At 42.5% G+C, this 57,671-nt stretch carries 38 protein-coding genes, 6 tRNA genes, 8 rRNA genes and 1 riboswitch (2 of these 53 cut by a window edge); of the genes, 40 read left to right on the top strand and 12 right to left on the bottom strand.

Translation table 11 applies throughout. From position 1 onward, the window contains the following. The 5 genes from VCASEI_RS12650 to VCASEI_RS12630 all read left to right on the top strand — a co-directional run. Positions 1-1,394 (top strand): 16S ribosomal RNA (locus VCASEI_RS12650); it begins 163 nt to the left of the window's first position. Positions 1,395-1,485: 91 nt separating this feature from the next. Next, positions 1,486-1,561, top strand: a tRNA-Glu gene (locus VCASEI_RS12645). Between the two features lie 308 nt (positions 1,562-1,869). Continuing rightward, a 23S ribosomal RNA gene (locus VCASEI_RS12640) occupies positions 1,870-4,757 on the top strand. 119 nt (positions 4,758-4,876) lie between these two features. After that, positions 4,877-4,992: ribosomal RNA gene (gene rrf / locus VCASEI_RS12635) — 5S ribosomal RNA — on the top strand. Together the 16S, 23S and 5S rRNA genes with 2 tRNA genes alongside form the textbook arrangement of a ribosomal RNA operon. A 63-nt stretch (positions 4,993-5,055) precedes the next feature. Then, positions 5,056-5,146 (top strand) — tRNA-Ser (locus VCASEI_RS12630). 552 nt (positions 5,147-5,698) lie between these two features. Here VCASEI_RS12630 and VCASEI_RS12625 read toward each other — a convergent pair. From VCASEI_RS12625 to hemC, 4 genes are read right to left on the bottom strand one after another with little or no spacing between them, the layout of a single operon-like run. Next, entirely contained in the window at positions 5,699-6,877 is a 1,179-nt protein-coding gene (locus VCASEI_RS12625; protein WP_086962875.1) for a heme biosynthesis HemY N-terminal domain-containing protein, read from the bottom strand. Further along, complete coding sequence (locus tag VCASEI_RS12620; RefSeq protein WP_089111012.1) at positions 6,877-7,992, bottom strand: uroporphyrinogen-III C-methyltransferase; 1,116 nt, start codon at positions 7,990-7,992, stop codon at positions 6,877-6,879. The genes VCASEI_RS12625 and VCASEI_RS12620 overlap by 1 nt, the downstream gene beginning before the upstream one ends. After that, positions 7,982-8,740, bottom strand: coding sequence for a uroporphyrinogen-III synthase (locus tag VCASEI_RS12615; RefSeq protein WP_089111013.1), 759 nt, complete (start codon positions 8,738-8,740; stop codon positions 7,982-7,984). Before VCASEI_RS12615 ends, VCASEI_RS12620 begins: the two co-directional genes overlap by 11 nt. A gap of 2 nt (positions 8,741-8,742) precedes the next feature. Further along, positions 8,743-9,678 carry a hydroxymethylbilane synthase gene (gene hemC / locus VCASEI_RS12610; RefSeq protein WP_374701010.1) on the bottom strand — a complete coding sequence of 312 codons (936 nt, stop codon included), beginning with the start codon at positions 9,676-9,678 and terminating at the stop codon, positions 8,743-8,745. Positions 9,679-9,948: 270 nt separating this feature from the next. Between hemC and VCASEI_RS12605 the strand changes: the two genes are divergently transcribed. After that, entirely contained in the window at positions 9,949-12,489 is a 2,541-nt protein-coding gene (locus VCASEI_RS12605) for a class I adenylate cyclase (protein WP_394347159.1), read from the top strand. Between the two features lie 94 nt (positions 12,490-12,583). On the opposite strand, the gene fadA is transcribed toward VCASEI_RS12605, so the two are convergent. Together fadA and fadB are read right to left on the bottom strand one after the other, a co-directional pair. Continuing rightward, positions 12,584-13,753, bottom strand: a complete 1,170-nt coding sequence (fadA, locus tag VCASEI_RS12600; RefSeq protein ID WP_089111015.1) for an acetyl-CoA C-acyltransferase FadA — start codon at positions 13,751-13,753, stop codon at positions 12,584-12,586. 24 nt (positions 13,754-13,777) lie between these two features. Beyond that, complete coding sequence (gene fadB / locus VCASEI_RS12595) at positions 13,778-15,943, bottom strand: fatty acid oxidation complex subunit alpha FadB (RefSeq protein ID WP_089111016.1); 2,166 nt, start codon at positions 15,941-15,943, stop codon at positions 13,778-13,780. Between the two features lie 221 nt (positions 15,944-16,164). Between fadB and VCASEI_RS12590 the strand changes: the two genes are divergently transcribed. The 15 genes from VCASEI_RS12590 to thiH all read left to right on the top strand — a co-directional run bounded on the left by VCASEI_RS12590 (position 16,165) and on the right by thiH (position 32,146). Next, positions 16,165-16,785 (top strand): YigZ family protein, encoded by a 621-nt coding sequence (locus tag VCASEI_RS12590; protein WP_089111017.1) that lies wholly within the window; start codon positions 16,165-16,167, stop codon positions 16,783-16,785. Between the two features lie 45 nt (positions 16,786-16,830). Next, a complete protein-coding gene (locus VCASEI_RS12585) occupies positions 16,831-18,288 on the top strand; it encodes a TrkH family potassium uptake protein (RefSeq protein WP_086962890.1) in 1,458 nt (485 codons plus the stop codon). Between the two features lie 6 nt (positions 18,289-18,294). After that, positions 18,295-18,825 carry a menaquinone-dependent protoporphyrinogen IX dehydrogenase gene (gene hemG, locus VCASEI_RS12580; protein ID WP_086962892.1) on the top strand — a complete coding sequence of 177 codons (531 nt, stop codon included), beginning with the start codon at positions 18,295-18,297 and terminating at the stop codon, positions 18,823-18,825. A gap of 514 nt (positions 18,826-19,339) precedes the next feature. Next, positions 19,340-20,896 (top strand): 16S ribosomal RNA (locus tag VCASEI_RS12575). 57 nt (positions 20,897-20,953) lie between these two features. Continuing rightward, positions 20,954-21,029: transfer RNA gene (locus tag VCASEI_RS12570), tRNA-Ala, on the top strand. A 307-nt stretch (positions 21,030-21,336) separates the two neighbouring features. After that, positions 21,337-24,224: ribosomal RNA gene (locus tag VCASEI_RS12565) — 23S ribosomal RNA — on the top strand. A 119-nt stretch (positions 24,225-24,343) separates the two neighbouring features. Continuing rightward, positions 24,344-24,459, top strand: a 5S ribosomal RNA gene (gene rrf / locus VCASEI_RS12560). Between the two features lie 30 nt (positions 24,460-24,489). Beyond that, positions 24,490-24,566, top strand: a tRNA-Asp gene (locus tag VCASEI_RS12555). Positions 24,567-25,162: 596 nt separating this feature from the next. After that, a complete protein-coding gene (crcB, locus tag VCASEI_RS12550) occupies positions 25,163-25,546 on the top strand; it encodes a fluoride efflux transporter CrcB (RefSeq protein ID WP_086957793.1) in 384 nt (127 codons plus the stop codon). Between the two features lie 39 nt (positions 25,547-25,585). Next, positions 25,586-25,685: riboswitch (TPP riboswitch) on the top strand. Positions 25,686-25,808: 123 nt separating this feature from the next. After that, positions 25,809-27,767: a phosphomethylpyrimidine synthase ThiC gene (gene thiC, locus VCASEI_RS12545; RefSeq protein WP_086957791.1), complete on the top strand. Its 1,959-nt coding sequence runs from the start codon at positions 25,809-25,811 to the stop codon at positions 27,765-27,767. After that, entirely contained in the window at positions 27,767-29,107 is a 1,341-nt protein-coding gene (gene thiE / locus VCASEI_RS12540) for a thiamine phosphate synthase (RefSeq protein ID WP_086957789.1), read from the top strand. Before thiC ends, thiE begins: the two co-directional genes overlap by 1 nt. 34 nt (positions 29,108-29,141) lie before the next feature. After that, a complete protein-coding gene (locus tag VCASEI_RS12535) occupies positions 29,142-29,891 on the top strand; it encodes a HesA/MoeB/ThiF family protein (RefSeq protein ID WP_086957787.1) in 750 nt (249 codons plus the stop codon). Between the two features lie 99 nt (positions 29,892-29,990). Next, complete coding sequence (gene thiS, locus VCASEI_RS12530; RefSeq protein ID WP_086957785.1) at positions 29,991-30,191, top strand: sulfur carrier protein ThiS; 201 nt, start codon at positions 29,991-29,993, stop codon at positions 30,189-30,191. Between the two features lie 4 nt (positions 30,192-30,195). Next, positions 30,196-31,023 (top strand): thiazole synthase, encoded by an 828-nt coding sequence (locus VCASEI_RS12525; protein ID WP_086957783.1) that lies wholly within the window; start codon positions 30,196-30,198, stop codon positions 31,021-31,023. Positions 31,024-31,033: 10 nt separating this feature from the next. Next, positions 31,034-32,146, top strand: a complete 1,113-nt coding sequence (gene thiH / locus VCASEI_RS12520) for a 2-iminoacetate synthase ThiH (RefSeq protein WP_089110836.1) — start codon at positions 31,034-31,036, stop codon at positions 32,144-32,146. A 148-nt stretch (positions 32,147-32,294) separates the two neighbouring features. On the opposite strand, the gene VCASEI_RS12515 is transcribed toward thiH, so the two are convergent. Continuing rightward, positions 32,295-34,091 carry an aminopeptidase P family protein gene (locus VCASEI_RS12515; protein WP_086957778.1) on the bottom strand — a complete coding sequence of 599 codons (1,797 nt, stop codon included), beginning with the start codon at positions 34,089-34,091 and terminating at the stop codon, positions 32,295-32,297. Positions 34,092-34,424: 333 nt separating this feature from the next. Between VCASEI_RS12515 and tsrA the strand changes: the two genes are divergently transcribed. After that, positions 34,425-34,712: an H-NS-like global regulator TsrA gene (gene tsrA / locus VCASEI_RS12510; RefSeq protein WP_086957776.1), complete on the top strand. Its 288-nt coding sequence runs from the start codon at positions 34,425-34,427 to the stop codon at positions 34,710-34,712. Between the two features lie 56 nt (positions 34,713-34,768). On the opposite strand, the gene VCASEI_RS12505 is transcribed toward tsrA, so the two are convergent. Continuing rightward, entirely contained in the window at positions 34,769-35,668 is a 900-nt protein-coding gene (locus tag VCASEI_RS12505; RefSeq protein ID WP_086957774.1) for a DMT family transporter, read from the bottom strand. Positions 35,669-35,772: 104 nt separating this feature from the next. On the opposite strand from VCASEI_RS12505, the gene rmuC reads away from it, so the two are divergent. The 7 genes from rmuC to tatC all read left to right on the top strand — a co-directional run bounded on the left by rmuC (position 35,773) and on the right by tatC (position 41,962). Next, positions 35,773-37,290, top strand: a complete 1,518-nt coding sequence (gene rmuC / locus VCASEI_RS12500) for a DNA recombination protein RmuC (protein WP_089110837.1) — start codon at positions 35,773-35,775, stop codon at positions 37,288-37,290. Between the two features lie 51 nt (positions 37,291-37,341). Beyond that, a complete protein-coding gene (gene ubiE / locus VCASEI_RS12495; RefSeq protein WP_086957770.1) occupies positions 37,342-38,127 on the top strand; it encodes a bifunctional demethylmenaquinone methyltransferase/2-methoxy-6-polyprenyl-1,4-benzoquinol methylase UbiE in 786 nt (261 codons plus the stop codon). 25 nt (positions 38,128-38,152) lie between these two features. Beyond that, positions 38,153-38,758: a ubiquinone biosynthesis accessory factor UbiJ gene (locus VCASEI_RS12490; RefSeq protein ID WP_086957768.1), complete on the top strand. Its 606-nt coding sequence runs from the start codon at positions 38,153-38,155 to the stop codon at positions 38,756-38,758. Beyond that, a complete protein-coding gene (gene ubiB, locus VCASEI_RS12485) occupies positions 38,755-40,398 on the top strand; it encodes a ubiquinone biosynthesis regulatory protein kinase UbiB (protein ID WP_086957766.1) in 1,644 nt (547 codons plus the stop codon). The genes VCASEI_RS12490 and ubiB overlap by 4 nt, the downstream gene beginning before the upstream one ends. A gap of 57 nt (positions 40,399-40,455) precedes the next feature. Beyond that, the gene (gene tatA / locus VCASEI_RS12480) at positions 40,456-40,710 is read left to right on the top strand and encodes a Sec-independent protein translocase subunit TatA (RefSeq protein ID WP_086957764.1); all 255 of its coding nucleotides are present in this window, start codon (positions 40,456-40,458) and stop codon (positions 40,708-40,710) included. 3 nt (positions 40,711-40,713) lie between these two features. Next, on the top strand, positions 40,714-41,136 hold the full coding sequence (tatB, locus tag VCASEI_RS12475; protein WP_086957762.1) for a Sec-independent protein translocase protein TatB: 423 nt from the start codon (positions 40,714-40,716) through the stop codon (positions 41,134-41,136). Positions 41,137-41,209: 73 nt separating this feature from the next. Then, positions 41,210-41,962: a twin-arginine translocase subunit TatC gene (tatC, locus tag VCASEI_RS12470; protein ID WP_086957760.1), complete on the top strand. Its 753-nt coding sequence runs from the start codon at positions 41,210-41,212 to the stop codon at positions 41,960-41,962. A gap of 100 nt (positions 41,963-42,062) precedes the next feature. Here the strand turns inward: tatC and VCASEI_RS12465 are convergent, their stop codons facing one another. Together VCASEI_RS12465 and VCASEI_RS12460 are read right to left on the bottom strand one after the other, a co-directional pair. Beyond that, a complete protein-coding gene (locus VCASEI_RS12465; protein ID WP_086957758.1) occupies positions 42,063-42,830 on the bottom strand; it encodes a TatD family hydrolase in 768 nt (255 codons plus the stop codon). Positions 42,831-42,877: 47 nt separating this feature from the next. Then, positions 42,878-43,072 (bottom strand): hypothetical protein, encoded by a 195-nt coding sequence (locus tag VCASEI_RS12460; protein WP_086957756.1) that lies wholly within the window; start codon positions 43,070-43,072, stop codon positions 42,878-42,880. On the opposite strand from VCASEI_RS12460, the gene hemB reads away from it, so the two are divergent. Beyond that, positions 43,059-44,096, top strand: coding sequence for a porphobilinogen synthase (gene hemB, locus VCASEI_RS12455; RefSeq protein WP_086957754.1), 1,038 nt, complete (start codon positions 43,059-43,061; stop codon positions 44,094-44,096). The genes VCASEI_RS12460 and hemB overlap by 14 nt on opposite strands. A 63-nt stretch (positions 44,097-44,159) precedes the next feature. Here hemB and gppA read toward each other — a convergent pair whose 3' ends face one another. Then, positions 44,160-45,650, bottom strand: a complete 1,491-nt coding sequence (gppA, locus tag VCASEI_RS12450) for a guanosine-5'-triphosphate,3'-diphosphate diphosphatase (protein WP_086957752.1) — start codon at positions 45,648-45,650, stop codon at positions 44,160-44,162. A 22-nt stretch (positions 45,651-45,672) separates the two neighbouring features. Beyond that, positions 45,673-46,986 carry an ATP-dependent RNA helicase RhlB gene (gene rhlB, locus VCASEI_RS12445; RefSeq protein WP_086957751.1) on the bottom strand — a complete coding sequence of 438 codons (1,314 nt, stop codon included), beginning with the start codon at positions 46,984-46,986 and terminating at the stop codon, positions 45,673-45,675. Between the two features lie 114 nt (positions 46,987-47,100). Between rhlB and trxA the strand changes: the two genes are divergently transcribed. The 10 genes from trxA to VCASEI_RS12395 all read left to right on the top strand — a co-directional run. Continuing rightward, positions 47,101-47,427, top strand: a complete 327-nt coding sequence (gene trxA / locus VCASEI_RS12440) for a thioredoxin TrxA (RefSeq protein ID WP_086957749.1) — start codon at positions 47,101-47,103, stop codon at positions 47,425-47,427. 207 nt (positions 47,428-47,634) lie between these two features. Then, the gene (rho, locus tag VCASEI_RS12435) at positions 47,635-48,894 is read left to right on the top strand and encodes a transcription termination factor Rho (protein ID WP_086957747.1); all 1,260 of its coding nucleotides are present in this window, start codon (positions 47,635-47,637) and stop codon (positions 48,892-48,894) included. Between the two features lie 120 nt (positions 48,895-49,014). Further along, on the top strand, positions 49,015-50,013 hold the full coding sequence (locus VCASEI_RS12430) for a hypothetical protein (protein ID WP_089110838.1): 999 nt from the start codon (positions 49,015-49,017) through the stop codon (positions 50,011-50,013). Positions 50,014-50,175: 162 nt separating this feature from the next. After that, positions 50,176-52,047, top strand: coding sequence for a 4-hydroxy-3-polyprenylbenzoate decarboxylase (ubiD, locus tag VCASEI_RS12425; protein ID WP_086957743.1), 1,872 nt, complete (start codon positions 50,176-50,178; stop codon positions 52,045-52,047). Between the two features lies 1 nt (position 52,048). Continuing rightward, complete coding sequence (locus tag VCASEI_RS12420) at positions 52,049-52,318, top strand: 2Fe-2S iron-sulfur cluster-binding protein (protein ID WP_086957741.1); 270 nt, start codon at positions 52,049-52,051, stop codon at positions 52,316-52,318. Between the two features lie 12 nt (positions 52,319-52,330). Then, entirely contained in the window at positions 52,331-53,044 is a 714-nt protein-coding gene (fre, locus tag VCASEI_RS12415; RefSeq protein WP_086957739.1) for an NAD(P)H-flavin reductase, read from the top strand. A gap of 540 nt (positions 53,045-53,584) precedes the next feature. Next, a 16S ribosomal RNA gene (locus VCASEI_RS12410) occupies positions 53,585-55,141 on the top strand. Between the two features lie 84 nt (positions 55,142-55,225). Beyond that, positions 55,226-55,302: transfer RNA gene (locus tag VCASEI_RS12405), tRNA-Ile, on the top strand. A gap of 40 nt (positions 55,303-55,342) precedes the next feature. Then, positions 55,343-55,418, top strand: a tRNA-Ala gene (locus VCASEI_RS12400). A gap of 307 nt (positions 55,419-55,725) precedes the next feature. Next, positions 55,726-57,671: ribosomal RNA gene (locus tag VCASEI_RS12395) — 23S ribosomal RNA — on the top strand; it runs 942 nt beyond the window's last position.

Below are 57,671 nucleotides of genomic sequence, written 5' to 3'. Positions count from 1 at the left end.
GACTGTTAATACCGCATAATCTCCTTTCTGTTAAAGGAAAGAAGCAAAGCGGGGGACCTTCGGGCCTCGCGCGTTAGGATACGCCTATGTGGGATTAGCTAGTTGGTGAGGTAATGGCTCACCAAGGCGACGATCCCTAGCTGGTCTGAGAGGATGATCAGCCACACTGGGACTGAGACACGGCCCAGACTCCTACGGGAGGCAGCAGTGGGGAATATTGCACAATGGGCGAAAGCCTGATGCAGCCATGCCGCGTGTATGAAGAAGGCCTTCGGGTTGTAAAGTACTTTCAGTTGTGAGGAAGGTTTCGTCGTTAATAGCGGCGTTGCTTGACGTTAGCAACAGAAGAAGCACCGGCTAACTCCGTGCCAGCAGCCGCGGTAATACGGAGGGTGCGAGCGTTAATCGGAATTACTGGGCGTAAAGCGCATGCAGGTGGTTTGTTAAGTCAGATGTGAAAGCCCGGGGCTCAACCTCGGAAGGTCATTTGAAACTGGCAAACTAGAGTACTGTAGAGGGGGGTAGAATTTCAGGTGTAGCGGTGAAATGCGTAGAGATCTGAAGGAATACCAGTGGCGAAGGCGGCCCCCTGGACAGATACTGACACTCAGATGCGAAAGCGTGGGGAGCAAACAGGATTAGATACCCTGGTAGTCCACGCCGTAAACGATGTCTACTTGGAGGTTGTGGCCTTGAGCCGTGGCTTTCGGAGCTAACGCGTTAAGTAGACCGCCTGGGGAGTACGGTCGCAAGATTAAAACTCAAATGAATTGACGGGGGCCCGCACAAGCGGTGGAGCATGTGGTTTAATTCGATGCAACGCGAAGAACCTTACCTACTCTTGACATCCAGAGAAACCAGTAGAGATACAGGTGTGCCTTCGGGAACTCTGAGACAGGTGCTGCATGGCTGTCGTCAGCTCGTGTTGTGAAATGTTGGGTTAAGTCCCGCAACGAGCGCAACCCTTATCCTTGTTTGCCAGCGAGTAATGTCGGGAACTCCAGGGAGACTGCCGGTGATAAACCGGAGGAAGGTGGGGACGACGTCAAGTCATCATGGCCCTTACGAGTAGGGCTACACACGTGCTACAATGGCGCATACAGAGGGCAGCGAACTTGCGAAAGTAAGCGAATCCCAAAAAGTGCGTCGTAGTCCGGATTGGAGTCTGCAACTCGACTCCATGAAGTCGGAATCGCTAGTAATCGTGGATCAGAATGCCACGGTGAATACGTTCCCGGGCCTTGTACACACCGCCCGTCACACCATGGGAGTGGGCTGCAAAAGAAGTAGGTAGTTTAACCTTCGGGAGGACGCTTACCACTTTGTGGTTCATGACTGGGGTGAAGTCGTAACAAGGTAGCCCTAGGGGAACCTGGGGCTGGATCACCTCCTTACGAAAGATTTATTATTGATGAGTACCCACACAGATTGATTAGGTTTATATAGAAAAGAGTTTGAAAGCATCCCAATGCTTTCACCGTCCGTGTCCCGTTCGTCTAGAGGCCTAGGACACCGCCCTTTCACGGCGGTAACAGGGGTTCGACTCCCCTACGGGATACCATTTCTAAAAGCATTTACTAAGTGTTTTTAAAAATGAATTATCTTTAATTAGGTAACTCTTGCTCTTTAACAATTTGGAAAGCTGACTAGATAAACATTTATTGTTTATCTTAATAAAAGTTCTCAAATCTCATTACTTGCTTGCAAGTGATGAGTAACAACACACATTCAAGTGTCTTGTATTCTACAAACCATTTATGGTTTGTTCTATTGAGTCCGGCAAATCGTTTATTTTGGATTACCCTCCAAAATAAACAAAAACTAAACCTTATTTAGTTGAACATACATAAAGACCCTTTTGGGTTGTATGGTTAAGTGAATAAGCGTACACGGTGGATGCCTAGGCAGTCAGAGGCGATGAAGGACGTATTAACTTGCGATAAGCGTAGATTAGGCAGTAAAAGCCACTTGAGTCTACGATTTCCGAATGGGGAAACCCACGTGCATAAGCACGTATTATTAACTGAATACATAGGTTAATAAGGCGAACCGGGGGAACTGAAACATCTAAGTACCCCGAGGAAGAGAAATCAACCGAGATTCCGAAAGTAGCGGCGAGCGAAATTGGATTAGCCCTTAAGCTTTATATGCGTCAGGTGAAGGCTCTGGAAAGTGCCGCGATACAGGGTGATAGCCCCGTAACCGACAACGCATACTAAGTGAAAACGAGTAAGGCGGGACACGTGATATCCTGTCTGAACATGGGGGGACCATCCTCCAAGGCTAAATACTCCTGACTGACCGATAGTGAACCAGTACCGTGAGGGAAAGGCGAAAAGAACCCCTGTGAGGGGAGTGAAATAGAACCTGAAACCGTGTACGTACAAGCAGTAGGAGCACCTTCGTGGTGTGACTGCGTACCTTTTGTATAATGGGTCAGCGACTTATATTTAGTAGCAAGGTTAACCGTATAGGGGAGCCGTAGGGAAACCGAGTCTTAACTGGGCGTCGAGTTGCTAGGTATAGACCCGAAACCAGGTGATCTAGCCATGGGCAGGTTGAAGATTGAGTAACATCAATTGGAGGACCGAACCGACTAATGTTGAAAAATTAGCGGATGACTTGTGGCTAGGGGTGAAAGGCCAATCAAACCTGGAGATAGCTGGTTCTCCCCGAAAGCTATTTAGGTAGCGCCTCGGACGAATACTACTGGGGGTAGAGCACTGTTAAGGCTAGGGGGTCATCCCGACTTACCAACCCTTTGCAAACTCCGAATACCAGTAAGTACTATCCGGGAGACACACGGCGGGTGCTAACGTCCGTCGTGGAGAGGGAAACAACCCAGACCGCCAGCTAAGGTCCCAAAGTATAGCTAAGTGGGAAACGATGTGGGAAGGCTCAGACAGCCAGGATGTTGGCTTAGAAGCAGCCATCATTTAAAGAAAGCGTAATAGCTCACTGGTCGAGTCGGCCTGCGCGGAAGATGTAACGGGGCTAAGCTATACACCGAAGCTGCGGCATCCTAGTTTACTAGGATGGGTAGGGGAGCGTTCTGTAAGCCGTTGAAGGTGAACTGAGAAGTTTGCTGGAGGTATCAGAAGTGCGAATGCTGACATGAGTAACGATAAAGGGAGTGAAAAACTCCCTCGCCGGAAGACCAAGGGTTCCTGTCCAACGTTAATCGGGGCAGGGTAAGTCGACCCCTAAGGCGAGGCTGAAAAGCGTAGTCGATGGGAAACGGGTTAATATTCCCGTACTTCTTATAAATGCGATGGGGGGACGGAGAAGGCTAGGTGGGCCTGGCGATGGTTGTCCAGGTTCAAGTGCGTAGGCTAATTTCTTAGGTAAATCCGGGAAATTGTTAGGCTGAGACACGATGTCGAGCTACTACGGTAGTGAAGTCATTGATGCCATGCTTCCAGGAAAAGCCTCTAAGCTTCAGTTTGTAAGAAATCGTACCCCAAACCGACACAGGTGGTCGGGTAGAGAATACCAAGGCGCTTGAGAGAACTCGGGTGAAGGAACTAGGCAAAATGGTACCGTAACTTCGGGAGAAGGTACGCTCTTGTTGGTGATGAGACTTGCTCTCTAAGCTGACGGGAGTCGCAGATACCAGGTGGCTGCAACTGTTTATTAAAAACACAGCACTGTGCAAAATCGTAAGATGACGTATACGGTGTGACGCCTGCCCGGTGCCGGAAGGTTAATTGATGGGGTTATCTTCGGAGAAGCTCTTGATCGAAGCCCCGGTAAACGGCGGCCGTAACTATAACGGTCCTAAGGTAGCGAAATTCCTTGTCGGGTAAGTTCCGACCTGCACGAATGGCGTAATGATGGCCACGCTGTCTCCACCCGAGACTCAGTGAAATTGAAATCGCTGTGAAGATGCAGTGTACCCGCGGCTAGACGGAAAGACCCCGTGAACCTTTACTACAGCTTGGCACTGAACATTGACCCTACATGTGTAGGATAGGTGGGAGACTTTGAAGCATTCACGCCAGTGGATGTGGAGTCAACCTTGAAATACCACCCTTGTAGTGTTGATGTTCTAACTTAGCCCCATTATCTGGGGTGAGGACAGTGCCTGGTGGGTAGTTTGACTGGGGCGGTCTCCTCCCAAAGAGTAACGGAGGAGCACGAAGGTGGGCTAAACACGGTTGGACATCGTGTGGTTAGTGCAATGGCATAAGCCCGCTTGACTGCGAGAATGACAATTCGAGCAGGTGCGAAAGCAGGTCATAGTGATCCGGTGGTTCTGAATGGAAGGGCCATCGCTCAACGGATAAAAGGTACTCCGGGGATAACAGGCTGATACCGCCCAAGAGTTCATATCGACGGCGGTGTTTGGCACCTCGATGTCGGCTCATCACATCCTGGGGCTGAAGTCGGTCCCAAGGGTATGGCTGTTCGCCATTTAAAGTGGTACGCGAGCTGGGTTTAGAACGTCGTGAGACAGTTCGGTCCCTATCTGCCGTGGGCGTTGGAAGATTGAAGGGGGCTGCTCCTAGTACGAGAGGACCGGAGTGGACGAACCTCTGGTGTTCGGGTTGTCATGCCAATGGCATTGCCCGGTAGCTAAGTTCGGAATCGATAAGTGCTGAAAGCATCTAAGCACGAAGCGAGCCCTGAGATGAGTCTTCCCTGGCGCTTTAAGCGTCCTAAAGGGTTGTCGGAGACTACGACGTTGATAGGTTGGGTGTGTAAGCGCTGCGAGGCGTTGAGCTAACCAATACTAATTGCCCGTGAGGCTTAACCATACAACACCTAAAGGGTTTTGGTTGGACTTAATAGATATATAAGACATGCTTGAATGAGTGTGAGAACGAACAGCTTTCCGAATTAAGTTAAACGCTTTTGCGTTTAACCAAAGAATTTGCTTGGCGACCATAGCGCTTTGGACCCACCTGATTCCATGCCGAACTCAGAAGTGAAACGAAGTAGCGCCGATGGTAGTGTGGGGTTTCCCCATGTGAGAGTAGGACATCGCCAGGCTTTGAATATAACTACTAATAAATAGTAGTAACATTATAGATAAATACTGTAATGACAATTTGTGGAGGGATGGCTGAGTGGTCGAAAGCACCGGTCTTGAAAACCGGCAATCGTTAATAGCGGTTCTAGGGTTCAAATCCCTATCCCTCCACCACTATTAAAAAAACCCGTAGATTAATCTACGGGTTTTTTGCTATTTGTATTTATAAATAAAGAAAATTAATGGCTTAGCTTTACTTCTTCCTTTATGTCTATTTGATTAACTCGCTGTATATATTTGAGAAGTGGTGATATAGCATGAAATCTTAGACACATGATCATCATAATCAGTAAGACTTAAGTACTCAATAAAGTGTTGTCATAACCAACTTTGAGCCTATTCAATATACTCGGTCAAATGACTTTTTCTAAATATATATAATTTCAAAATAAGAGTATTCGAATTACTGCTATTTTAGGAATTAGGTTTATTTTTGGTTTTTTAGCAACTGCCTAATCACTCATGAGAGCTGTATTATCAGTTTTTGTAGCGATAAATACTTACCAAATACTTTGATGTTACCCCTGATATGATTAAGTATAATCATCATGGATGGCTACTGATTTACTTACCTAAAGATGGGATATTGTTGCGCTGTTGGCTTTGGGTATAAAAATACCCCCAATTTTGTTGTTGGAGGTATAATACTTTTGTCTTAGGATAACTTTATTTTTCTAATAAAGTTAATGCTTTACGTGACACTTCACCTGCAGCTTGTTTCATACCTTGTTGCTCTAGAGCGTCAGCAAGGCGAGAGTAATCAGAGATATTAATACGTTGTTGTAATGCAACTTCGAATGATTGCTGGGCATCTTTCCATCTTAATTTTCGTGAATATAATTCTCCAAGTACACTGTGAGCTTCAGCATTTTCTTTATGTTTCTTCACTATCTCTTCTAATAATAATGTTGCAGGGTGAATATCTGGTAATTGAATCTGTGTGATTAACGGCAGTAAGCGTTCTGATGGGGATTGTTTTAGAATATCACGTAAGATTACATATGCTTCCGAATCACCATTTTGAACTAGCAATTGTTTGATGAGGAATTCAACAATGTTTTCATCCTGCTTGAGTTTTTTGGGTAAATGGCTCCAATAAGAAAGAAGGCCATTAACGCCTTTTTGCTCCCCAACTTCTTCTATTTTGCCTAATTGGGCTTGGTAAAATAATTGATCGAATTCTATATCTGAAATGACATTGGCTCTTTTTAATTTAGGTAAAAGTTCATCTAATAAGCTCCAAAGTTTTAGATTGAGATACGTTTTTTTCAATAAATTCATGACGATGGTGTTATTTGGATAACGGCCTTTTAGCTTCTCTAGGCTACTGTGAGCCTCGGAAAATTGCTTGTTACGTACCATTTGTCTAATTTGAGTCATTTCAATAGCAAGTGAATTCTTGTCATGCTCTAAAGCTAGATTGATATATTTTTCGCGTTTCTTGTCATCACCCATACCTTGAGCGGCTTCTGATGCAATTAAATAACAGAGTAGTGGCATATCATGGTGGTTGGCCCAGCGTGTGACCTTTTTCTCTGCTGCATTCCAATCTCCTTCTAGCAATTTGATGATGCCTTCATTGGTATAGCGTCGAGCTCGTTTAAGTTTACGAACACTAAACCAGTTCCATGTTGCATTCGTCGCTTTAAAGCCCCGTTTTATAATATTTTCGAGTAGGAATAAGGCGGCCAAGGCAGCCACAATAAAAATGACTAGGGTTGTTACACTCATTTCTGTTGTGCTATCTGCCACCGATATTAAGACGTAACCTTGTTGATCGGAAAATTGGGTGCCAACAAAAAGCCCCAAGCCTAGAGTAATAAAGATAAACATTAATCGAAACATTATTTATCCCCCTGACCAATAGCGGAGATCGAACGACGGAGACGGTCAGATATAATATCGGTAAGCTGTTGTTGAGTTTTAAGCTTATTTGGATATTCAACGGTAATATTTTTAGCTTTTAACTGCTCGAGTTGCTGTTCAAAATGTTTCACTTTAATGGAGTTTTGATTAAAGAATTCTTTTGACCAATTACTCGCTACGGTAAGTGATATTTGATAAATATCATTATTTTCAGCGTATACACCTTTAATTGTCGTTTCTAATTTTGCTTTAATATTTTCTCTTAGATAGAAGTGTTGCTCAGGTGAAAGTAACGGTGTGGTATTGCCTTTGCGTGTTCTGAAAGTGATAAAATGCCCTGTGAAATCTTTAAGGGATGTTGTGAGATTGGTTTGCCAATCATTAATATCTTCAGAAACGACAGTAACTTCCTCTTTTTCTTCTTTAGGAAGTAAGGCATTAGCTAGAGGGAGTTGGTCGACTTCCTTTTGTAAGCTAATTATTTTTAAGATTAAACCTTCACGATCAATGAGTGGAAGTGATTTTAATTGAGTAATATCTTCAGCCATAGCTTTTCGTAGTGTTACAAGGCTTGGATCATTTAATGCTGCTATTCGTTGATCTGCTGATGTCATGAGCTGAGTTGCTGATTCGATATCATGTTCTAAGAAAAGTTTTCTTCCCGCCATTTTTACTAAATAATCTGCTTCTGCTAATAGCCAGTCATTAGGGCGCCTACCTTTTATATCCGTGATAGCAAGCTGTAAGCTTTTGATGCTTTTTTCTTGTTGTTCGCTTTGAGTTCCTAACTTATGAGTCAGAGTTTGAATGTCTTTTTTTTGCTCAGATTGATTCGCTTCAAATTGGCTAGCAAGATCGGCATTTAAACGATTTATTTGTAACTTTAACTGAGTAATGGTGTGTTGATTTCTTGTGTATTGGTAGATTTCAAAAGTTACCACTGAACCCGCTAATAATATCGCGATAATAATGGCTACGGTTGCTCGTTTTTGCCCTTTATTTTTTGTTGGCTGAGCGGTTGTCGCTTTTGTTATTTTTTGCGTTGAAGTGTTCTTATCGGTAGAGACTATTTCATTTTGGTTATTATTGGTCATGTTGTTGTCCTGTGATCAATTTCCCACGGAGGTAATCCAGTAAAATGGGATTAGCAGCACTTCTTGTATTGATTATATGTGAAAAACCAAATTTTTCTGCTTGTTGTCCAATGCGTTGGCTTGGAATATAAAGGGTGAGCTGTTTGAGCCAATGTAAATATTGCTTAGGAATTTGTTGAATTAAATATTGCAACTGATCACCACTGGTGATTACGAGTTGAGTTACTTTAGAATCTTGCCAGTGGGTACATAACGTTGGATCAATGATTGGAATAGGGTTACGTCGATAAATTTCATTATAGCGAACCCGTCCACCACGCTGGCTTAATGTTTGGTAGATGAGTTCTCGTCCACCATTTCCTCTAAGTATTAAAATACGCTTATTTTTTATCGACTTCAAAGCTGGTAAGTCCAGTAAGTGTTCGCTGTCACTTATTAAAGGAAAAATGACTTCTTTTTGAGTGTATTTTTTTAAAAGATGGGCTGTTTTTTCCCCAATAGCAAAATAGATAGCTTTTTGAGGGAAGTCGAAATGATAATATTGTAAAGCATGATGAGCCCAATGAACGGCGTGTTGGCTAACTGCTATGATGATATCGCTTGTTTTCACATCTTGAGTCAGCTCTGTATAACCAGAACCTTGTTCTAATTGAATCAAAGGATGATGAAGGCTAGCGATATTATGTTTTTGAAGCATTTTGCATAATGCTTCACCATCCTTTCCTGGGCGAGTGACCAGAACGCTCATAATTATTCGTGTTCAGAATACAGTTTTTCGAGGATGCTTTTAGCGCCATCATTTAGCAATTGTTTCGCTAAATTGATGCCCAATTCTTCCGCATCCTTACGGTGACCTTTTATTTCACCACGGATAATAGTGCTGCCATCTGGCTCACCCACTAAACCTCGCAACCAAATTTGATCGCCATCTAGCAACGAATAACTTCCAATTGGTACTTGGCATCCACCTTCTAGTGTTAGGTTCATTGCGCGTTCACACATGACTCGATCTGCGGTATCGAGATCATTGAGTGGTTCAAGAAGCTTTCGTAAGTGAGTGTCACTTAATCGACATTCTATTCCAACCGCACCTTGACCGACGGCTGGGAGGGACTCTTCTGCTTCCATGAAACTGCGAATACGTGATTCTAATTTTAGGCGTTTTAAGCCAGCGGAAGCTAAGACAATGGCGTCATATTCACCCGCATCCAGTTTTCCTAGTCGGGTTCCGACATTACCACGTAAATCTTTAATGATGAGATCAGGGCGGCGCTCTTTTAATTGGCATTGGCGTCGCAAGCTACAAGTTCCGACGATTGAACCTTGTGGAAGGGAATCAACGTTATCGTAGGTATTTGATACAAAAGCATCTCGGGGGTCTTCTCTTTCACAAATGGTGACTAAACCTAAACCTTCAGGGAAATCAACGGGTACATCTTTCATCGAATGGACGGCAAGGTCAGCTCGGCCTTCTAACATCGCTGTTTCAAGCTCTTTTACGAATAAACCCTTACCGCCTACTTTTGCAAGAGGGGTATCAAGAATAACATCGCCTTTCGTCACCATGGTAACTAATTCAACGTTTAAGCCGGGATGTGCATTTTGTAGTGCATCTTTAACAAAGTAAGCTTGCCATAAAGCTAGAGGGCTTTTGCGAGTCGCAATGCGAATTGGAGTTGACGACATAACATAACCTTTCATTTATCAAAATCTAATCGTTATCCTAACACCCCTTACTCGAAATTCTTACCACCAGAATTGTTATTTTTGATAAAGAGCGAGATTATTATTGGTTTAGGTATACTGGGCTAAAGTTGTAGATGTCAGCTATTTGTATAATGTTTACCCGACCTTAAAAAAATGTTAGATTGATCACGTTTTTTGTTGTTCGAAAAACCCTCAGAAATAATCATTTTATCAACATCATTGTTTCATTCATGGCGTGGCTAGGAAGTTATCTTGCAGGTATATACACTTACATTAATTGAAAGACTTGATGCACTTAATCAGCAAAGGGTTGAGCGAGCGTTATCTATTATGGATAAACACAGCCAACAAGTATTTCATTTATTGCCAGTCTTACTTCACTTTAACCATCCTTTGTTGCCTGGCTTTTCTGAAAAAGGTGTACCTCATGGCATCTTTGGTTTTGATATTAGTGATATCCAGCATCAAGCCCTTTCTATTTTAGCCGAGACGGATAGTTTTGATTATTCCTCTTTCCCTGTTGGCCATGAAAAAAATGCTACTCCGGATATACTCGCGTTATATACGATGGGGAGTACATCTTCAGTAGGGCAAAGTTCATCCAGTGATTTAGACATTTGGGTATGCATTTCGCCTAATATGTCGGTTGAAGAGCGAGAACCTCTCAGTAATAAGTGTTTATTAATTACTGAATGGGCAAAAAGCTTTGGAGTAGAAGCAAATTTCTTTTTGATGGATGAAAGTCGATTTAGAAGCAATTTGTCAGAAGAGATGACGGGTGATAACTGTGGTTCATCGCAGCATTTGTTGTTGTTAGATGAATTTTATCGTTCAGCTGTCCGTATTGCTGGGCAGCGATTACTGTGGCAGATCGTGCCTCCTGAAATGGAAGAGTGCTATGACGAATATGTCGCTCAATTATGCAGTAGTGGGCATATTGATTGCTCTGAGTGGATTGATTTTGGTCAACTGCACCATATCCCAGCAGAAGAATATTTTGGTTCAAATCTCTGGCAGCTCTATAAAAGCATAGACTCCCCTTATAAATCAGTACTAAAAGCAATTTTGTTAGAATCGTATTCGTGGGAATACCCATGTCCTCAGTTATTGAGTGTGGATACTAAGCGTCGTTTCTTTGCATGTGAGCAAAAAGAATATGGCATGGATAGTTATTATCTTATGCTGGAAAAGGTAACCCGTTACCTAAAAAGAATCGGTGATTTCCGTCGTTTGGAGTTAGTCCGTCGCTGTTTTTATTTAAAAACACATGAAAAGCTTTCTCGTGAACCTGGTGCAAATTTTGTTGCTTGGCGTCATTCTGTATTACGTGATTTGGTTTCAGAGTGGGGGTGGAGTGAGGGCCTGATTGAAGAGCTGGACAATCGCCGTCACTGGAAAGTGGAACAAGTTAAAAAAGTGCATCATGAATTACTGGATGCATTAATGCTGAGTTACCGAAATTTAATCCAGTTTGCGCGACGTCATGACATTACATCCGCTATCAGCCCTCAAGATATCAGCATCTTAGCGCGTAAACTGTATGCCGCCTTTGAAACCCTGCCGGGGAAGGTCACCCTGTTAAACACGCAAATTTCTCCTGATTTGCATGAGCCTAATTTAACGTTTATTCAAGTGCCTGAAGGGAGGGTGAACAGTGCTGGGTGGTATCTTTACAAACAGTCACTCGATCCCTATGACATTATTGGACGAGCGCCATTGGAGCATAATCAGTATTTGAGCAAATTGGTGGCTTGGTCATTTTTTAATGGTTTGATTACGGAGGCCACGCATCTGGAGGCTGTCGTTCGTAGTGCTGATTTGGATATGGACAAGCTTTACCAAATGGTGAGTGACTTACGTAATACCTTTTCTTTACGTAAGCGCCGTCCGACCATGCAGGCATTGGCAAGCCCATGTGAAGTTAACCAGCTTTCTATTTTTATTAATTTAGAAAATGACCCGACGGTTATGTTGAGGCCACATCAGTTAAAAGCGGACTTAAAGAATAACGTTGATATTTTCAGTTATTCGGACAAACAAACATGCCTTGTGAGTAGTGTTGATTTGGTCTACCGAAATTCTTGGCATGAAGTAAGGACACTCCATTTTTCTGGTGAAACGGCGATTATTGATGCTTTGAAAACCATCTTAGGAAAAATGCATCAAGATGCGTTGCCTCCCGAATCGATTGATGTGTTTTGTTACAGCAAAAACTTGCGCGGTATGATGCGTAATATGGTGTATCAATTGTTGGCTGAATGCATAGAATTACGTTTGAAACCGGTGGAAAACGAAAAACGCCGTCGCTTTAAAGTTATAAAAGTGGCTGATCAGATGTACGGTCTGTTTTTTGAGCGCCGTGGTGTATCGGTGATGAAATTAGAAAACTCGATCGATTTTTATAGCAGCATTTCAACGAACAAGCTCCAAGGTGCACCATTATTGATGGTGGGTAAAAATCAAGAACTCCCGCCACCTGATGTTGTGGATGCCTTTGCCAGTGAAGGTTTAATCCAGTTTTTCTTTGAAGATGACGATGAAGGCTTCAATATTTATGTTTTAGATGAAGCTAATCGTGTTGAGGTGTATCGTCAGTTTGATGGTAATAAGGATGACATGATTCGTACCGTGAATCGTTTCTATACGAATAACTTTCATGATGTAGAGTCTGAATCTCAGTGTAATTTTAATTTACCGCAATACTATCAAGTGATTCATCCTGATCAGGGCGAAAGCTATGTAGTTCCTTATCGTAGTGGTAGTGTGCAACTAAATGAAGTGGCAAATTAGTCATTGCATCCATAATGAAGAAAGGCTTCTCAAGTGAGAAGCCTTTTTTATTAGAATATGACTCATATCAGGGTCATGGAAAGGGTTGTCGTTTTTATTTGTCTACGCGTTCGAATACCGTGGCAATACCTTGACCGAGCCCGATACACATAGTTGCAAGACCAAACTGAACGTCGTTTGCTTCCATCAGGTTAATCAATGTGGTTGAAATTCGAGAGCCCGAGCAACCTAGTGGGTGGCCAAGCGCAATGGCGCCACCATTTAAGTTAACCTTGTCTTCCATTACATCCAGTAAACCAAGGTCTTTAGCGCATGGTAGAGCCTGTGCGGCAAAGGCTTCATTTAGCTCGATCATGCCCATATCTTCAATGGATAAACCCGCTCGTTTTAATGCTTTTTGCGTGGCAGGAACCGGGCCATAACCCATGGTTGATGGATCGCAACCCGCTACCGCCATTGAGCGAATGCGTGCGCGGATCGGTAAACCTAACTCTTTCGCTTTGCTTTCGCTCATCACTAGCATGGCAGACGCACCATCGGATAGAGCGGAAGACGTGCCCGCGGTGACTGTTCCATTGGCAGGATCAAACACAGGGCGCAGTTGAGATAGTGTTTCGACGGTAGTTTCTGGACGAATCACTTCATCATAGTCGTATAACTTTAACGTCCCATCTTCCGTATGACCTTCAGTTGGCAGGATTTCATTTTTAAAACGACCCTCTAACGTTGCAGCATGTGCACGACGGTGAGAGCGAGCGCCAAATTCATCTTGCGCTTCACGGCTGATGCCATGAACTTTACCTAGCATTTCAGCGGTTAAGCCCATCATACCGGCCGCTTTTGCGACGTTTTTTGCCAAGCCTGGGTGGAAATCCACGCCATGGTTCATTGGTACGTGGCCCATGTGTTCAACACCACCAATTAAGCAAATCTCGGCATCACCGACCATAATAGCGCGTGAAGCATCGTGTAGTGCTTGCATCGACGAGCCACATAGGCGGTTGATCGTTACTGCGCCGACATTTTTAGGTACGCCAGCAAGTAACGCTGCATTGCGTGCAATGTTAAAGCCTTGCTCTAGTGTTTGTTGCACACAGCCCCAATAAACATCTTCAATTTGAGTCGGGTCTACCTGAGGGTTACGTTTTAAGATCCCTTTCATTAGGTGAGCCGATAGATCTTCAGCACGTACATGACGGAATGCACCGGCTTTTGAACGCCCCATAGGAGTACGAATACAATCGACAATAACTACATTATTCATTTTGATTTTCCTTATCCAGAGTCGTTAAACAGCAGCCGTTTGACTAGCGTAAAAAGTATCGCCTTTTTCTGCCATATCCAATAGTAGTTGCGGTACGCGATACATTGGGCTTAAGTCAGAATATTGAGACGCTGCTTGGATATAATTTTGTAGTCCAACACTATCTAGGTAGCGGAATACCCCACCACGGAATGGAGGGAAGCCTAAACCATAGATCAGTGCCATATCCGCTTCTTGTGGTGAGGCGATAATGCCTTCTTCAAGACAGAGTACGACTTCATTGATCATTGGAATCATAGTGCGGTTGATGATTTCTTCATCTGAAAAATCTTGCTTAGTGGCAGTGATGCCTTCAAATAGCGCTAAGACATCTTTCTCAAAGGTTTTCTTCGGCTTGCCTTTGCGGTCTACGCTGTATTGGTAGAAACCGCTGCCATTTTTCTGACCATATTTATCCGCTTCAAACAGCGCATCAATCGTATCTCGGCCTTCTTTTGCCATGCGTTCAGGGAAACCTTCTGCCATAACGGCTTGTGCATGGTGAGCGGTATCAATCCCCACGACATCGAGCAAATAAGCCGGGCCCATTGGCCAACCGAATTTACGTTCCATCACTTTATCGATTTGTGTGAAGTCTGCACCGTCACGCATTAATAAACTGAAGCCACCAAAGTATGGGAATAGAACGCGATTGACAAAGAATCCAGGGCAGTCATTGACGACAATTGGTGATTTACCCATTTGTGCGGCATAAGCGACGACTTTGTTGATGGTATCTTCAGAGGTATGTTCACCTCGAATAATCTCAACAAGAGGCATACGGTGAACAGGGTTGAAGAAATGCATACCACAGAAGTTTTCTGGGCGTTTTACCGATTTTGCCAATTGGTTAATCGGAATGGTTGAGGTATTGGAAGCCAAGATAGCGTCATCTTTTGCATATTGTTCAACTTCGGCTAATACCGCCGCTTTGACTTTTGGATTTTCAACCACCGCTTCTACTACGATATCGGCTTGTTCAATCCCTGCGTAATGTAGGCTTGGAGTAATGGAAGCCAAAATCTTTGAAAGTTTGAAGCCATCAATTTTTCCGCGTTCCAGTTGTTTGTTGAGTAGTTTGGAAGCTTCGGTCATGCCTAAATCAAGAGAAGCTTGCGCGATATCTTTCATTAATACTGGCACGCCTTTCGATGCGGATTGGTAAGCAATACCGCCACCCATGATGCCTGCACCGAGTACCGCAGCACGTTCCGTCTTTTGTGAGTTTTTGCCCGCTTTTTTGGCGATGGCTTTGATGTATTGGTCGTTAAGGAATAATCCAATCAGGGATTGAGCCACTTTCGTTTTCGCCATTTTGACGAAGTATTTACGTTCAATATCTAAAGCTTCATCACGGCTTGAGGTTGATGCTTCCTCTATCGCTTTGACTGAAGCAATTGGCGCTGGGTAGTGTGGGCCCGCTTTGGCTGAAATCATGCCCTTAGCCATGGTAAAGCTCATCAAAGCTTCTCTTTTACTTAAAGATAGCGCCGAGGTTTTTTGTTGGCGGCGCGCTTGCCAATCAACTTTTCCGTCGATAGCTTGCTTTAATGTTGTGATAGCAGAGGCTTCTAGTTGCTCGCTATCTACGATCGCATCGAGTAGACCAAGTTTGATTGCTTCATTGGCTTTTTGTTGTTTAGCGGTGGCGATCATTTCCATGGCATTATCTGCCCCGATAACGCGAGGTAGACGAACCGTACCGCCGAACCCTGGGATGATGCCAAGTTTGGTTTCTGGTAGACCGATAACAGTAGTGTTATCACCAATGCGTAAGTCAGAAGACAGAATCAGTTCACAACCACCGCCCAGCGCAAAGCCGCGGATAACCGATAGGGTTGGGAAGGGGAGGTCTTCTAGCTTGCAGAAGATATCGTTGGCGTATTTCACCCAGTGATCGAGTTCTTCTGCCGGTTTAGCGAATAGGCCGAGGAATTCTTTTATATCTGCACCTACAATGAAGGCGCTTTTATCTGAGCTCAGAATTAACCCAGTAATGCCCGGTTGCGCTTTAATGGCGTCAATCGCTTCATCTAAGGCGGTGAGTGTTTTTGAATTGAGAGTGTTGACGGACCCTTCAGCACTGAAAGTAAGCTGAGCGATACCATCTTGTAATTCTTTTACGTGTAGGGACGTATGTTGGTAAATCATTGTCTATCTCCATGACGAACAAACGGTATTGTTGTAGAGCAACTTATTATCGTTTTTCTCTGGTTTGACCAGGTTGTTACAGTCTTGATCGTGTACTTGTTAACTTCAATAACAATTCAAACAATTGTTTGAAATTTGTGCGCAAGGTCATTTTGTTCCGTAATAAGTGGTTGATTACGTGCTAGACTCGATTTTAAATATTTCGATTTTTTACTGTTGCTATGAACGATCAGCCTTATTTGATTCCCATTGACGATGTAGTTTTTGAGGAAGAAATAAAAAAAAGTGTCTTTATTACTCATTTAAGTCACACTCCAACTATGGACAGTGCCAAAGCTTTTGTCGAAGAAATAAAGATGCAGCACTCTGCAGCAAGACATAATTGTTGGGCGTTTGTTGCAGGAAGAGCAGAGGACTCTATGCTTTGGGGGTTTAGTGACGATGGAGAGCCCTCTGGGACGGCAGGAAAACCTATTTTGGCACAATTAACGGGCTCTGGTATTGGTGAGATGACTGCTGTTGTTACTCGATATTCTGGTGGGATTAAACTCGGTACCGGTGGATTAGTGAAAGCGTATGGCGGTGGTGTGCAGCAAGCGCTTAAGCAAGTTCAAACTATTGAGAAAAAAATCACCACCCAGTTGCAGCTAAGGTTAGACTATTCGCTAATGCCCTTGGTGCAATCTATCATGGCTCAATATCAAGCTGCTCAACTTGATGGAAAGTTTGGGCAACGCATTGACTTACAGGTTGAGATCGATATAAGAGAGGCGGACGTGTTTACACAGACTCTAGTCAATAAAACTGGCGCTAAGGTTGAGATTAAACCGAAACACATGTGATCCCCATTTTAAAAGGACTTTGGAAGCTTAGCTTCTCTACTTTATATGCAATTTCGTTCAATTATTCGAATCGTCGGTTTACTACTGGCACTATTTAGCCTCACGATGTTGGCACCTGCGCTGGTGGCTTTATTCTATCGCGATGGGGCCGGTGTGCCTTTTGTGACTACCTTTTTTGTGTTGTTCTTCTGTGGTGGCTTATGTTGGTTTCCCAACCGCTATAAAAAATCAGAGTTAAAAGCCCGAGATGGCTTCCTCATTGTGGTCTTATTCTGGGTTGTGATCGGTAGTGCAGGGGCGTTGCCATTTTGGTTGTCTCATGATCCTAATATTTCAGTGACCGATTCTTTTTTTGAGTCTTTTTCTGCATTAACGACCACCGGGGCGACTACGATTGTTGGCCTGGATGCCTTACCTAAAGCGATATTATTCTACCGACAGTTTTTACAGTGGTTTGGTGGCATGGGGATCATTGTTCTTGCTGTGGCCATTTTGCCAATCCTTGGCATTGGTGGCATGCAGTTATATCGAGCAGAAATTCCAGGGCCAGTAAAAGACAATAAAATGACACCACGCATTGCCGAAACGGCGAAAGTGCTTTGGTATATCTATTTAAGCCTTACCATAGCGTGTGCTGGGGCATTTTGGTTAGCTGGCATGAGTTTGTTTGACGCGATTTGTCATAGCTTTTCGACAATTGCCATCGGTGGGTTTTCTACTCATGACGCCAGTATGGGATATTTTAATAGTCCGGTGATTAATATGATCACTGTTGTCTTTCTACTCATCTCAGCGTGTAATTTCTCACTACACTTTGCGGCTTTTGCTTCAGGAGGCGTACACCCTAAATATTACTGGCGAGATCCCGAATTTCGCGCTTTTATCACGATTCAAATTTTGTTGTTTTCACTATGTTTCGTCATTTTGCTCCTACACAGTAATGATTTAACGACATTTGAAACTTTTGATCAGGTGCTATTCCAGACCGTGTCTATTTCTACGACTGCGGGCTTTACTACTACCGGGTTTTCACAATGGCCACTGTTTCTACCTGTGCTATTGTTGTTTTCTTCTTTTATAGGTGGTTGTGCAGGTTCCACTGGCGGCGGCCTAAAAGTCATCCGAGTATTGCTACTAACGTTACAAGGTGGTCGTGAATTAAAACGCCTTGTCCATCCTAAAGCAGTCTTCCCTATTAAAGTAGGCGGTAAAGCACTATCGCAACGGGTGGTTGATGCGGTATGGGGTTTTTTCTCCGCGTATGCATTAGTGTTCGTATTATGTATGTTGGGGCTTATCGCCTCAGGTATGGATGAATTAAGTGCTTTCTCCGCTGTGGCAGCAACGCTTAATAATTTAGGGCCAGGGCTCGGTGAGGTATCTGTACATTTTGCTAATGTTAATGATGCTGCCAAGTGGGTACTTATTGTTTCAATGCTATTTGGTCGACTAGAGGTGTTCACACTTCTTATCTTATTTACACCGACATTTTGGAAAAGTTAGGTTTTCGTGAAAAGTACTATTATTTTGTATTCAACCCGAGAAGGGCAAACCCATAAAATTGCGCAGTTTATGGCAGAACAGATTGGTAACGATAGCTGTGAATTGGTTGATCTGCACCAAGCTGATGATTTAGATCTGAGTTTATATAGCAACATCATTATTGGCGCATCTATTCGTTATGGTCACTTTAATAAGAAGCTGTACCAATTTATCGAGCAGCATAAAGAGCATTTAACCTCAGAGGGTGCGTCTTTCTATAGTGTTAACTTAACCGCTCGCAAACCGGGTAAGGATACGCCAGAGGGGAGTGTCTATATCCAGAAGTTTTTAAAGCGCTCACCTTGGCAACCTAAACATATTGGTGTGTTCGCTGGTGGACTGTATTACCCACGATACTCATGGTTCGATCGAGTGATGATTCGTTTTATTATGTCTATGACTGATGGTGAAACGGATACCAGTAAAGAAGTCGAATATACGGATTGGGGAAAAGTAACTCTATTTACTCAAAGGTTTACTGGTTCGCTGACAAAATAGACAGAAAACATAGTTTCAGATGGTTTTTTAGTCGAACGTTAAATAAAAATAAAAAAAAGTGAAAAAAGCACTTGCCAATGTGATGAGCTTCTCTATAATGCGCCCTCACTGACACGGAGCACACAGCCTAACGGCGCTGCGAGTCAGAGGTCAAAACCTTCTCAAAAAGGGTTAGGAAATAAGTTTCAAAAAGTGTTTGACACTGAAGCTTAAATGACTAAAATGACCGACCTGTTCACTGAGGCGCAAGCCGAAAGAACAACGCTCTTTAACAATTTAAACCTATCAATCTGTGTGGGCACTCGTTGATGATAATCAAAAAGATTTATCAATGAACTGAGTGACCAATCGAGATTACTTCTCTTTTTATAAAGAGCTTAATCTTGGCACAATCAATTCATTATCATTTCCTGCTGGGAAATGATAATAAACTTTAAAGTTACTTCTTCTTTTTAAGAAGAATAAGTTTGAAGTCAGTAATCATTGAGCCGATGCGAAAGCATCAACAAAACTTTAATTGAAGAGTTTGATCATGGCTCAGATTGAACGCTGGCGGCAGGCCTAACACATGCAAGTCGAGCGGAAACGAGAAGGTGCTTGCACCTTCGGCGTCGAGCGGCGGACGGGTGAGTAATGCATAGGAAGTTGCCCTAACGAGGGGGATACCAGTTGGAAACGACTGTTAATACCGCATAATCTCCTTTCTGTTAAAGGAAAGAAGCAAAGCGGGGGACCTTCGGGCCTCGCGCGTTAGGATACGCCTATGTGGGATTAGCTAGTTGGTGAGGTAATGGCTCACCAAGGCGACGATCCCTAGCTGGTCTGAGAGGATGATCAGCCACACTGGGACTGAGACACGGCCCAGACTCCTACGGGAGGCAGCAGTGGGGAATATTGCACAATGGGCGAAAGCCTGATGCAGCCATGCCGCGTGTATGAAGAAGGCCTTCGGGTTGTAAAGTACTTTCAGTTGTGAGGAAGGTTTCGTCGTTAATAGCGGCGTTGCTTGACGTTAGCAACAGAAGAAGCACCGGCTAACTCCGTGCCAGCAGCCGCGGTAATACGGAGGGTGCGAGCGTTAATCGGAATTACTGGGCGTAAAGCGCATGCAGGTGGTTTGTTAAGTCAGATGTGAAAGCCCGGGGCTCAACCTCGGAAGGTCATTTGAAACTGGCAAACTAGAGTACTGTAGAGGGGGGTAGAATTTCAGGTGTAGCGGTGAAATGCGTAGAGATCTGAAGGAATACCAGTGGCGAAGGCGGCCCCCTGGACAGATACTGACACTCAGATGCGAAAGCGTGGGGAGCAAACAGGATTAGATACCCTGGTAGTCCACGCCGTAAACGATGTCTACTTGGAGGTTGTGGCCTTGAGCCGTGGCTTTCGGAGCTAACGCGTTAAGTAGACCGCCTGGGGAGTACGGTCGCAAGATTAAAACTCAAATGAATTGACGGGGGCCCGCACAAGCGGTGGAGCATGTGGTTTAATTCGATGCAACGCGAAGAACCTTACCTACTCTTGACATCCAGAGAAACCAGTAGAGATACAGGTGTGCCTTCGGGAACTCTGAGACAGGTGCTGCATGGCTGTCGTCAGCTCGTGTTGTGAAATGTTGGGTTAAGTCCCGCAACGAGCGCAACCCTTATCCTTGTTTGCCAGCGAGTAATGTCGGGAACTCCAGGGAGACTGCCGGTGATAAACCGGAGGAAGGTGGGGACGACGTCAAGTCATCATGGCCCTTACGAGTAGGGCTACACACGTGCTACAATGGCGCATACAGAGGGCAGCGAACTTGCGAAAGTAAGCGAATCCCAAAAAGTGCGTCGTAGTCCGGATTGGAGTCTGCAACTCGACTCCATGAAGTCGGAATCGCTAGTAATCGTGGATCAGAATGCCACGGTGAATACGTTCCCGGGCCTTGTACACACCGCCCGTCACACCATGGGAGTGGGCTGCAAAAGAAGTAGGTAGTTTAACCTTCGGGAGGACGCTTACCACTTTGTGGTTCATGACTGGGGTGAAGTCGTAACAAGGTAGCCCTAGGGGAACCTGGGGCTGGATCACCTCCTTACGAAAGATTTATTATTGATGAGTACCCACACAGATTGATTAGGTTTATAAAAGTTAAGGGGCTATAGCTCAGCTGGGAGAGCGCTTCGCTGGCAGCGAAGAGGTCTGCGGTTCGATCCCGCATAGCTCCACCATCTTTAAATGTTTTTACTAAGAATGTTTAAACATGGTTACCTCGAAAGAGGCTTAACTTGCTCTTTAACAATTTGGAAAGCTGACTAGATAAACATTTACTGTTTATCTTAATAAAAGTTCTCAAATCTTATTGCTTGCTTGCAAGTAATAAGTAACAACACACATTCAAGTGTCTTGTATTCTACAAACCAGTAATGGTTTGTTCTATTGAGTCCGGCAAATCGTTTATTTTGGATTACCCTCCAAAATAAACAAAAACTAAACCTTATTTAGTTGAACATACATAAAGACCCTTTTGGGTTGTATGGTTAAGTGAATAAGCGTACACGGTGGATGCCTAGGCAGTCAGAGGCGATGAAGGACGTATTAACTTGCGATAAGCGTAGATTAGGCAGTAAAAGCCACTTGAGTCTACGATTTCCGAATGGGGAAACCCACGTGCATAAGCACGTATTATTAACTGAATACATAGGTTAATAAGGCGAACCGGGGGAACTGAAACATCTAAGTACCCCGAGGAAGAGAAATCAACCGAGATTCCGAAAGTAGCGGCGAGCGAAATTGGATTAGCCCTTAAGCTTTATATGCGTCAGGTGAAGGCTCTGGAAAGTGCCGCGATACAGGGTGATAGCCCCGTAACCGACAACGCATACTAAGTGAAAACGAGTAAGGCGGGACACGTGATATCCTGTCTGAACATGGGGGGACCATCCTCCAAGGCTAAATACTCCTGACTGACCGATAGTGAACCAGTACCGTGAGGGAAAGGCGAAAAGAACCCCTGTGAGGGGAGTGAAATAGAACCTGAAACCGTGTACGTACAAGCAGTAGGAGCACCTTCGTGGTGTGACTGCGTACCTTTTGTATAATGGGTCAGCGACTTATATTTAGTAGCAAGGTTAACCGTATAGGGGAGCCGTAGGGAAACCGAGTCTTAACTGGGCGTCGAGTTGCTAGGTATAGACCCGAAACCAGGTGATCTAGCCATGGGCAGGTTGAAGATTGAGTAACATCAATTGGAGGACCGAACCGACTAATGTTGAAAAATTAGCGGATGACTTGTGGCTAGGGGTGAAAGGCCAATCAAACCTGGAGATAGCTGGTTCTCCCCGAAAGCTATTTAGGTAGCGCCTCGGACGAATACTACTGGGGGTAGAGCACTGTTAAGGCTAGGGGGTCATCCCGACTTACCAACCCTTTGCAAACTCCGAATACCAGTAAGTACTATCCGGGAGACACACGGCGGGTGCTAACGTCCGTCGTGGAGAGGGAAACAACCCAGACCGCCAGCTAAGGTCCCAAAGTATAGCTAAGTGGGAAACGATGTGGGAAGGCTCAGACAGCCAGGATGTTGGCTTAGAAGCAGCCATCATTTAAAGAAAGCGTAATAGCTCACTGGTCGAGTCGGCCTGCGCGGAAGATGTAACGGGGCTAAGCTATACACCGAAGCTGCGGCATCCTAGTTTACTAGGATGGGTAGGGGAGCGTTCTGTAAGCCGTTGAAGGTGAACTGAGAAGTTTGCTGGAGGTATCAGAAGTGCGAATGCTGACATGAGTAACGATAAAGGGAGTGAAAAACTCCCTCGCCGGAAGACCAAGGGTTCCTGTCCAACGTTAATCGGGGCAGGGTAAGTCGACCCCTAAGGCGAGGCTGAAAAGCGTAGTCGATGGGAAACGGGTTAATATTCCCGTACTTCTTATAAATGCGATGGGGGGACGGAGAAGGCTAGGTGGGCCTGGCGATGGTTGTCCAGGTTCAAGTGCGTAGGCTAATTTCTTAGGTAAATCCGGGAAATTGTTAGGCTGAGACACGATGTCGAGCTACTACGGTAGTGAAGTCATTGATGCCATGCTTCCAGGAAAAGCCTCTAAGCTTCAGTTTGTAAGAAATCGTACCCCAAACCGACACAGGTGGTCGGGTAGAGAATACCAAGGCGCTTGAGAGAACTCGGGTGAAGGAACTAGGCAAAATGGTACCGTAACTTCGGGAGAAGGTACGCTCTTGTTGGTGATGAGACTTGCTCTCTAAGCTGACGGGAGTCGCAGATACCAGGTGGCTGCAACTGTTTATTAAAAACACAGCACTGTGCAAAATCGTAAGATGACGTATACGGTGTGACGCCTGCCCGGTGCCGGAAGGTTAATTGATGGGGTTATCTTCGGAGAAGCTCTTGATCGAAGCCCCGGTAAACGGCGGCCGTAACTATAACGGTCCTAAGGTAGCGAAATTCCTTGTCGGGTAAGTTCCGACCTGCACGAATGGCGTAATGATGGCCACGCTGTCTCCACCCGAGACTCAGTGAAATTGAAATCGCTGTGAAGATGCAGTGTACCCGCGGCTAGACGGAAAGACCCCGTGAACCTTTACTACAGCTTGGCACTGAACATTGACCCTACATGTGTAGGATAGGTGGGAGACTTTGAAGCATTCACGCCAGTGGATGTGGAGTCAACCTTGAAATACCACCCTTGTAGTGTTGATGTTCTAACTTAGCCCCATTATCTGGGGTGAGGACAGTGCCTGGTGGGTAGTTTGACTGGGGCGGTCTCCTCCCAAAGAGTAACGGAGGAGCACGAAGGTGGGCTAAACACGGTTGGACATCGTGTGGTTAGTGCAATGGCATAAGCCCGCTTGACTGCGAGAATGACAATTCGAGCAGGTGCGAAAGCAGGTCATAGTGATCCGGTGGTTCTGAATGGAAGGGCCATCGCTCAACGGATAAAAGGTACTCCGGGGATAACAGGCTGATACCGCCCAAGAGTTCATATCGACGGCGGTGTTTGGCACCTCGATGTCGGCTCATCACATCCTGGGGCTGAAGTCGGTCCCAAGGGTATGGCTGTTCGCCATTTAAAGTGGTACGCGAGCTGGGTTTAGAACGTCGTGAGACAGTTCGGTCCCTATCTGCCGTGGGCGTTGGAAGATTGAAGGGGGCTGCTCCTAGTACGAGAGGACCGGAGTGGACGAACCTCTGGTGTTCGGGTTGTCATGCCAATGGCATTGCCCGGTAGCTAAGTTCGGAATCGATAAGTGCTGAAAGCATCTAAGCACGAAGCGAGCCCTGAGATGAGTCTTCCCTGGCGCTTTAAGCGTCCTAAAGGGTTGTCGGAGACTACGACGTTGATAGGTTGGGTGTGTAAGCGCTGCGAGGCGTTGAGCTAACCAATACTAATTGCCCGTGAGGCTTAACCATACAACACCTAAAGGGTTTTGGTTGGACTTAATAGATATATAAGACATGCTTGAATGAGTGTGAGAACGAACAGCTTTCCGAATTAAGTTAAACGCTTTTGCGTTTAACCAAAGAATTTGCTTGGCGACCATAGCGCTTTGGACCCACCTGATTCCATGCCGAACTCAGAAGTGAAACGAAGTAGCGCCGATGGTAGTGTGGGGTTTCCCCATGTGAGAGTAGGACATCGCCAGGCTTTAAATTTAGTTTACTGAATAGACACTGCGGAGTGGTAGTTCAGTTGGTTAGAATACCGGCCTGTCACGCCGGGGGTCGCGGGTTCGAGTCCCGTCCACTCCGCCACTTATTTTTAGATGAAAGCCTGATTCGAAAGAGTCGGGCTTTTTTCGTTTTCATTAAATATTAATCTTTAAATATACTTATATTTTTAGGGTTAATTATGGCTACACAAGATAAAAACGGATAATTATATTTATTGTGATTATATCATTGAATATGTGTAATTATTTACAGGCAAGTCTAAACTATCTAATGATACCTGTAATATTTAGTTAGAAAAATTCGGTAAGATGGATTGGGTACAAAGACCAATGATACTTCAAGAAGGAACGAGCTTAGGTGTGATTATTATTTTTTGACTATTTACGTAATGCACTACTCCTCGTTAAGTTAAATAGTAATGATATTAAAACATAGTCAGTAATATTATATAAAGATGGGGGAGGCAGTTATTATCGGAAATGTATTCAAGTGGATTTTAGTTGTCTTCAATACCAATGCTTAAGATATTAAATAGAATACAGTGCAGTAGCTAAGTTTACTAGTAAATAGAATCATCCAATATTGTATACATCGGCGTTATAAAAATAATATATAATCTATGTGTTTAAGGTTTATCAACTTCCTTTTTATGCAATTAGTTAGATAGGAGTCCTGTGTTGGGGCAGCTAGTTATTTTAAGTTATATCGCGTTGGGTGGGGCTATCGGCGCCTGTTCTCGTTATTTGATTTCTGAGTTTTGTGTTGCGTTACTGGGAAGAGGCTTTCCGTATGGAACACTAACGGTCAATGTGGTTGGTTCTGCGATTATGGGGCTTCTAATGGCGGCGATGCAAAATGGTGTGATTGCAGAATCTCCTTGGCGATTGATCATTGGCTTAGGTTTTCTGGGAGCATTAACCACTTTCTCAACCTTCTCAATGGATAATGTTTTACTTATGCAGCAAGGTGCTTTTTTCAAAATGGGATTAAATGTGTTGTTAAATGTCTTTTTGAGCATTTCAGCCGCGTGGGTAGGTTATCATTTTTTGATTAAAAACTAAGCTTAACATTGTTATAAATTCGTTATCGTCTATACTATTTTTCACTTGTCGGAGTGCCATAAGGCTGAGACCGCGTCGTTGCGGGATCCGTGAACCTGATCAGGCTAATACCTGCGTAGGGAACGAGAGAAGAGTAATCCATATTACCCCTCTATTAATGTAGCTGTGTTTTTATTCTGCAGACCTGCATTCTTGTGCATCAAAATCCGTCAAGCATTTACTCCCTTGGGAGCCCTAACTCAAAAAGTTAAAGGAAAATGCTATGTCGTCAAGTCGCAAACAAGCTCGAATGGAAGCAAAAAATTTCATTGAGTCTTTATCTGTTCAACCTTATCCCAATTCATCTAAAACCTATATTGAAGGTAGCCGCGCTGATATCCGCGTCCCAATGCGAGAAATTTCGCTTGCTGATAGTTTAATTGGTGGCGGTAAAAATAATCCTGTTTTTCAACCTAATGAGCCAATCCAAGTTTATGATACATCAGGCTTGTATACCGATCCTGATTATCAAATCGACCTTTATACTGGCTTGCCAAAATTGCGTGAACAATGGATAGAAGAGCGCAGTGATACTGAAATTTTATCGGATGTCAGCTCCTCTTTTACTAAAGAAAGACTTGAAGATGAAACGCTAGATAATCTTCGCTATGGCAATTTACCCCGAATTCGTAAAGCTAAATCTGGCCAGTGTGTCACTCAACTTTATTATGCAAGACAAGGCATTATCACTCCTGAAATGGAGTTCATTGCGATTCGAGAAAATATGGGTCGCCAGAAATTTGCCGATGAACAAATGAACCAACAACATCCAGGTAATAACTTTGGTGCTAATTTACCCAAGGAAATCACGCCTGAATTTGTACGCCAAGAAGTAGCAGAAGGGCGTGCGATTATTCCTTCTAATATTAATCACCCAGAATCTGAACCTATGATCATTGGCCGTAACTTTTTAATTAAAGTGAATGCCAATATCGGTAACTCATCGGTGTCATCTTCAATTGAAGAAGAAGTTGAAAAACTCGTGTGGTCAACTCGTTGGGGGGGCGATACGGTAATGGACTTGTCTACTGGTCGTAATATTCATGAAACTCGTGAGTGGATTTTGCGTAACAGCCCTGTACCGATTGGCACGGTTCCAATGTACCAAGCATTAGAAAAAGTGAATGGTGTTGCAGAGGATCTTAACTGGGAAGTGATGCGTGATACCTTGATTGAACAAGCTGAACAAGGGGTGGATTACTTTACCATTCATGCAGGTTTACTGCTTCGCTATGTTCCTATGACCGCTAAACGCGTGACTGGTATTGTTTCTCGCGGTGGTTCTATTATTGCTAAATGGTGTTTAGCACATCACCAAGAAAGTTTTCTTTATACCCATTTTCGTGAGATTTGTGAGATTTGCGCTAAGTATGACGTGGCACTTTCTTTGGGCGATGGTTTACGTCCTGGCTCTATCGCAGATGCGAATGATGAAGCACAATTCTCTGAACTACGCACATTGGGCGAGTTAACCAAAGTGGCGTGGCAATATGATGTGCAAGTAATGATTGAAGGCCCAGGACATGTGCCTATGCATATGATTAAAGAGAACATGGATGAACAATTAAAGCATTGCCATGAAGCACCATTTTATACATTAGGCCCTCTGACAACCGATATTGCACCGGGTTACGATCATATTACTTCCGGTATTGGTGCGGCCATGATTGGTTGGTTTGGTTGCGCGATGTTGTGTTACGTCACGCCTAAAGAGCACCTTGGATTGCCAAATAAAGAAGATGTGAAAACTGGTTTAATAACTTATAAACTAGCCGCGCATGCTGGGGATTTAGCTAAAGGACATCCTGGGGCTCAAATCCGAGACAATGCCTTATCCAAAGCGCGCTTCGAATTTCGCTGGCATGACCAATTCAATTTATCGCTCGATCCTGAAACCGCGCTAGCATTCCATGATGAAACCCTGCCGCAAGAGTCTGGAAAAGTTGCTCATTTTTGTTCGATGTGTGGACCTAAATTTTGCTCGATGAAGATTTCACAAGAAGTACGAGAGTACGCTAAAGATACTAAACAGGTAGCAGCGGATCAGGCGATTAATATCAAGATGCTAGATGATCCACTAGAAGGAATGAGACAAAAATCAGCTGAGTTCCTAGCCACAGGATCAGAGTTATACCATCCGGCGGTATCTCATCAGCCTGAAGAATCGGAGCAAGAGGTTTAATGATTAAGATTAAATTGCCACCACAGCATGATGATATCAAAGAGATATTCTTGCAATGCTTAAGCGCAGCTAACCAAGTCGGATTTACCACTGATCATATTCAAGTAAGCCACAGTAATAATGGCGACTTTGTTTATCACAATGGTATTGAAGACAAGATATTTTCGGTGCAATTGAATGCTCCTATTCCTGCTTTTGAGGAGGAGTCAGAGCTAACATCAAATGCATTGGCCTCAAACTTATCTCAAAGCGAAGCTCGGCATTTAGTGTATTTAGATGGCGCTTCACTGCCGGCAGTATTGAATAAAAATGCCGTTTATATTGATGCACTATTTAATGGTGAGCATCATGATATTTGGCTTAATACTGAAGCAGAGTTTTGCGTTTTACGTTCAGCGCAGAACATACAACTGGAACCACATCGTCATTTAGCATGGTTCTTTTCTTGTCTTAGTTTGGACTTTCCTTTGGAAGATGCCTTAACTTTAGCGCGGGCGGCTGTATCGCATTCTCATATTTCATCATCAAAAAAATTGAACTCAGCAGATGCCGTGTTGAATGTTTCACGTGAAACATGGCCAAAAGAGCGCTTCTTATTTCCAGTACCATTATTGGTTAATGACCGGGTGGAGCAGGAATTAGAACTTCAGTTTCAGTGGGAGAATATTCAAGAGTCTTTGTTTGATTTTGCTGAGCTAGAAAGAGATAAATTTCGCTTATATCCAGTGGTGACGGAATTTACTCAAATTGAAACGTTACTAAAGTTTGGAGTGAAAACGATTCAGTTACGCATTAAGGATCCAGATCAAAGTGACTTAGAGTGGCAAATTGAGCAAGCAATAAGACTGGGGCGTGAGCATGATGCGCAAGTTTTTATTAACGACTACTGGCAACTTGCTGTTAAGCATAAAGCCTATGGTGTGCATTTAGGGCAAGAGGATTTACTTACCGCAGATTTAAGAGTAATTGAGCGTTCAGGTTTACGATTAGGTTTATCAACACATGGTTACTATGAAATCCTAAAAGCGGCACAACTCAATCCTAGCTATATTGCGCTTGGGCATATTTTTCCCACACCAACTAAACAGATGGTATCAAGACCACAAGGACTGACTAGGCTGCGTTTATATCAAGAAATGATCAGTAGCCTAGTACCAAGTGAGCCAACCGTTGCGATTGGTGGAATAGATTTATCCAATGCTCAGCAAGTTTGGCAATGTGGTGTAACGAGTTTGGCCGTTGTGCGTGCCATTACTCAAGCTCCTGATATACAATTAGCCATCAACTTATTTGCGCAAATTATGCAAACGGATGAGGCGCGTATTGCTGAATCAGCATAATTGGATTTGAGCTTAATTTTTTAAAAGGCTACTTATGAACGATTTACAGTTTCAACGCTATCAACGTCAAATTATGGTTCCTGAAGTTGGGGAGTCAGGCCAGGAGTTATTGCTTGCCAGTAAAATACTGATTGTTGGATGTGGTGGATTGGGTTCATCGGTCGCCTTATATCTTGCTTCTGCTGGTGTAGGTCAACTCGTCGTTGCCGATGGTGATTGTGTTGAATCGTCGAATTTACAACGCCAAGTGATTTATCGTGAATTCGATATTGGTGTGAATAAAGCGAAAGCAACGGTTAACCAAATCAAGCAGTTGAACTCGAGTAATAAAGTACGCAGTGTTGAGTCATTTTTAGAAAGCGACAGGCTAAATCTAGAAGTGATGATGGCGGATGTAGTACTCGATTGCAGCGATAACTTTCCCACTCGCCAAGCGGTTAACAAGGCTTGTGTTGAATCAGGTACGCCATTGATTTCCGGTTCAGCTATTGGCTGGGTCGGCCAGTTAATGACATTTGATTTTAGACAAAGTAAGCAGCCTTGTTACCACTGTGCTGTGCCGTATCAAGATGATAGTGCTGGATTGAAGTGTTCTGAAAATGGGGTAATCGGCCCAGTAGTTGGAACGTTAGGCAATTTACAGGCACTAGAAGCGATTAAGCTCATTACTCAAAACGCCAAGTTAAAACCGAATGTTCTAAATCTCTTTGATGGGCAATCATTAACTTGGCAAAAATTTAATATTAGCGTGGATCCTTCGTGTCCTATTTGTAGTCACTTATAAATAAATATTGGTCATTAATAACCGATGACTGAGATTATTGTGACTATTTTAATGAGTAAATAAGTTGAAGGGAACGCGTTCAAATTCTTAGGAAAGAAGATGAATATAATGATTAATGGAGAAACCATCGCATTGGATGTGCCGGTTTCCCTACAAGGACTAATCCAAGATCTAAAGGTTGATGTCAAGAATATAGCCATCACGGTAAATGATAATATTGTTCCAAAGTCACGTTGGCATGAAGTGCATGTTAATTCTGGTGATGATATTTCACTTTTCCAAGCAATTGCAGGGGGCTAATTTTATGAATACTCAATCATCTTATCAAGGTTCAAATCTCAGTATCGAGTCAGATACTTTCGGCTCTGATTCTTTTGTGATTGCAGATAAAGTATTTACTTCTCGCTTATTCACCGGAACCGGAAAGTTTGCCAATAAACACACGATGGCTCAAGCATTGGCAGTTTCAGGCTCTCAATTATCTACAATGGCGTTAAAGCGCGTCAATATACATAATCAAGACGATGATATTTTACAGCCACTAATGGAAGCAAAAATTAACCTATTGCCGAACACTTCTGGTGCAAAAAATGCCAAAGAAGCAATTATGGCAGCAGAGTTGGCTCGTGAAGCACTCGGAACCAATTGGTTAAAGTTAGAAATCCATCCCGACCCTAAATATCTGATGCCAGACCCAATTGAAACATTAAAAGCAGCAGAAGAGTTGGTTCGACTTGGTTTTGTAGTACTACCATATTGCCATGCTGATCCGGTTCTTTGTCGTCATCTTGAGCAGGCAGGTTGCGCTGCCATCATGCCACTCGGTTCACCTATTGGATCGAATAAAGGCTTAGCATCAAAAGATTTCTTAGAAATTATCATTGAGCAAGCCACTATTCCTGTGATTATCGATGCAGGGATTGGGGCACCTTCACATGCAGCCCAAGCGATGGAGTTAGGCGCGGATGCCGTGTTGGTCAATACCGCTATTGCTGCTGCTAGCGATCCAATTATGATGGCAAGAGCATTTAAATATGCAGTAGAAGCGGGACGATTAGCTTACCGTTCAGGATTAGCTGGCGCGAGTCAAAAAGCGATAGCTTCCAGCCCATTAACGGCATTTTTATCTTAGGTGGCTTGTGATGAGTTATATTGATGAATTTAAAAAATTGGATTGGGATAGTATTAAGCTGTCGATTTACAGTAAAACAGCGCAGGATGTTGAACGCGCTTTAGCTAAACCCAAGTGTGATTTAGAAGATTTTAAAGCGCTAATATCACCTGCGGCTGAATCGTATTTAGAGTTAATGGCACAGAGATCTTATGCGTTAACACGTCAAAGATTTGGTCATACGATGGGGTTTTATATACCGCTTTATCTTTCTAATCTCTGTGCTAATTCGTGTAGTTATTGTGGTTTCTCCATGGACAATCGAATTAAGCGAAAAACGCTAGATCAGAATGAAATTAGTGATGAGATAGCGGCTATCAAAAAAATGAAATTTGATAGTGTCCTATTGGTTACCGGTGAGCATGAAACCAAAGTTGGGATGAATTATTTTCGACAAACTCTGCCGTTGATTAAAAAATCATTCAGTTATCTAGCTATGGAAGTTCAACCGCTTGATCAAGATGATTACGCTGAGTTGAAAACGCTAGGTTTGGATGCGGTGATGGTGTACCAAGAAACTTATCATCCATCGACTTATGCCTTGCATCATTTACGCGGTAATAAACAAGATTTTTATTATCGGTTAGAGACACCAGACAGATTGGCTAAAGCAGGCATCGATAAAATTGGTATTGGTGCATTAATCGGGCTGGAAGAGTGGCGAACTGATTGTTTCTTTGCAGCCAGTCATTTGAACTATTTGGAAAAGCGGTATTGGCAAAGTCGTTATTCAATTTCTTTCCCACGATTAAGACCATGCGAAGGTGGAGTTCAGCCAAAATCGGTAATGTCAGATAAACAACTGGTACAACTTATTTGTGCCTATCGTTTATTTAATCCACAGGTTGAATTGTCATTATCGACTCGTGAATCACCTGAGTTTCGAGACAATGTTTTAGGTTTGGGAATTACTAGCATTTCGGCGGCTTCAAAAACACAACCAGGTGGTTATGCCAATGATGATGTTGAGCTTGAGCAGTTTGCGATTAGTGATGAGCGTTCTGCCGCATCGGTAGCAGAAGCGGTGAAATCTCGTGGTTATGAAGCAGTATGGACGGATTGGCATCATGTATACTCTGGATGAGTAGTGCTTTAATTCTAGCTTAATGTTTCACGTGAAACATTAAGCTATAAAGGCCCACAATTGAAATTCATTGTGGGCCTTTTTATTTTTGTTTACTCAGTTGTGCTGACTTACTTATCAGCGTGAGTTTAGCTATGTTTTGTAACCCTTAACTTGCGTCATAAGACAAAGGGGAGGTCGCTTGTTCTAACCACGCTTTCACTTCACCTTCAACCAGAGGACTTAAATCGCTCCACACTTTTTGATGATAGTCGTTTAACCAAGCTAACTCAGGGCGGTTTAACATATCAATATTGATCGCTCGAGTATCAATTGGGCAACGAGTTAAAGATTGAAAACCAAGTACTTCAAGATCGCCAGCCGACTCAACATTACTAATCAGTTCCAAGTTCTCGATACGAATACCAAATTCATCGGTACGGTAGTAACCCGGTTCATTGGAAACTACCATACCAGCTTGTAGAGCTACGCCGTTGTAAGCTGGGGAAATACGTTGTGGCCCTTCATGTACACTTAGGAAGTGACCAACACCATGACCAGTACCATGATCGTAATTGTAACCTTTTGCCCACAAGAATTGGCGAGCTAACACATCGAGTTGGCTGCCAGTTGTGCCTTTTGGAAAGCGTGCACTTGCCAAAGCAATATGACCTTTTAGCACCAAAGTAAATTGTTGTTTCATGAAGTCACTTGGTTGCCCAATCGCCACGGTACGTGTGATATCCGTAGTGCCATCTTGATATTGACCACCCGAATCTACTAAGTACAAACTGTTGAGTGACAGTTTGCCAAATTCAGGCTGATCAGCATGATTGTAATGACACATTGCCGCATTACTGCCAGCGGCGGAAATAGTATCGAAACTTAAGTCAGCAAGCGTTGAGTCTTGTTCGCGATAGTATTGAAGTTTGGTCGCCAGAACATCTTCATCATGCATTTGACCTTGTTCCACTTCTTTATCTAGCCAACTTAAAAAGCTCACCATGGCAACACCATCACGTACATGGCAATTGATCATCCCTTGTGCTTCTACTGAGTTTTTACAAGCTTTAACGAGTAAGCATGGATCGGCTGCAGGATGGATAATGGCATTATGCTTTTGTAAGGTCAGAGTAAACCATGCGTTACTGGTGTTTGGATCAACCAGCACTTGCTTATTGGCGAGAGTGGCTAAAATCTTCTCAAGATCCTGCGGTTCATGCACTCGTACATTTGGGCCAACATGTTGAGTGAAGTCACTAGGAATACGATGAGCAGCGATAAAGAAATCTACGCTTGAATCTTGATGAATAATGGCATGACTTAATAGTACTGGCAGACGAGAAACATCTAACCCGCGAATATTGAGCAACCAACAAATAGAATCTAATTGGGTAAGAAGCGCAGCATCGATATTGGTGTGTAAAAGAGTGTCCGCAATGTGCTGACGTTTTGCCTCACTCGATTGACCTACTAATTCCAGATCCATCAATCGCATCGTGGATTCAATCGGATCAGGGCGATCTTGCCAAATTGTATCAATTGGATTTTGATCGACACTGATTGTATTCAAATGGCCAGATAATTGTTGCGATGCTTTTTCAAACCATGTAGCTGAGTGCATTTTAGGATCGATAGCTAAGCGGGCACCTTGCTTTAGGTTCTGGGTAGCCCAAGTTAATGGTGGCTCTTGAATTAAATGATGGTAAGAGAAAACGTCATTTGGTGTTTGCTTTGTAACTTGAATCGTATAACGGCCATCGACAAAAATAGCAGCTTGTTCCTGTGTGATGATGGCTGCGCCTGCTGAACCAACAAATCCTGAGATATAAGCGAGGCGTTCATTATGTTCGGGAATATATTCGCCGAGAAATTCATCTTCGTGAGGAATGATGATTGCATCGTAGTCATTTTTTATTAGCCACTGGCGTAAACGCTCAATACGATTTAGAATTTCTTTTTTCATCTTGATTATCCTTATCTTCATATAGGAAAGCTTTATTGGTCGCTCTTTCCATATAGCCATAGATGTAAATTTAGTGGTTTGATACTACCACCATGCTTATAATCTGTAATGAAAACAACTATGAAAAATTGATATATAGCGGAAAAGAATTTCTAGATGAGATAGATTTGCAAAGCTTTGTAAAATGACATGTCTATAGACACTTTTGAGATTAAATTTTAACATTGAATATACGAATTATAATTGGCTAAACTGAAAATCGAGCGTATATTTAACTTACATTCGCGACTCCCCCCTTTCTATATTTAAAACTACTGGAATATTATATTTTATATGTCACTAACTACTTATGAAATGGCTCGAATTTTAGAGCAATTGGATGAAAGTCCTGAAAAGGTTATGTTTGGTAAATTGTTAATCCAATTAGGAAACCAAAGTGAAGACCGTGTTAGAAGTGCAGCGAAGCAGGTACCTTTAGAATTGCTAAGAGATATTATTTATCAGTTTCAAGTTGTTTTAGAATCGCGCAAAGGTGAGCATATTCAGAAAATAGCCAATGATTTAAAAGCGGAAGGCATTTCAGTTGAAGATCTTAAAAGTTATATTGAAAGCAAAAAATAAAGTACAGATATATTTTTATCAGACAAGCCTTCTACTTTTAAACTATTGATTTAACGTTATTTATCACCCAATTTTATCTGTTGAATAGCCAATCCTAATAAAATAAATATCAATCCTATAATTGTCGATATATATATTGTCTCGCCAATAATTTTAGCAAGCAGCATTAAAGAAATAAACGGTGATAGAAATATTAAGTTACTGATTCGAGAAGTATTTTTAGTATTCTTTAATGCTGTAAGCCAAGCAACAAATGTAATGCCCATTTCAAACAACCCGACATAAATGACGGCTAGCCACCCCCTTCCAGTTACTTCTTGCCATTCAAAGCCTTCATACCAAACTAACGCTCCCGAAAAGGGCAATGACACAACAAAGCCCAACAATACAACGATGATAGGGTTGGCTTTATTACGTGCGTTAAGTATCCAATATCCGGCCCATAATAAAGTCGATAATAATGCTAATCCAACGCCTAATGGACTATCAAATTGTAAAGAGAATAGATCACCTTTAGTGGCAATAATGAGTACGCCTAAATAGCCTAATCCGCAAGCTACCCAATCTTTCTTACGTATTTTGTGCCCCAAAAACAGTGCAGCCATTAAGGTTAGCGTAATAGCCCAACTGTAATTTAGAGGTTGGGCTTGTGAGGCAGGTAATAAATCGTAGGCTTTAAATAAAATTAAGTAATAGCCCAAAGGGTTAATCAGTCCTAACAGCAAAAAATAGCTAGGGTTACTTAAAAAGGTGGATGTGATTTGGGGCAAGGTTCGGTTACAAGCGCAAATAATGATAAGGGTACAAGTCGATACTAAGCTTGCAATAAAGAGCATTTGAATTGGGCTCAATTGCTGCAAGGTTAATTTAAACGCTGTGGCAACTGTAGACCAAAGTAAAACAGCAGTAAGGCCATAAATGATCGCCTTACGCTCTGTATTTGTTGGAGAAGCCATAAATTAATAATCCTGATTAGAGCAAGTAAGTTTACAGTTAACTGGACATTTATCCAGTATTGAATATGATCTGTATAAACGAATGAAATGATAAAAGGGTGCTTATGCAGTGGTTTAATGATAGTAACGATTTGATTGGGCTTTTTCTAATAGTAATCCTAATAATTTTGGTTGCGGTCAACCTATGGTTGAGAAGCCGTTATTTACATAAGGTTGAATTATTAACTCAACAACATCAATCGGATTTACAAACGCAATACCAAAAAATTCAACAACTTAAAAATGAGCTAGAACAAAGTCATAAAGAACTTGAAGCGCTGGATTTAGAAAGAGATAAATCCGAATTTGAAGCTCGAAAGTCATATGGTCAATTAATGGCGGCCAATGAAAGATTGGTGTTTCTTGAAACCTTGCAAAAAGACATTCGTGATCTTCAGCAGCAGCATGAGACGTTACGTTCAACCAATCATGAATTGAGCGCAATGATGAGAGAGCAAAGTGCTAGACATGAAGAAGAAAAACGCTCATCTCAAGAGAAGCTGGAGTTATTAGAAAAAGCAGAAAATCGGTTAAAAGTTGAGTTTGAAAGTTTAGCCAATCAGCTTTTTGATACGAAAGTAAAAAGTGTTGATGAACAAAATAAGCAAAGCTTAGACAGCTTATTATCACCATTAAAAGAACAGTTAAGTGGATTTAAAAAACAAGTCTCAGATAATTTTCATTCGGAAGCGAAAGAGCGCCATACTTTAGTGCACGAGATTAAACAGTTGCAAAAACTGAATGAACAAATGGCTCAAGACGCAGTAAATTTAACACAGGCATTAAAAGGCGATAATAAGCAGCAGGGCAACTGGGGGGAAGTTGTACTTGCTAAAGTGCTACAAGACTCAGGATTACGTGAGGGCCATGAATATCTGACTCAAGTTAGTTTGAATCATCCGCATATCGGCAAGCGTTATCAACCGGATGTCATTGTTAATCTACCGGAAAATAAGCAAGTCATTATTGATTCTAAGATGACGCTGGTGGCTTTCGAACGCTATTTTAATGCGGAAAATGAAGGACAAAAAGAAAGGGCATTAAATGAACATTTAGTTTCAATGCGTAGTCATATTAAGTTGCTTAGTCAAAAAAATTATCAGCAATTAAAAGGAATTACGTCGCTAGATTATGTCCTAATGTTTATTCCTATTGAACCTGCTTTTCAATTGGCAATAGAGAAAGATCCAAGTCTCGTACGAGATGCGCTAGAACAAAATATCATTGTGGTGAGCCCGACCACCTTACTTGTGGCATTGCGAACAATTAATAATTTATGGCGTAATGAAAGGCAGAATCAAAACGCGAAGTTAATCGCAGAACGTGCCAGTAAATTGTACGACAAAATGCGCTTATTTGTTGATGATATGGAAGCCGTTGGTCAGGCGTTAAATCGAGCACAAAATAGTTATCAAGGTGCGATGAATAAATTATCGACTGGACGAGGTAATCTAATTCGTCAAGCTGAAGGATTTAAAGAGTTAGGCGTAGAAGTTAAAAAAAGCATCAGTCAGGAAATCACTGAAATTGCGCAAAATGACTCTGACAAGCACAGACAAGTGATTGAGGATAAAGTAAACTAACCGTAATTAGAATTAGCTCGCATCTGTATCTAAGTTGGAGTACTGGTAAACATGACGGATAAGCACATACAATCAGATAACGTGAATACACCACGAAATGACACAACACATTTTGGTTTTACTACTGTTGCCAAAGAGCAAAAAGTAGAAAAAGTTGCTGAGGTCTTTCACTCAGTTGCGGCGAAATACGACATTATGAATGATCTCATGTCTGGGGGGATTCACCGTATTTGGAAGCGATTTACTATCGATTGCAGTGGTGCTCGACCGGGGCAGCGCATTTTAGATTTAGCTGGTGGTACTGGTGATCTTACCGCGAAATTTTCACGTATCGTTGGTGATGCTGGTCAGGTGATTTTGGCTGATATTAATAATTCAATGCTTAATGTTGGACGCGATAAATTACGCGATCTCGGTATTATTGGTAATGTACATTATGTACAGGCTAACGCTGAAGAATTACCATTTCCAGATGATTACTTTGACTGTATTACCATTAGCTTTGGTTTGAGAAATGTCACCGATCAAGATAAAGCTTTACGTTCGATGTTTCGGGTACTTAAACCAGGCGGTCGCTTGTTGGTACTCGAGTTTTCTAAGCCGAAGGTAGAGGCTTTATCAAAGGTTTATGATTTGTATTCATTCCACTTATTACCAAGAATTGGTCAAGCAATTGTGAATGATGCTGATAGCTACCGTTACTTGGCTGAATCTATTCGAATGCATCCTGATCAAGAAACGTTGAAAGGTATGATGGAAAATGCAGGCTTTGATCAAACAAAATACTTCAACTTAACCGGCGGTATCGTTGCCTTACACCGCGGATATAAGTTTTAATAATTGGTTATGTTAAGGACGGCTTATGCCATTTGAACCACTCGTTACGGGGCTAATTGAAACCTCTTTTAATCGCTTAATTAATGATGAAACACAATATCAACAACAGGTTGCGCGCTTAAAAGGCAAAGTGATTCATATCCACCTACAAGAATTAAATCGTCAATTGATTTTTGTATTCAGTCACCAAGTGGATGTATTAAGTCAGTATGAAGGACAGCCGGATTGTTATCTCAGCTTAACCCTTTCTGTCTTGCCACAATTGAAAGAGCAAGCCAATATCACGCAATTAATTAAGCAAGATAAGCTTGTTCTAGAAGGTGACATTCAACTTGCTCAGAAATTTTCTCAATTGATTTCGGATATTAAACCCGATATTGAAGAGTGGTTGTCTCGAGTGACGGGAGATGTGGTTGCGCATGTTTTCGTTCAAGGAGCAAAAAGCCACCTTGATTGGTGTAAGTCTAGTTTACAAAGCCAACAGAAAAAACTCGGCACAGTATTAACACAAGAGTGGCAAGTCGCTCCTAATGGCTTAGAGGTGGCGGCATTCTGTGACCAAGTTGATGATGTGGTCAGCCAATGTGGTCGCATAGAACAACGCATTAATCGTTTGGTATCGAATTCATGACATTAACCGAGATACGTCGCCTATATAGAATCATTCAAATTCAATTAGAATATGGTTTAGATGATTTATTACCCGATCATGAATTAGTTAAATGGCCACGCCGTGCATTAAAATTGGCTTTTTGGATTCGTCGAAAACATAGAGATAAAGATGTTGGGCAACGTTTACGTTTAGCTCTCCAAGAGCTTGGTCCTGTTTGGATTAAGTTTGGACAAATGATGTCAACTCGACGAGATCTTTTTCCTGATTACATCGCGGATCCGCTTGCATTACTACAAGATAAAGTGAGTCCTTTTGATGGAAAGCTCGCGAAACAACAAATTGAAAAGTCACTTGGTGGCCCTGTTGAGCAATGGTTTGATGAGTTTGATATAGAGCCATTAGCCTCGGCCTCTATAGCACAAGTGCATACAGCAAAAGTCAAAGAGACCGGACAAGAAATCGTTCTTAAAGTAATTCGCCCTGATATCAAGCCCGTTATCCATGCTGATCTGAAGCTAATGTATCGAATGGCAAAAATTGTCGCTAAATTCATGCCTGATGCTCGACGTTTAAAGCCGGTTGAGGTCGTCGGAGAATACGAAAGGACATTGCTGAGTGAGTTGGATTTACGCTGTGAAGCGGCGAATGGGTTACAGTTAAAAAGAAATTTTTCAGGAAGTGATGATTTATATTTTCCAGAGATATTGATGGACCTCAGCAGTGAACATCTCATGGTGTCCGAACGAATTTATGGTATTCAAGTTTCAGATATTAAAACGTTATCGTCTCATAATGTTAATATGAAATTATTGGCTGAAAAGGGGGTAACCGTCTTTTTCACTCAAGTGTTTAGAGACAGTTTTTTTCATGCCGATATGCACCCAGGCAATGTTTTTATTTCTTGGAATACGCCAGAAAATCCAATGTGGATAGGGTTAGATTGTGGGATTGTTGGTACGCTTAATAATGAAGACAAACGATATTTAGCCGAAAACTTCTTAGCCTTTTTCAACCGTGATTATCGTCGAGTGGCACAATTACATGTTGATTCTGGTTGGGTTCCGCCTGATACCAATATTGTTGATTTTGAATCGGCGATAAGAACGGTATGCGAACCTATTTTTGCTAAACCCTTGTGTGAGATCTCCTTTGGTCATGTCCTACTAAACTTATTTAATACTGCGCGTCGATTTAACATGGAAGTGCAGCCACAATTAGTATTATTACAAAAAACATTATTGTACGTGGAAGGACTTGGTCGACAGTTATATCCACAGCTAGATTTATGGCAGACAGCAAAACCATTTCTTGAAAAATGGATGATGGACCAAGTTGGACCGAAAGCAGTATTTAATGCAGTTAAAGATAAAGCACCATTATGGGCAGAAAAACTACCAGAGCTACCAGAGTTATTGTATGAAACTTTAAAGCGAGGTCGTGATTTAGATCAAAATGTAGCACGTTACTTTGTCCTATATTCCGCAAACAAAAGAAAGCAAACAACCGGTCTATTTTTATTTGGCATTGGGGCAACATTAATCGTATGCTCAGCAGTATTGCAGTTAAGTCATTCAGACTGGCATTTAGGGCTATCTGGTGGTTTTGCCGCAGTAGGCCTTATTTCTTGGTTGGCAAGTTGGCGTGCTTACCGTAATTAAAACGTAAACAATGCACATTAATATGTGTTTCTTTTTATTTGACCCGAGGTAAAGAACATGGGCGGAATTAGTATTTGGCAACTTTTGATCATTGTTGTCATCGTAGTTTTGTTATTTGGTACTAAGAAACTACGTGGTATCGGTGGTGATTTAGGTTCAGCAGTCAAAGGCTTTAAAAAAGCCATGAGCGATGAAGATGCTTCTGCTAAATCGACAGAAAAAGATGCAGACTTCGATACTAAATCAATTGATCAAGCTAAAGTAGACGCAGCCGCAGAAGCGGAAGCTAAAAAAGAAAAAGAGCAGGGTTAATCGGTGTTTGATATCGGTTTTTGGGAGCTGGTATTAATCTCGGTTGTTGCCTTGGTTGTGCTTGGCCCTGAACGGCTTCCCGTTGCTATTCGCAGTGTGACAAAGTTTGTTCGTACGGCAAAAAGCATGGCGAATAGTGTTAAAGATGAATTGTCTCAGGAACTTAAAATCCAAGAGTTACAAGATAATCTTCGTAAAGCAGAGCAAATGGGAATGAAAGATTTATCCCCTGAATTGCAATCTTCGATTGAAGAACTGAAAAAGGCCGCACAAGATGTTCAGCGCCCTTATGCAAAAAATTCGATCAAAGAGCCTTCGACACAAGAGACATCTAATTTAGAAAGTGTAAGCTCACCAGAACATGTTTCCGAAAGTCTGGAATCAGAAAAAAAAGATCCCACGCTTTCCCAAAATAAAAACCAGTAAATATTGTTCGTTTACTTATTGCGCCTCACTCTTATAAACTACAGAGTAAGGCGTTTCATGATTGAGGTTTTACATGTCGACTCAAGAAGAAGCTCAACCTTTAATTAGTCACTTGATTGAGCTTAGAAATCGAATATTGAAAGCTTTAGCGTCTGTACTAGTGGTATTTATTTGTTTAGTTTGGTTTTCTAGCCAGATCTATGAATTTGTATCAGCACCACTCATTGATCGCCTTCCTGTCGGTGCAACAATGATTGCGACGGATGTCGCCTCACCATTTTTTACCCCACTAAAGCTAACTTTAGTCGCTTCGGTATTTGTTGCTGTTCCTCTGGTGCTCTATCAAATATGGGCATTTGTCGCTCCTGGCCTTTATAAGCATGAGCGCCGTTTAATTATTCCTTTGCTAATATCAAGTTCATTACTATTTTACTGTGGTGTCGCATTTGCTTACTTTGTGGTATTCCCACTTGTTTTTAGTTTTTTTACGGCGATTTCTTTAGGGGGGGTTGAATTTGCTACTGATATATCCAGTTATTTAGATTTTGTGCTTTCATTGTTTATGGCGTTTGGTATTGCTTTTGAAGTGCCGGTTGCGATTATTTTACTTTGTTGGACAGGGGCTACGGATACCAAGTCATTATCAGAAAAACGACCTTATATTATCGTTATTGCTTTTGTGGTCGGTATGTTATTAACACCGCCGGATTTGGTGTCTCAAACGTTATTAGCAATACCTATGTGTATTTTGTTTGAGATAGGCTTGTTCTTCTCACGTTTCTACACTAAACCACGTAATAAGGAAGACGATCAGGACGACGAATAGTTTAAATAGGATTTAAGTACTCGTATTTTTAATCTTTTAAGCGCAGCTCATATCAGCTGCGCTTTTTTGTTTCATATGAAACAAAATAGATGGAAAGAGATTAACGCTCTAAATTGAATAATGAATGAGTGTTTCGGTCTGTTAGCTGTGTGACACCTTCGATGCTCATTTCTCGCAAATCAGCAATACGTTGCGCGACCAATGGCATAAAAGAGGGCTCATTACGTTTACCTCTATGAGGTGTTGGTGCAAGGTAAGGGCAATCGGTTTCTAAAATTATGTAATTTAAATCGAGGTGAGGAATAACTTTATCCATGCCGCCATTTTTAAATGTGGACACGCCTCCAATGCCTAGGTGAAAGCCCAATGCATTGATAGCTTGTGCTTGTTTTACACTGCCGCCAAAGCAATGGAAAACACCAGTCAGGTTTCCATCTTGTTCTTTTTCTAGGATCTCTAGCGTCTGCTCTATCGAATCTCGAGTATGGATAACAACTGGAAGGTTAAGTTCTTTAGCCCACTGAAGCTGAGTCTGAAACGCATATTCTTGCTCTGATTGGTACGTTTTATCCCAGTATAAATCGATGCCAATTTCACCAACTGCAATGAAATTATGTTTTTCAAACCAGCTTCGGATGACGGCTAAATCTTGTTGGATATTGCCATTCACATAGCAAGGGTGCAATCCCATCATAGAATGACATACCGTTGGATAAGCGGCCTGTGTGGCAAGCATCGGTTCAATGGATTCTAAATCAATATTGGGGAGCAGAATTTTATTGATACCAAGATCGAGAGCCCGCTGAACAACCTCATCACGATCATTGTCGAATTCTTTTGCGTAAATATGGGCGTGGCTATCAATCATAAAAAACTCATTGGTTATTGAAGTTATAGTACCAGTATATACATAACTTACTTGGGGATAAATGCCAGAGGTTCCGGCTCATTATCATATAATTTTTTTGATGCTTGGAATGGAGCAACACCTTCTTTAGGTCGAGATGATTCTTTACTTCCAAGGTGTGATGACAATGATATGATGGAGACAAGCAACATAAAATAGCTAGCCAATTTATCGATAAGGAGAGTTAAGGTGTCAGTATCCATTCAAGGTCAATTCCCAGGTCGCCGTCTGCGTCGTATTCGTAAACATGATTTTAGCCGTCGCTTAGTCGCTGAAAATAGCGTAAGTGCGAATGATTTAATTTATCCAATGTTTGTTCTTATGGGTAAAAACCGAAGAGAGCCGGTTGAGTCGATGCCAGGTGTCGAGCGCCTCTCTATCGATTTATTGTTAGAAGAGGCTGATTATCTATCTAAATTGGGGGTGCCTGCCATTGCACTGTTCCCTGTCGTAAACCAAGATGTAAAATCGTTATGTGCAACCGAGGCATATAACCCTGAGGGTTTGGTGCAACGAGCGGTACGTGCACTCAAAGAGCATGTGCCTGATATTGGCGTCATTACGGATGTAGCTTTAGATCCATACACGACACATGGTCAAGATGGCATTATTGATAATGATGGCTATGTCTTGAATGAAGAGACGACAGACGTTTTAGTTAAGCAAGCCTTATCTCATGCACAAGCCGGTGCTGATGTTGTGGCACCATCAGATATGATGGATGGTCGAATTGGTAAAATTCGAGAAGCACTGGAAAAAGCAGGATATATTCATACTCAAATTATGGCTTATTCTGCTAAATACGCGTCTAACTATTATGGTCCATTCCGTGATGCCGTCGGCTCGAGTAGTAACTTGAAAGGTGGCAATAAGAAAAACTACCAAATGGATCCGGCCAATAGTGATGAAGCGATTCATGAAGTTGCCATGGATATCAATGAAGGTGCGGATATGGTGATGGTGAAGCCAGGTATGCCTTATTTGGATATTGTTCGTCGAGTGAAGACGGAATTACAAGTGCCTACGTTTGCTTATCAAGTTTCGGGTGAGTATGCCATGCATAAAGCCGCCATTCAAAATGGTTGGCTAAAAGAAAAAGAAACTGTGATGGAATCTTTACTGTGTTTTAAGCGTGCTGGTGCTGATGGTATTTTGACTTATTTTGCTAAAGATGTTGCTGAGTGGTTGGCGCAAGATGCGATTTCAGCCGATATAGATGTTGATTAATGCTCTATCTGAAACAAAAAATGGGAGCCAATCATTAGGCTCTCATTTTTATTAATGGCGATCTTACGAGGTAATGGTTAAGGGCCAACCAATATCACTTTGTCGATTGGCTTCCATTTCTAATTCTGCGCGAGTAAGTGGATTATTATCTAACCAGGCTTGATTGATTTCTAATGTAAGTGAATCATCATTTGAATGTAATAGAAATTTGGGTTGAAGCTGAGTACTGCGCCTGTGAGTGAGCAGTACCGCTAAACGTAAAATTCGAAGTAAACGCTTACTGCTTTGACTTGAAAGTGCGTGTTGTTCTGGCAATGAAGTTAATTGTTCACGATATCGACGGGTTAATTCAGCAAGAAAATGTTTTTGAGCTCGAGTAAAGCCGGGTAGATCGAGGTTTTGTAATAAATAGGCACCATGTTCTCCGCCTTTTTTAAAGTCGATACTTAAGCCTATTTCATGTAACTCAGCAACCGATTGGAGTAAAAACGCGGCTTGGTTTTCTGATACCCAATGAATTCCACCGCATTGTTCAAGTAATTTTAAAGCAACAGAGGCGACTTGATTGCCATATTCAATATCGACTTGGTAGCGTTTTTGAATACTGGTAATGGTTCGTTGGCGAATGTTTGACTGATGCATTTCGCCAATCATGTCATAAGCAAGACCTTCTCGTAGTGCCCCGCCAGCTAATGTCATGGCTTTGATGTCTAAGCTTTCGAAAATGGCAATTAATATTGACAGACCACTAGGGAATACCAAGGCCCTTTCTAAGGTTAAACCATCAATTTCAAGTTCTTCAAGGTGAGCGGCCATCATGGCCTGTTTTTGCAGACGTTTGAGCTTGGCTAAGGTGATTATTTCATCCATTCCTTGTGCCAACATAATTTCCTGCAAGGCTTGTACCGTACCGCTTGCACCGACACAGATATCCCAGCCTAAATGTAAATATTTTTCTAAAATAGGTTGTAATGTCGCCTTGGCCGCCAAAATAGCCGTATCAAAATTACTTTGAGTTAATTGGCGATCATGGAAATAATTATCTAACCAAGTGACACAGCCCATCGATAAGCTGACTAATGCTTGAGCCTCAAACTCTTTACCGATAATAAGTTCAGTACTTGCGCCACCAATATCAACAACTAAACGTCGGCCTAAGCCACCAGAGGTATGGGCTACACCTTTATAAATGGTGGCGGCCTCTTCTTCACCACTTATAATTTCAACTGTGTGGCCTAGGATTTGATTCGCTTTTTCAGTAAAGGTGTTTACATTAGTTGCAGAGCGTAAAGCCGCTGTACCAACAATTCGAATATTCGTAGTTGGAATATCTTGGAGACGCTCTGCAAATAAGCTTAAACAGTCCCATCCTCGTTGCATGGCTTCTTGGCTGAGTTGGTTATTTTTATCCAATCCATTCGCCAAACGCACTTTGCGCTTAATTTTTGCCATGGTTTGAACGCTACCTTCAATATGACGAACGATTAGCATATGAAAGCTATTCGAACCCAAATCTATGGCTGCGTATAAAGGAGATGAAACTGTATTACTCATAAACCCATTATACCTATATCGATCAGTTGCTACGTGGCTGACGTGGACGGCGATTATTGTTATTACGAGAGCCATTGTTACGGTTTGAACCGCGTGCTCCACCCGTATTTGTGCGACGATTTGTTTGTGGTTTTCGCTGCAAGCGTATCGCGGGTGGTAAATCTGTCAATAGGGCATCAGCATCATATTCCGACATTGGAATTGAGTGCTCAATATACTCTTCGATGGCGGGTAAGTTAACCGCATAGTCTTCACAAGCAAAGCTGATAGAAGAACCACTTGCGCCAGCTCGACCTGTACGTCCAATACGATGCACGTAATCTTCAGCATCATCGGGTAAGTCAAAGTTGAAAACATGAGTGACTGCTGGAATATGTAAACCTCGTGCTGCAACATCTGTCGCGACTAAGAAGTCTAAATCCCCACGCGTGAATTCTTCTAAAATACGCTCGCGTTTCTTTTGTGGAACATCGCCTGTTAATAAGCCAGTACGGTGTCCATCGGCGGCCAAACTTCCCCAGACGGCTTCACATTTATGCTTGGTGTTGGCAAAAATAATGGCACGTTCAGGCCATTCTTCTTCAATTAATGTTTGAAGTAATGACATTTTGTGCTCATTCGATGGGTAAAATAATTCTTCCTTGATGTTATTACCCGTTTTTTGTTGATCTTCCACTAACACATGCTCTGGATTGTGCATATGTTCGAAAGCAAGTTCTTGCACGCGATAAGACAGCGTTGCCGAAAAAAGCATATTAAGGCGATCGCTTGGCTCTGGCATACGGCGGAACAAGAAGCGAATATCTTTAATGAAACCAAGATCGAACATACGATCGGCTTCATCCAGTACCACAGCTTGAATGCTGTTTAAGCTAAAAACTTTTTGCTTGTAAAAGTCGATGATACGGCCACAGGTTCCTATTAATATATCGACACCATCTTGTAGTTTGGTTAGTTGTTTATCGTAGCTTTCACCACCATAAGCAAGACCAGCCTTTAAGCCTGTCGATTCAATTAATCCTTCCGCATCGTTATAAATTTGGATCGCGAGTTCACGTGTCGGAGCCATAATAATGGCGCGAGGGTGATTTTTTTGTCGTCCTTCTGGTTCTGCTGTTTTGAGCAAATGATTAAAAGTAGCAGTTAAAAACGCAAGGGTTTTACCAGTCCCAGTTTGGGCTTGGCCTGCAATGTCTTGGCCGGTGAGCAGTACCGGCAACGCCAAGGCTTGGATAGGGGTACAATACTCGAACCCTTTTTTTTCCAATCCTTCAATGACTTGGGGTAATAAATCCAAGTCGGCGAATTTTTGCTCTGTGATATGTGTCTTCTTCATTGCTATAGAATATCAGCTTAAGCTTGCAATACGAAAGTAAATCCATTCCAATAGGCAATCTAATTGCTGGTTATCATCCAACCAGATCATAAAATATATATATTGGAGTGGAAGATGAGTGACAAGATTATGCAGCTTTCTGATGAAGGTTTCGAAAATGATGTAATCAAAGCTGCTGGTCCAGTTCTAGTAGATTTTTGGGCAGAGTGGTGTGGTCCTTGTAAAATGATCGCCCCAATTCTTGATGAAATCGCTGAAGAATATGAAGGTAAGCTCACCATTGGTAAGTTAAATATCGATCAGAATGCTGGGACACCACCAAAGTTTGGTATTCGTGGTATTCCAACACTACTTTTATTTAAAGATGGTGGTGTTGCTGCAACGAAAGTAGGCGCTATCTCTAAGACTCAATTGAAAGAGTTTTTGGATGCCAACTTATAATTACAATTGATTTTGTAATTATAAACCGCATATAAATGGCTTATGTGCGGTTTTGTCTTTTTATAAAGCTAGACTAGTCTTTATTTTAGTGATAATTTATCGCACGTTAATTAGACAAATATCCATTTCTTGGCCGTTCCTTAAGGTCAAACCTATCTTATAAATAACCAACAGAATCCTATTTTGACAAAAAAAGCATCTACCACTATGAACCTAACAGAACTGAAAAACAGACCTGTATCTGAGCTTGTTGCGCTTGGCGAAAGTCTTGGCTTGGAAAATTTAGCCCGTTTAAGAAAGCAAGATATCATTTTTTCCATCCTAAAAGCGCATGCGAAAGGTGGTGAAGATATTTTTGGCGATGGGGTTTTAGAAATACTTCAAGATGGCTTTGGCTTCTTGCGCTCGGCAGATTGTTCTTACCTTGCTGGCCCTGATGATATTTATGTCTCACCAAGTCAAATTCGCCGCTTTAACTTACGGACTGGTGACTCGGTAGCAGGTAAGATACGACCACCTAAAGATGGTGAACGCTATTTTGCTCTTTTGAAAGTAAATACTGTTAACTTTGATCGCCCAGACAACGCCCGTAATAAAATACTTTTCGAAAACTTAACTCCTCTACATGCGAATGAACGCATGGTGATGGAGCGTGGTAATGGTTCAACCGAAGATATTACCGCTCGAGTTCTTGATTTAGCTTCTCCGATCGGTAAAGGCCAACGTGGTTTGATTGTTGCTCCGCCTAAAGCGGGTAAAACTATGTTGCTGCAAAATATCGCTCAAAGCATCGCCTATAATCACCCAGAGTGTGAATTGATGGTCTTGCTTATTGATGAGCGCCCGGAAGAAGTGACTGAGATGCAACGCCTTGTAAAAGGTGAAGTGATTGCGTCTACGTTTGATGAGCCAGCTTCTCGTCACGTACAGGTTGCTGAGATGGTAATTGAAAAAGCCAAGCGTTTAGTTGAGCACAAGAAAGACGTTGTTATCTTACTTGATTCAATTACTCGTCTTGCTCGTGCATATAACACGGTTGTTCCTTCATCAGGTAAGATCCTCACTGGTGGTGTTGATGCTAACGCTTTACATCGACCTAAGCGTTTCTTTGGTGCGGCTCGTAATGTTGAAGAAGGCGGAAGTTTAACTATTATCGCAACGGCATTGGTTGATACCGGCTCTAAGATGGATGAAGTTATCTACGAAGAATTTAAAGGCACAGGTAATATGGAATTACACTTGAACCGTAAAATTGCGGAAAAGCGTGTATTCCCTGCGATCGATTTCAATCGTTCTGGTACTCGTCGTGAAGAGTTATTAACAAAAACAGACGAATTACAAAAGATGTGGATTTTACGCAAAATTGTTCACCCTATGAGTGAAACTGATGCAATGGAATTCCTCATTGATAAGCTCGCAATGACGAAGACGAATAATGAATTTTTTGATGCAATGCGTCGTCAATAATTTAAACGTTAGTTAATTGTTGGTTTAACGAATATAATCACCGCTCACATTGAGCGGTGATTTTTATTGTCTTCGATAAAATTTGTCTGCACTATTGTCGCAATATAAAAGGAAGAGAATATGCGACAAGGATTGTTAGCCATTACTTTACTTCTGAATGCTGTCTTGTGGTCACCATTAACTTTTTCTCTTGATATTACTCAAGAAGACGTTGATTTATTATTGACTGACTCTCAAGTATTGCATTCAACTAATGCGATTTATCAAGATGTTTTATTTGATAATGCTGATTCTGTTAGAAATACATTGGCGCAGACACCCCTGCCAGAACAAGAAGTCATTCGATTTCTATTGCTTAAAAAAATTGAAAGTCAGAGATTAGTCTTAACGCCAAGAATGGCTATTTTTATTAAGTCACAGCAACAGCGCACTCCTATTTATACGGTTTTTGATTCTGGTGACAGCTATATCGCCAGTATGCCTGCATTCAATGCCTCCCTTATTGCTGACCGTTTAATTGCAAGTTGGAAGCAGGATCAAACAACCATTGATTTTATTATTGCGGCAGAAAACCAAGATTTGGATTTGTTTAGTTGGTTGAAAGGTAATTCTCCTATATCGAAAGAGCATGAAACCTTGTTAGTGAATGAGGCGGGTAGTTTATCGCCACAAGCACTAGAATATTTAGTTAATCAGTTGGTGGGGAAGTCATTAATTCAATGGGTACCGTCTACGCCAGTTGTTGTTAAGTTGGCACAACTGACGCAAGATCAACGGTTATATAGTTTGCTTTGGAAGATGAAAGCCAATAAAGCCAGTGAAGATGAAATTAAACGGTTGGTTTCGGTTGGTGATGATTTTTCAATGAATCAATTAATGGAAGCAACTCAAAATCCGGCTTTGAAAAATATAGCAATAAACGGTTTGGTTCAGATTCAACCTATGAATGAAATGGTCAAAAGTTTTTTGGTGGAGAAGCTCAATCATGTCGATGATGGGTCTATAGTGGCACAAGCCTTATCTAAGAGCTCATATCGTAGTTGGCTTATTCATTTGATCGAAAATGGTAGAATCAAAAACTCTCAAATATTAATGCAATCTTTGGTGGTAAAAGAATAATTATTGTATCGTGTGGATTTACACTGCCACTTCTCGGAAGGGGATTATCTTCTATCAGTTATGACTGAAATGATAATCATTGATAATTTTATTCTGAGCCTCATGCATCTTAGGTCGCTTGAGTATATAATGCTCAATATTTGGAATAGCCAGTAGATATTTATGAGCTTTAAAGATTTACGCGATTTTGTTGAGCATTTAGAAATCAAAGGGTTGCTTAAACGCATTTCTCACCCTGTGGACCCTCATTATGAAATGACCGAGATTAGTGATCGCACCTTGCGAGCTGGTGGACCTGCATTATTATTTGAAAACCCTATTGGCTATGATATGCCAGTTCTTACCAATTTATTTGGTACGACAGAACGTGTTGCAATAGGAATGGGGCGTCAAGATGTCTCTGAGCTTCGTGAAGTCGGTAAATTACTGGCGTACTTAAAAGAACCGGAGCCTCCAAAAGGCTTTAAAGATGCATTTGATAAACTGCCAATCTTTAAGCAAGTCTTAAATATGCCAGTAAAAAAAATACGCTCAGCACCTTGCCAAAAAATCGTACTTGAAGGTGATGAAGTTGATCTCGATAAAATTCCTGTGATGAGTTGTTGGCCGGGTGATGTCGCCCCTCTATTAACGTGGGGGCTAACGGTTACCAGAGGCCCAAACAAGAAACGGCAGAATTTAGGTATTTATAGACAACAAAAAATTGGCAAAAATAAAGTCATTATGCGTTGGCTTGCCCATCGGGGGGGAGCTTTAGATTTACGTGATTGGGTGGAAACGAACCCTAATAAACCATTTCCTGTTTCGGTTGCATTTGGGGCGGACCCTGCCACTATTTTAGGTGCAGTGACTCCGGTCCCGGATACATTATCAGAATATGCTTTTGCCGGTTTATTACGTGGTAGTAAAACTGAAGTCGTAAAATCTATTAGTAATGATCTTGAAGTACCTGCTAGTGCGGAAATGGTATTAGAAGGTTATATTGATCCAACAGAATTTGCCGATGAAGGTCCTTATGGAGATCATACTGGCTATTTTAATGAAGTTGAAAAGCATCATGTTTTTACAATAACACATATAACAATGCGAAAAGATGCCATCTACCATAGTACCTATACTGGTAGACCACCGGATGAACCTGCGGTTCTAGGCGTTGCATTAAATGAAGTCTTTGTTCCTATTTTACAAAAACAGTTTCCAGAAATTATTGATTTTTATTTACCGCCAGAAGGCTGTTCATACCGGATGGCTGTTGTGACAATGAAGAAACAATATCCTGGTCACGCTAAAAGAGTGATGATGGGGGTGTGGTCATTTTTACGCCAGTTTATGTACACAAAATTTGTGATTGTTTGCGATGAAGATGTAAATGCCCGTGATTGGGAGAGTGTCATGCAAGCAATGAGTAAGCATATGGATCCGGCTCGGGATACTTTATTGATAGATAATACCCCAATTGACTCTTTAGATTTTGCTTCTCCTGTTGCTGGTCTTGGTTCTAAAATGGGCTTGGATGTTACTATGAAATGGCCAGCAGAATTAGAGGCCATCGGTTTCAAAGAAAACCCACTACCTTCTTCAGTATTAACTCAACAACAAGTTGAAGCCCTTCAACGTCAATTTCCGGAAATAAGTGATTGTCACTTTCCACTTGGTTCCGATTCGTCTTATATTGCGATACTCAAAATACGTAAACAAGAAGTTGGTCATGGTAAGAAGTTAATGCTAAATGTATGGGATTTCTTAAAGCCATCTTCTGATATTAGATTTATGATTTTGTGTGATGAAGATGTTGATATTCGAGATTGGAACGATATTATCTGGGCTATTACTACTCGAATAGATCCAAGCCGAGATACACTAATTGTTGAGTCAGATGGCGTAATAGATTCAACAATGGGTTTAGATGCAACGAATAAATGGGTAGGTGAGACTCAAAGAGAGTGGGGGACGCCAATAAAGAAAGATCCTAAAATCGTTGCGACTATTGATGCTATTTGGAAGCCGCTCAACATTTTGGGTGAATTTAAATAGAATGGTTTATAAAATAACGCTTTTACCTAGCTATCTTGAATTCAACGTAGATTCAGCCCAAACGCTTTTAGATGGCGCTTTAGCTAATGGAATTAGTTTACCAAGCAGATGCCGTGTTGGTGTTTGTACAATTTGTGCTTGTAAAAAAATCAAAGGGACAGTTGATTACGATCTTGAACCTGTACTTACGGAAAAAGAACAGAGACAAGGTTGGATATTTCCCTGTCAAGCTTATGCAAAAAGTCACTTAGTCTTGTCTTTAGACGAGTGAGTAGAGGAAGTCATGACCATCGAATGTAAAGTAAAATCAATTGAACCATTAGCAAGTAATACATTTCGTATATTGTTAAATCCGGAGACCCCTGTCGATTTTAAAGCGGGTCAATACCTAATGGTTGTTATGGAAGAAAAGGATAAGCGTCCATTTTCCATTGCAAGTAGCCCATGCCGCCATTTGGGTGAACTAGAGCTTCATATCGGTGCTGCTGAGCATAATGCTTATGCTATCGAAGTAGTCGAGGCGATGAATGATGCTTACGCGAACGACCGTACTATCACAATAGATGCGCCGCACGGCACCGCATGGCTGCAAGAAGATAGACAAGAGTCACTTTTATTAATTGCTGGTGGTACTGGGTTTAGCTATGTTCGATCAATATTAGATCATTGTATAAGTCAGAATATTAGCAACCCAATTTATCTTTATTGGGGAGCAAAAGATAGTAGCCAGCTTTATGCTCTACAAGAGTTAAACACAATTGCAGAAGAACATAGTAATGTACATTTCATACCTGTTATTGAGCAGTTGGAGAATGAATGGATAGGAAAGGTTGGAAATGTACTTGAAGCGATCAATCAAGATTTTTCAACACTAGAAAATTTTGATGTTTATATAGCTGGTCGTTTTGAAATGGCAGGTTCTGCAAGGCAACAATTTGTTGATTATAAGAAAGCAAAGAAGAATCGTATTTTTGCTGACGCATACGCTTTTATTTAAATAAACCTAATTATTGAATTAAAAACAAACAAAAAAGGAGCTTTTCGCTCCTTTTTTGTTCGAGCGTTAAATAAAAACAAAAAAAGTGAAAAAAGGGCTTGCCAATGTGATGAGCTTCTCTATAATGCGCCCTCACTGACACGGAGCACACAGCCTAACGGCGCTGCGAGTCAGAGGTCAAAACCTTCTCAAAAAGGGTTAGGAAATAAGTTTCAAAAAGTGTTTGACACTGAAGCTTAAATGACTAAAATGACCGACCTGTTCACTGAGGCGCAAGCCGAAAGAACAACGCTCTTTAACAATTTAAACCTATCAATCTGTGTGGGCACTCGTTGATGATAATCAAAAAGATTTATCAATGAACTGAGTGACCAATCGAGATTACTTCTCTTTTTATAAAGAGCTTAATCTTGGCACAGTCAATTCATTATCATTTCCTGCTGGGAAATGGTAATAAACTTTAAAGTTACTTTCTACCTCGGTAGAAATGAGTTTGAAGTCAGTAATCATTGAGCCGATGCGAAAGCATCAACAAAACTTTAATTGAAGAGTTTGATCATGGCTCAGATTGAACGCTGGCGGCAGGCCTAACACATGCAAGTCGAGCGGAAACGAGAAGGTGCTTGCACCTTCGGCGTCGAGCGGCGGACGGGTGAGTAATGCATAGGAAGTTGCCCTAACGAGGGGGATACCAGTTGGAAACGACTGTTAATACCGCATAATCTCCTTTCTGTTAAAGGAAAGAAGCAAAGCGGGGGACCTTCGGGCCTCGCGCGTTAGGATACGCCTATGTGGGATTAGCTAGTTGGTGAGGTAATGGCTCACCAAGGCGACGATCCCTAGCTGGTCTGAGAGGATGATCAGCCACACTGGGACTGAGACACGGCCCAGACTCCTACGGGAGGCAGCAGTGGGGAATATTGCACAATGGGCGAAAGCCTGATGCAGCCATGCCGCGTGTATGAAGAAGGCCTTCGGGTTGTAAAGTACTTTCAGTTGTGAGGAAGGTTTCGTCGTTAATAGCGGCGTTGCTTGACGTTAGCAACAGAAGAAGCACCGGCTAACTCCGTGCCAGCAGCCGCGGTAATACGGAGGGTGCGAGCGTTAATCGGAATTACTGGGCGTAAAGCGCATGCAGGTGGTTTGTTAAGTCAGATGTGAAAGCCCGGGGCTCAACCTCGGAAGGTCATTTGAAACTGGCAAACTAGAGTACTGTAGAGGGGGGTAGAATTTCAGGTGTAGCGGTGAAATGCGTAGAGATCTGAAGGAATACCAGTGGCGAAGGCGGCCCCCTGGACAGATACTGACACTCAGATGCGAAAGCGTGGGGAGCAAACAGGATTAGATACCCTGGTAGTCCACGCCGTAAACGATGTCTACTTGGAGGTTGTGGCCTTGAGCCGTGGCTTTCGGAGCTAACGCGTTAAGTAGACCGCCTGGGGAGTACGGTCGCAAGATTAAAACTCAAATGAATTGACGGGGGCCCGCACAAGCGGTGGAGCATGTGGTTTAATTCGATGCAACGCGAAGAACCTTACCTACTCTTGACATCCAGAGAAACCAGTAGAGATACAGGTGTGCCTTCGGGAACTCTGAGACAGGTGCTGCATGGCTGTCGTCAGCTCGTGTTGTGAAATGTTGGGTTAAGTCCCGCAACGAGCGCAACCCTTATCCTTGTTTGCCAGCGAGTAATGTCGGGAACTCCAGGGAGACTGCCGGTGATAAACCGGAGGAAGGTGGGGACGACGTCAAGTCATCATGGCCCTTACGAGTAGGGCTACACACGTGCTACAATGGCGCATACAGAGGGCAGCGAACTTGCGAAAGTAAGCGAATCCCAAAAAGTGCGTCGTAGTCCGGATTGGAGTCTGCAACTCGACTCCATGAAGTCGGAATCGCTAGTAATCGTGGATCAGAATGCCACGGTGAATACGTTCCCGGGCCTTGTACACACCGCCCGTCACACCATGGGAGTGGGCTGCAAAAGAAGTAGGTAGTTTAACCTTCGGGAGGACGCTTACCACTTTGTGGTTCATGACTGGGGTGAAGTCGTAACAAGGTAGCCCTAGGGGAACCTGGGGCTGGATCACCTCCTTACGAAAGATTTATTATTGATGAGTACCCACACAGATTGATTAGGTTTATAAAAGTTAAAAGTTAAAAGTTAAGAGTTTTAATGTTGGGTCTGTAGCTCAGCTGGTTAGAGCGCTCGCCTGATAAGCGGGAGGTCGGTGGTTCAAGTCCACTCAGACCCACCAATTTTCTTTCGAAAAGTTGGTCAACATTAAAAAACAAGATGGGGCTATAGCTCAGCTGGGAGAGCGCCTGCCTTGCACGCAGGAGGTCTGCGGTTCGATCCCGCATAGCTCCACCATCTTTAAATGTTTTTACTAAGAATGTTTAAACATGGTTACCTCGAAAGAGGCTTAACTTGCTCTTTAACAATTTGGAAAGCTGACTAGATAAACATTTACTGTTTATCTTAATAAAAGTTCTCAAATCTTATTGCTTGCTTGCAAGTAATAAGTAACAACACACATTCAAGTGTCTTGTATTCTACAAACCAGTAATGGTTTGTTCTATTGAGTCCGGCAAATCGTTTATTTTGGATTACCCTCCAAAATAAACAAAAACTAAACCTTATTTAGTTGAACATACATAAAGACCCTTTTGGGTTGTATGGTTAAGTGAATAAGCGTACACGGTGGATGCCTAGGCAGTCAGAGGCGATGAAGGACGTATTAACTTGCGATAAGCGTAGATTAGGCAGTAAAAGCCACTTGAGTCTACGATTTCCGAATGGGGAAACCCACGTGCATAAGCACGTATTATTAACTGAATACATAGGTTAATAAGGCGAACCGGGGGAACTGAAACATCTAAGTACCCCGAGGAAGAGAAATCAACCGAGATTCCGAAAGTAGCGGCGAGCGAAATTGGATTAGCCCTTAAGCTTTATATGCGTCAGGTGAAGGCTCTGGAAAGTGCCGCGATACAGGGTGATAGCCCCGTAACCGACAACGCATACTAAGTGAAAACGAGTAAGGCGGGACACGTGATATCCTGTCTGAACATGGGGGGACCATCCTCCAAGGCTAAATACTCCTGACTGACCGATAGTGAACCAGTACCGTGAGGGAAAGGCGAAAAGAACCCCTGTGAGGGGAGTGAAATAGAACCTGAAACCGTGTACGTACAAGCAGTAGGAGCACCTTCGTGGTGTGACTGCGTACCTTTTGTATAATGGGTCAGCGACTTATATTTAGTAGCAAGGTTAACCGTATAGGGGAGCCGTAGGGAAACCGAGTCTTAACTGGGCGTCGAGTTGCTAGGTATAGACCCGAAACCAGGTGATCTAGCCATGGGCAGGTTGAAGATTGAGTAACATCAATTGGAGGACCGAACCGACTAATGTTGAAAAATTAGCGGATGACTTGTGGCTAGGGGTGAAAGGCCAATCAAACCTGGAGATAGCTGGTTCTCCCCGAAAGCTATTTAGGTAGCGCCTCGGACGAATACTACTGGGGGTAGAGCACTGTTAAGGCTAGGGGGTCATCCCGACTTACCAACCCTTTGCAAACTCCGAATACCAGTAAGTACTATCCGGGAGACACACGGCGGGTGCTAACGTCCGTCGTGGAGAGGGAAACAACCCAGACCGCCAGCTAAGGTCCCAAAGTATAGCTAAGTGGGAAACGATGTGGGAAGGCTCAGACAGCCAGGATGTTGGCTTAGAAGCAGCCATCATTTAAAGAAAGCGTAATAGCTCACTGGTCGAGTCGGCCTGCGCGGAAGATGTAACGGGGCTAAGCTATACACCGAAGCTGCGGCATCCTAGTTTACTAGGATGGGTAGGGGAGCGTTCTGTAAGCCGTTGAAGGTGAACTGAGAAGTTTGCTGGAGGTATCAGAAGTGCGAATGCTGACATGAGTAACGATAAAGGGAGTGAAAAACTCCCTCGCCGGAAGACCAAGGGTTCCTGTCCAACGTTAATCGGGGCAGGGTAAGTCGACCCCTAAGGCGAGGCTGAAAAGCGTAGTCGATGGGAAACGGGTTAATATTCCCGTACTTCTTATAAATGCGATGGGGGGACGGAGAAGGCTAGGTGGGCCTGGCGATGGTTGTCCAGGTTCAAGTGCGTAGGCTAATTTCTTAGGTAAATCCGGGAAATTGTTAGGCTGAGACACGATGTCGAGCTACTACGGTAGTGAAGTCATTGATGCCATGCTTCCAGGAAAAGCCTCTAAGCTTCAGTTTGTAAGAAATCGTACCCCAAACCGACACAGGTGGTCGGGTAGAGAATACCAAGGCGCTTGAGAGAACTCGGGTGAAGGAACTAGGCAAAATGGTACCGTAACTTCGGGAGAAGGTACGCTCTTGTTGGTGATGAGACTTGCTCTCTAAGCTGACGGGAGTCGCAGATACCAGGTGGCTGCAACTGTTTATTAAAAACACAGCACTGTGCAAAATCGTAAGATGACGTATACGGTGTGACGCCTGCCCGGTGCCGGAAGGTTAATTGATGGGGTTATCTTCGGAGAAGCTCTTGATCGAAGCCCCGGTAAACGGCGGCCGTAACTATAACGGTCCTAAGGTAGCGAAATTCCTTGTCGGGTAAGTTCCGACC

Origin of the sequence: Vibrio casei, from assembly GCF_002218025.2 — a bacterium.
In the GTDB taxonomy this organism is placed as follows: domain Bacteria; phylum Pseudomonadota; class Gammaproteobacteria; order Enterobacterales; family Vibrionaceae; genus Vibrio; species Vibrio casei.
The sequence above is the reverse complement of the archived record's forward strand: the minus strand, read 5'-3'. Positions and strand labels throughout refer to the sequence as shown.

Excerpts from the sequence above, each read along its gene's own strand:
- VCASEI_RS12625 (WP_086962875.1), bottom strand. The coding sequence starts at position 6,877 with ATGTTTCGATTAATGTTTATCTTTATTACTCTAGGCTTGGGGCTTTTT.
- VCASEI_RS12620 (WP_089111012.1), bottom strand. The coding sequence starts at position 7,992 with ATGACCAATAATAACCAAAATGAAATAGTCTCTACCGATAAGAACACT.
- VCASEI_RS12615 (WP_089111013.1), bottom strand. The coding sequence starts at position 8,740 with ATGAGCGTTCTGGTCACTCGCCCAGGAAAGGATGGTGAAGCATTATGC.
- hemC (WP_374701010.1), bottom strand. The coding sequence starts at position 9,678 with ATGTCGTCAACTCCAATTCGCATTGCGACTCGCAAAAGCCCTCTAGCT.
- fadA (WP_089111015.1), bottom strand. The coding sequence starts at position 13,753 with ATGAATAATGTAGTTATTGTCGATTGTATTCGTACTCCTATGGGGCGT.
- fadB (WP_089111016.1), bottom strand. The coding sequence starts at position 15,943 with ATGATTTACCAACATACGTCCCTACACGTAAAAGAATTACAAGATGGT.
- VCASEI_RS12590 (WP_089111017.1), top strand. The coding sequence starts at position 16,165 with ATGAACGATCAGCCTTATTTGATTCCCATTGACGATGTAGTTTTTGAG.
- VCASEI_RS12585 (WP_086962890.1), top strand. The coding sequence starts at position 16,831 with ATGCAATTTCGTTCAATTATTCGAATCGTCGGTTTACTACTGGCACTA.
- thiC (WP_086957791.1), top strand. The coding sequence starts at position 25,809 with ATGTCGTCAAGTCGCAAACAAGCTCGAATGGAAGCAAAAAATTTCATT.
- thiE (WP_086957789.1), top strand. The coding sequence starts at position 27,767 with ATGATTAAGATTAAATTGCCACCACAGCATGATGATATCAAAGAGATA.
- VCASEI_RS12535 (WP_086957787.1), top strand. The coding sequence starts at position 29,142 with ATGAACGATTTACAGTTTCAACGCTATCAACGTCAAATTATGGTTCCT.
- thiS (WP_086957785.1), top strand. The coding sequence starts at position 29,991 with ATGAATATAATGATTAATGGAGAAACCATCGCATTGGATGTGCCGGTT.
- VCASEI_RS12525 (WP_086957783.1), top strand. The coding sequence starts at position 30,196 with ATGAATACTCAATCATCTTATCAAGGTTCAAATCTCAGTATCGAGTCA.
- thiH (WP_089110836.1), top strand. The coding sequence starts at position 31,034 with ATGAGTTATATTGATGAATTTAAAAAATTGGATTGGGATAGTATTAAG.
- VCASEI_RS12515 (WP_086957778.1), bottom strand. The coding sequence starts at position 34,091 with ATGAAAAAAGAAATTCTAAATCGTATTGAGCGTTTACGCCAGTGGCTA.
- tsrA (WP_086957776.1), top strand. The coding sequence starts at position 34,425 with ATGTCACTAACTACTTATGAAATGGCTCGAATTTTAGAGCAATTGGAT.
- VCASEI_RS12505 (WP_086957774.1), bottom strand. The coding sequence starts at position 35,668 with ATGGCTTCTCCAACAAATACAGAGCGTAAGGCGATCATTTATGGCCTT.
- rmuC (WP_089110837.1), top strand. The coding sequence starts at position 35,773 with ATGCAGTGGTTTAATGATAGTAACGATTTGATTGGGCTTTTTCTAATA.
- ubiE (WP_086957770.1), top strand. The coding sequence starts at position 37,342 with ATGACGGATAAGCACATACAATCAGATAACGTGAATACACCACGAAAT.
- VCASEI_RS12490 (WP_086957768.1), top strand. The coding sequence starts at position 38,153 with ATGCCATTTGAACCACTCGTTACGGGGCTAATTGAAACCTCTTTTAAT.
- ubiB (WP_086957766.1), top strand. The coding sequence starts at position 38,755 with ATGACATTAACCGAGATACGTCGCCTATATAGAATCATTCAAATTCAA.
- tatA (WP_086957764.1), top strand. The coding sequence starts at position 40,456 with ATGGGCGGAATTAGTATTTGGCAACTTTTGATCATTGTTGTCATCGTA.
- tatC (WP_086957760.1), top strand. The coding sequence starts at position 41,210 with ATGTCGACTCAAGAAGAAGCTCAACCTTTAATTAGTCACTTGATTGAG.
- VCASEI_RS12465 (WP_086957758.1), bottom strand. The coding sequence starts at position 42,830 with ATGATTGATAGCCACGCCCATATTTACGCAAAAGAATTCGACAATGAT.
- VCASEI_RS12460 (WP_086957756.1), bottom strand. The coding sequence starts at position 43,072 with ATGGATACTGACACCTTAACTCTCCTTATCGATAAATTGGCTAGCTAT.
- gppA (WP_086957752.1), bottom strand. The coding sequence starts at position 45,650 with ATGAGTAATACAGTTTCATCTCCTTTATACGCAGCCATAGATTTGGGT.
- rhlB (WP_086957751.1), bottom strand. The coding sequence starts at position 46,986 with ATGAAGAAGACACATATCACAGAGCAAAAATTCGCCGACTTGGATTTA.
- trxA (WP_086957749.1), top strand. The coding sequence starts at position 47,101 with ATGAGTGACAAGATTATGCAGCTTTCTGATGAAGGTTTCGAAAATGAT.
- rho (WP_086957747.1), top strand. The coding sequence starts at position 47,635 with ATGAACCTAACAGAACTGAAAAACAGACCTGTATCTGAGCTTGTTGCG.
- VCASEI_RS12430 (WP_089110838.1), top strand. The coding sequence starts at position 49,015 with ATGCGACAAGGATTGTTAGCCATTACTTTACTTCTGAATGCTGTCTTG.
- ubiD (WP_086957743.1), top strand. The coding sequence starts at position 50,176 with ATGAGCTTTAAAGATTTACGCGATTTTGTTGAGCATTTAGAAATCAAA.
- VCASEI_RS12420 (WP_086957741.1), top strand. The coding sequence starts at position 52,049 with ATGGTTTATAAAATAACGCTTTTACCTAGCTATCTTGAATTCAACGTA.
- fre (WP_086957739.1), top strand. The coding sequence starts at position 52,331 with ATGACCATCGAATGTAAAGTAAAATCAATTGAACCATTAGCAAGTAAT.